Below are 56,735 nucleotides of genomic sequence, written 5' to 3'. Positions count from 1 at the left end.
GGTCGCGCGCCCAGCAGGCGGTGGAGCGTGACGACCTCGCGCGGGATCGCGGCGCGCAGGCGCTCGCCGCCGGGGAAGCGTTCCAGCCCCAGCGCGTCCACCGCCCCCGCGACCGAGGCATTCAGCCGCGCGGCGGCCTTGCCGGTCGGCGCCGCCAGGCGGACGCGCAGCGGCTCGCCCTCCCCCTGCAGGCCCTGCAGCAGCGCGAGCAGCTGCAGCACCGTGTAGGTCTTGCCGGTGCCCGGCCCGCCGGTAATCACGCTGAACGCGGACCCGGCCGCCAGTACACAGGCCAGGCGCTGCCAGTCCGGTTCGCCATCGCCCTCCTCGGCCGGACCGAACAGCCGATCCAGCCAGGTGCGCATCGCATCCACATCCAGCCCCTCGCACCAGGCCGGCTGCTCGCGCAGGCGCCCGGCCACCGCCTCCCCGATCCGGCGCTCGGCCTCGCGGTAGCGGCGCAGATACAGCCGGTCCTGCGCCCGCACCAGCGGAGTCCCCGCGTCCGCGTCGACACCACAGATCCGATGCCCCTCCAGCGCGGTGTCGACTGCCGCACGGTCCAGGCCGCGCAGGATATCCGAGGGCCTAGGAAGCCCCCGCTCCGCGCCCTCCGGCGGAAGCGACAGCATCCGGTCCGGGGCCTCCAGCAGGCCGTCGAGGTCCAGGCAGACATGCCCGCGCCCGGCCTGGTGGCTGGTCAGCGCCGCAAGCAGAAGCGTCAGCGGCGGGGCGGCGGGCACCTGTTCGCGCAGAAAACGCACCAGCACGCGGTCGACGCCGCGCACCCAGCCCGCGTGCTCCCACTCCCCGAGCAGATCCAGCAGCGCCCCGGTGTCCTGCAATGCGCGCTCGGCCGTCATGCCCGCGCCTCCCGCGGCCGGTCCGGCCCCTCGGCGAACCAGCCGTCCAGTTGCTCGATCAGCGCCCGTGGCGGGCAGTCGTGGAACACGCCACGCCCCGGCGCATCGATCCCGCGCAGGAACAGGTACACCCCGCCCCCCATGTGGCGGTCGTAGTCGTACCCCGGCATCCGCGCCTGAAGCTGGCGATGCAGGGCCAGGGTGTAGATCACCAACTGCAGGTCGTAGCGGTGTTCCAGCACCGCGTCGCGCAGGCGCTCGGCCACATAGGCCTCGGGACCGGGCCCCAGCCAGTTGGACTTGTAGTCGGCCACGTAATAGCGGCCCTCGTGCTCGAAGACGAGGTCGACAAAACCCTTGAGCATCCCGTTCAGCAGCCGGTCGCCCGCCGGCGGCCGGGGCTGTCCGGGCAGCAACTGCGCGCGCACGGCGGCATCCAGCCGCCGGCTCTGCAGCCAGCGCGTCTCGAACAGGAACTCGAGCTCCGGCTGATACACGCCCAGCCCGTCCAGGCGGAACGCGCCGCCGGAGGCCAGCGCGTACTCGGCCGTGATCAGCCGGCGCATCCAGTCCTGCACGACCGGTGTCCAGTCGCCCCAGGCGCGCTGTTCGCAGCGCTTTTGCACCTCGTCATCCATCCGAGCGCGATCGGCCATGACGGCCGACCAGCCCTGCTCGGCCGCCCATTCCAGCAGGCCGTGCAGGAAGGTCCCCGGCGCCGGCCCGCGCGGGAAGTCGTGCAACCCGCCGGCCACCGGTACCTCGGGCAACGGGTCATGCCCGGTCCCGGGTTCGGCCGCGCTCTCGCGCAGCATGTCCTCCAGCGCGGAATCCGGGGCCACCGGGTCAGCGACCAGCGGCGCCGGCGCATCCGCCTCGTCCGGGTGCGCAATCGCGCTGTAGCTGGCCACCCACCAGGGCTCGCGTACCGGGCGTGTCGGGGTGCGGGCGCGCCCGGGGGCCGCCGTCTGTTGCGCCAGCCGCATGCCCGAGGCCGTGATCTCGGGCAGGGGTTCGATCGCAATCGCGGCCTCGTCGCCTCGGGCCGCCTGCAGCCGGCCCTCCAGCTCGCCGTTCGGCATCGGTTCCGGGCCACTCAGCAGATAGCCGACCGCGCTGCGGTGCAGCTCGTTTTCCTTGCGCCCGCCCGGCGCGATCGGGGCCAGCCCCATCCAGCAGGCGTGGCGCGCACGGGTCATGCCCACATACAGCAGGCGCAGGTCCTCGGCCAGGCGCTCGCGGTCGGCGCGTTCCTGGGCACGGGTATCCATGTGGAAGATCCAGCGCGGCCTGCCGTCCGGCGGGCGATCGATACACGGCACGTCCTTCTTCGGGTCGACCGCCCGAAACCAGGACACGAACGGCAGGAACACCAGCGGGTACTCCAGCCCCTTGGACTTGTGCAGCGTGACCACCTTGACCAGGTCCTCGTCGCTCTCCAGACGCAGCACCTGCTCGTCAGCCTTCGCGCGATCCCCCTCGCGGTGCTCCACCAGGTGCCGGATCAGGGCCTGCTCGCCATCCAGCTCCGCGGCCGCACGCTGCAGGAGCTCGCTCAGGTGCAGCAGGTTGGTCAGCGCGCGCTCGCCATCGGCACTGGCCAGCAGCCGGCGCGGCACGTCGAAGTCGTGCAGCAGGCGGCGCAGCATCGGCAGCACGCCGCGCGTCTGCCACAGGCGGCGGTACTCGCGGAACTGCTCGACGCGGTGCTCCCAGCGCAGTTCGTCGGTGGTCAGCCGGTGCAGATCGGCCAGCGACTGCCCCAGCGTCGGGGTCGCCAGCGCCGCGCGCAGCAGGCGCTCGCTGGTCGGCTCGGCACAGGCCCGCAGCCAGCGCAGCAGGTCCCCCGCCTCCGGGGTCGCGAACACCGATTCGCCCTCGGACAGGTACACGCTGCGCACCCCCCGCGCGCGCAGCGCGTCCTGCATGATGCGGGCCTCGACCTTGCTGCGCACCAGCACGGCGATATCCCGCGGACGCACCGGCCGCAACGCCTGTGAATCGCGAAAGCCGCAGGTCCCGTCCACCCCGCCATTGAGCAGCTGCACCATCTGCTCGGCTGCGGCCGTGGCCATCTGTTCGCGATAGGCACCGGTGCCGACCGACGTGCCCGGATCCGCGCACCACAGGGTCAGCGCCGGCACCTCGGCCCCGTCCTGTTCCAGGCGTTCGCCGCGATCCTGGGCGTCCACCGCGTGGAACGGCAGCTCGCCGGCATCGCCCTGGCCGAACAGGAACGCACCCTCCGGCCAGCCGTCGGCATGGGCGAACAGGCGGTTCACCGCGCCGACCAGGCGCGCGGTCGAGCGGAAGTTGCGCGGCAGCGTGTAGTGGCGCCCGGCGGTCGCGCGGCGCGCCTTCAGGTAGCTGTGGATGTCCGCGCCGCGAAAGCCGTAGATCGCCTGCTTGGGGTCGCCGATCAGCAGCAGGCCCTGCTCGGTCGGGTTGTCCTCGATGCGGTAGACGCGTTCGAGGATGCGGTACTGCACCGGGTCGGTGTCCTGGAACTCGTCCACCAGGGCGACCGGGAATTGTCGCCGCAGCGTCTCGGCCAGCGCCTCCCCGCCGGGCCCCTCCAGGGCATCGCGCAGGCGCAGCAGCAGGTCGTGGAAACCCATCTGTACCCGCACGCGCTGGGCCTGGCGGAACTGGAGATCGATCTCCACGGCCGCCGCCTGCAGCAGGCGTTCGCTGTCATCCGCGCAGACCTCGGCGGCGGCATTGAGCGCGGTAAACGCCGGGTGCAGGTCGTCCGGCAGGGACTTGTCCTTCTTCAGCCTTTCGGCCATCCCCGCCGCGCACATGCGCTCCAGAACAGGCGTCGAGCCAACGTTTTCCGGCAGCAGTGCGGCCGGGTCTTCGGCCCAGGCATGCATCACCGCGATCAGCTCGTCCGGCTTCTGGTACTTCGTGCCCAGAAGCACGCTCGCGTGCAGCTCGCGGAACTGTCGTTCCACCTCGGCGGCATCGTCGCGCCAGACGGCCTTCAGCTCGGCCAGGCGCGCGAGGCGCGTGGCCAGCTCCGCGTACAGCCCGTCCGGCGTGCGGTAGGGCTCCAGCCCCGCCGTGTCCGTCAGATGGCCCAGAAGCGGCCGCACCCGGGCCTGCAGCTCGTCGGGCCCCTCGCCAAAGGCCTGGCGCAGCAGCTTCAGGTGGTCCGCCGGCTGCGGGTAGACAAAGCGGCGCCAGTAGTCGCGCGCCGCCTCCGCCTGCAGCTCGCTCTGGTCCGCCTCCAGGCGCTGGTTGAACAGGCTGCCGCTGTCGAACGCATGCTCGCGCAGCATGCGATAGCACCACGAGTGGATGGTCGAGACCGCCGCCTCGTCCATCCACTCGGCGGCCAGCTCCAGCCGCCGCGCGGCCCCGGCACGCGCGGCCGGCTCCGGGTAGGCGTCCAGCAGCGCCGGCCACAACGCCTCGTGGGCCGGGGCCGGTTCGCCGCGCAGGACGCGCGCCCCGCGCGCCAGCACCGCGCGGATGCGCTCGCGCAGTTCACGGGTCGCCGCCTCGGTAAAGGTCATCACCAGAATCTGCGGCGGGGTCAGCTCGACGGTGCCCTCCGGCAGCTCGCCGTGGCCCAGCACCAGCCGCAGATACAGCGCGGCTATCGTGTAGGTCTTGCCGGTGCCGGCACTGGCCTCGATCAGGCGGCTGCCGTGCAGCGGCAGTTCCATCAGCTCCAGCGGCTGCGCACCTGCACTCATTCCATCTCCTCCCCGGCGGCCAGCGCCTCGAACAGCGGCCGGTACAGCCGGTCGCGCCAGTGCCCGAACGCCGGATCCTGCAACAGCGCCTCCGGGTCCGGCCAGGCACGCGCCAGGGCCGGGCTGCGCGCCCATTCACCGGGGCTGAAGTCGTCCCCGACCAGCACCTTGCGCGCCCGCGCCAGTGGGTCGGGGTCGTCCTTCGCCTCGGCCTGCAGCCAGGCGAAGGCGGTGGCGCAGGCCACCGGCAGCGGGCGCTCCAGCCCGGCCACCCAGCCCTCGACCAGGGCCCCGAGGTGCTCGCGGGCCTGCTCTGGCCCCACGCCCGGCAGGCGCATCCCGGTATCCAGCCCGATCACCTCGGTGGCGACCGGGCCGCCTTCGCCTGTGCCCTGGTTCGCCAGCAGGTGTTCGAGCCAGGGCTTGGCCACCTTGTCCACTCGCCAGTCCTTTTTCTGTTTCAGCCGGCTCACGGTGTAGTCCAACAGCACGGCCTGCCCGGCCCCGCCGCGCAGGGGCGGGGTGGCACCCTCCAGCATCCAGCCCCCCTGCCCCAGACGCACGGCGGGCGATGGCGGCAGCCGTTCCGGCCAGACGGCCAGACGCAGGCCGATGCGCTCCAGCAGACGTGCGGCCTCGGCGATCATCGCCTCGCGTTCCAGCTCGCCAGCCGCGCCGAGCGGCAGCGCACCGGCGCGCTGCAGCCGCGCGGCCTCGGCCTCCAGCACCGGGCCCCAGGTCTCGGGGTCCTCGCCGTGGTCCAGCGCGGCCGCGACCAGGGCCTCGCGCACCTGCCACTGCTCCAGCCCGGCCAGGGTGAAGGGCTCCAGGTCCTCGCTCGGGGCCTCCTCGCGATCGAACACCACGCCCAGCCTGTGGCGGAAGAACGCCTCCGCCGGGTCGCGCAGGAAGCGCATCAGCGTATCCGGGCCCAGCACGCGTTCGTCGTCGGCTTCGTCCGGCGGCGGCAGTTCGAGCGCGTCCGGCACCGGGGTCTCGTCGGCGTGGTGGACCGCCTCCCACTCGCGCGCGTAGGTGTAGTGCCGGGCATGCGCCAGGTCGGGCGGGAAGTTGGCCGGCGAGAACGGCTGCAGGGTGTGCACGGTGGTCAGGTGTTCCAGCAGCGGATCCTTCCGGGCCTGTCCATTGGCCTCCTCCGCGCCCTGGAGCCGCCAGCCGGCGGCCAGGTGATCGCGCAGCTGTGCGACCAGCACCGAGGGCGGCTGCGACTCGTTGTCGCGCGCGCTGTGGCCGACCCAGCTGACATGCAGCTGTCGCCGCGCGGACAACAGCGCCTCCAGGAACAGGTAGCGGTCGTCCTCGCGGCGCGAGCGGTCGCCGGGGCGATAATCGCGGCGCATCAGGTCGAAGTCCACCGGCGTCGGGCTGCGCGGATAGTCGCCGTCGTTCATGCCCAACAGGCAGACGATGCGAAACGGGATCGCGCGCATCGGCATCAGCGTGCCGAAGTTGACCGAACCGGCCAGGAAACGCTGCCCCAGCCCGCTGTCCTCCTGGCTGGCCAGCCACTGCTCGCGCACGACGCCCAGGGGCAGGGAGTCGTCCAGCTCCGCCTCCTCGCAGTCGGCGCGCCATTGGTCCAGCGCCTCCCGCAGGCGCCCCAGGGTGAACAGCTCGGCATCGGTCTCGCCGGCGAAGAAGGTATCCAGCAGTTCCCGCAGCCGGGTGTTCCATTCGCCGGGGGTATGGGCGTGGCGCAGCCAGCCCCAGGCCTCGGCCAGCGCGGTGATCAGGTCATCCATCGGGCCCAGCAGCACGGCATCCAGCCCGCCGATCTCGTCGAACGGCTCCAGCCCCTGCCAGGCCCCGGCGCCCCCGGACGCATAGCCCAGCAGCATCCGCCGCAGGCCGAAGCGCCAGGTGTTCTGCTCCAGCCCCTCCGGCAGGCCGAGCCCGGCGCGCTGCTCGGCATCCAGCCCCCAGCGCACGCCCGAGCCCTCGGCCCAGCGGTGCAGCGTGGTCAGGTCCTCTTCCGCGATCCCGAATCGCCGGCGCAGCGCGGGCACGTCCAGCAGGTCCAGCACCTCGGCCACGCCCATCCGGCTCTCCGGCAGCGACAGCAGGCGCTCCAGCGCGATCAGCACCGGGTCGCGCCCGCGCGGCCCCTGGTCGGACAGGGTGTAGGGGATGTAGCGCGGGTCGTCCGGCGGGAGCTGGCCGAACACGGCCTCGATATGCGGGGCGTAGGCGTCGATGTCCGGCACCATCACGATCACGTCGCGCGGGCGCAGGCCCGGGTCGGCGTCGAAGTGCGCAAGCAGCCGGTCGTGCAGGATCTCCACCTCGCGCAGCGGGCCATGGGCGACATGGAACTGGATGGAGTCGTCGTCCGCCGCCACCGCCGGCCAGGCCTCGCGGGTCTCGCCCAGCGGGCGCAGCTCGCGGATGTCCTCCTGCAACTGATGCAGCAGGCAGTCGCCGCCGTGCGGCTCGAAGTAGTCGACCCGCTTCCAGGCGAGGGTCTGCAGCACCGCGTCGTAGGCGGTGGGGTCGTCGTGTTCGTCCAGCAGGCCGATGTAGTCGCGGCCCTGTTTGCCCCAGGCGGCCAGCAGCGGGTGCGCGTGCTGGTGCAGCTCGGCGTCGTCCAGCACGCTGGGCATCCCGGCCTTGCGCGCCTGGCGCTGGCGCGTCGCGCGCAGCAGGTCCTTGTCGGCGACGATATCGGCCCAGTAGTGCTCGCAGGGGTTGTGCACGCAGACGAGGATCTGGCACACGCCGGCCAGCCCCTCCAGGGCCTCCAGGATCTGCCCGGGCATCGAGGAGATACCGAACACGATCAGCCGCCGCGGCAGCCCCGGCGGGCGCTCGCTCAGGCCCTGCACGGCCTCGCAGTAGCGGGCGTGGACCGTGGCCCGGCTAGTGTCGGCCGCGCCCTCGCCGATGTCCTCGCGCAGCAGGCGCCACAGCGCGGCCTGCCAGCGGTCGTCATCCGCCAGCGGTGTCTCGCGGCCACGGGCATCGCGCAGGACATCGCGCCCGGCGGCCCAGGAGGTCAGCCAGTCGGCGCGGTAGACCTGGTACTGGTCGAACAGGTCGGCCAGGCGTTCGGCGAGCTGGTGGCGCTTGCGCAGGTCGCCACCGTCGCGCGGGTCGTCATCGGCGAGAAAGCGCGCCAGCGGGGCGAACTCGGGGCGCGCCAGACACTCCGGCAGCAGGCGCATCAGGCGCCAGATCAGCGGGCGCTTGGCATACGGGGATTCCAGCGGCACGGCCTCGAGCCCGAGCACCGCGCGATAGGCCGACCAGACAAAGCGCGACGGCAACTGCATGTCCAGCGCGGCGGCGATGCCGCAGCCGGGCGGGTCGGCATCCGGGTGCGCGGCCAGGGCGTAGCGCAGCCATTGCGCCATGCCGTTGCTCTGCACCAGCAGGGTCTCGTTCTCCAGTGGGCCGAGCGGCGCACGCTGCATCCACTCGACCACCAGGGCACGCAGCGACTCCAGATGGTTGCCGTGCAGCACCACCATCCCTGGCTCTAGCTCGCCGGACTGCGTCACCCCTGCTCCTTGTGCCCCATGTGAGCGCCGTGTAATGCGCCTACCCTACCAATGTGCACGCCCCTGCGCCCGCCCCCATTGGCATCCGTGTAAAAGCCGGTATCCTGTGCGGTTTTTGAACGCCGTCACAGAATCGAAGGGGACCGCATGCTCGCACTGCAAGCCGGGCTGGGACTGCTCGTATTCGTGGCCATCGCCTGGCTGCTGAGCGAACACAAGACACGCTTCCCCTGGCGCGAGGTGCTGGCCGGGCTGGCGCTGCAGTTCGGTATCGCCGTACTGCTGTTGAGCGTCCCCGGCGCGCAGCATGCGTTCCTGTGGCTGAACCAGGTCGTGATCGCCCTGACCGATGCCACCCAGGCCGGCACCTCGTTCGTGTTCGGCTATATCGGCGGGGACGACCCGCCGTTCGCGGTCGACGCCCCGGCCAACAACTTCATCCTCGCGTTCCAGGCGCTGCCGCTGGTGCTGGTGCTCTCGGCCCTGTCGGCCCTGCTGTTCTACTGGCGCGTACTGCCGGTGCTGATCCGCGGGGCCTCGCTGGTACTGCAGCGGGCATTCGGCATCGGCGGCGCCCTGGGCGTGGGCACGGCGTCGAACGTGTTCCTCTCCATGGTCGAATCCCCGCTGGTGATCCGCCCGTACCTGCGTCAGATGACCCGCAGCGAGCTGTTCGCGCTGATGAGCGTGGGCATGGCGACGCTGGCCGGCACGATGCTGGTGCTGTACTCGACCATCATCGGCACGGTGCTGGACGACGCGCTGGGCCACCTGATCGTCGCCTCGCTGATCAGCCTGCCGGCCGCGCTGCTGATCGCGACCGTGATGATCCCGCCGACCGCGCCCTCCACCGCCGGCGAGCTGCTCCCCGAGACCGAGGGCGCGACCAGCGCCATGGACGCGATCACCCGCGGCACCCTGCGCGGGCTGGAACTGCTGCTGCAGATCATCGCGCTGCTGATCGTGGTGATCGCCCTGGTCGCGCTGGTCAACGTGATACTGGGTGCGCTGCCCGAGGTCGCGGGGGCCGCGCTGAGCCTGGAGCGCATCCTGGGCTGGGTCTTCGCCCCGCTGGCCTGGCTGATGGGTATCCCCTGGGCCGAGGCCACCACCGCCGGATCGCTGCTGGGGGTCAAGACCATCCTCAACGAGATGGTCGCCTTCCTGCAGATGGCCGAGCTGGGTGACGACGCGCTGTCCGCGCGCAGCGAGCTGATCCTGATCTATGCACTGAGCGGCTTCGCCAACCTGGGCAGCCTCGGCATCCTGATTGGCGGCCTCGGCGCGTTGGTGCCGGAGCGGCGCAGCGAGATCGTGAGCCTGGGCATCCGCGCCATCGTCGCCGGCACGCTGGCCACGCTGATGACCGGCGCCGTGGTCGGCATCGTGCATATCGCCTGACGCGCGGCCAGGCCTGCCAAACCGTTGGCAGCCGGAGGCCGTTCCGGTGTAGGCTTCTGGCTGGCGATATGCAAACTGAAATATAACGAACCGCATATCCCCAGCCTCACCGTCACTGCGAGGAGCACCGCGACGAAGCAGTCGCCAGACGAAACCACCCGAGCCAACCATAACCCGCACCCACAGGGAACTATCCCCACCCATGCACCTGCGCCTACTGCTCCTGACCCTCGTCCTGCTGCCCGGCCTGGCGCACGCCTCCGGCCCGCTGACCATCGCCGCCGCCTCCGACCTGCGCTTCGCCCTGGACGAGATCGTGGAGGCCTACCGCGAGGAATATCCGGGCGACCGCGTGCGCGTGACCTACGGCTCCTCCGGGCGCATGACCACACAGATCCTGAACGGCGCGCCCTACGACCTCTTCTTCTCCGCCGACATCGCCTACCCGAAGCGGCTCCACGCGGAGGGGGCCGCCGTCACCGAGCCGTCCGTCTACGCGATCGGCCGCATCGTGCTGTGGAGCAACCGCATGGATGCCTCCGAGCTGACACTGGAGGACCTGACGCGCGACGACATCCGCCGCGTGGCCATCGCCTCGCCCACGCACGCCCCGTACGGCGTGCGCGCGAAGGAGGCGCTAAAGGCCGCCGGCGTCTGGGACGAGCTGCAGCCGAAGATCGTCAACGGCGACAACATCGCCCAGACCGCGCGCATGGTGCAGGCCGGCGGCGCGGACATCGGCATCATCGCGCTGTCGCTGGCAGAGTTCCCCGACCTCGCCGAACACCCGCACCAGCTGATCGACGACGCGCTGCACGAACCCCTGACCCAGGGCTTCGTAATCACCCGTCGCGGCGCGGACAAGGACACCGCGCACCGCTTCGCCGGGTTCATGGGCCGCGACAGCGCGCGCGAGATCATGCGCCGCTACGGCTTCGAGATGCCCGAGGGCGAATAACGCATGTTCGACCTGAGCCCCACGGACTGGATGGCGATCGAGGTCACCCTCAAGCTCGCGCTCTACACCACGCTGATCCTGCTGGTGATCGCCACGCCGATCGCCTGGTGGCTGGCCAACGGGCGCGGCTCCCCCGGCGTGCGCACCGCGGTGCAGGCCCTCGTCGCCCTGCCGCTGGTGCTGCCGCCCACCGTGCTCGGCTTCTACCTGCTGGTACTGCTCGGCCCGGCCGGGCCGGTCGGCAGCACGCTGGAGAGCTGGGGCCTGAACCACCTGGCCTTTACCTTTCAGGGCATCCTGATCGGCTCGGTGATCTACTCCCTGCCGTTCGCGGTGCAGCCGCTGCAGCAGGCCTTCGCCAACCTCGGCCGCCGCCCGGTGGAGATCGCCGGCTCGCTGGGCGCCGGGCGCATCGACCGCTTCGTCACCGTGATCCTGCCGATGACCCGCGGCGGCTTCATCGTCGCCGCCACGCTCGCCTTTGCCCACACCCTCGGCGAGTTCGGCGTGATCCTGATGCTGGGTGGCGCGATCCCCGGCGAGACCCAGGTGCTGTCCATCCTGATCTACGACCACGCCGAGGCGATGGACTTCGACTCCGCCCACCGCCTGTCCTTCGGGCTGCTGATCTTCGCCTTCGCCGTGCTGTTCATCGTCTACGCGATCAACCGCCGCTTCGACACGGTGCGCCTGTGACCCGACCCGAGCCCGACACGCTACGCATAAAGGCCCGGCTGGAACGCCCCGGCTTCGCGCTGGACGTGGACACCGCCTTCCCGCTGGAGGGCGTGACCGCCCTGTTCGGCCGCTCCGGCTGCGGCAAAACGACGCTGCTGCGCATCATCGCCGGGCTGGAACACCCGCCCGGCGGCGAGGTGCACTTTCGCGATAGCGTCTGGCAGTCCGGCAAGACCTTCATCCCGCTGCACCGCCGCCGCGTCGGCCTCGTGTTCCAGGAATCCACCCTGCTCCCGCACCTGTCCGTACGCGGCAACCTGCTCTACGGCTACAAGCGCACGCCGGAGCCCCTGCGCCGCCTGCACCTGGACGAGGTTGCCCGCCTGCTCGGCATCGACGACCTGCTGGAGCGCCGCGCCGACCAGCTCTCCGGCGGCCAGCGCCAGCGCGTCGCCCTCGGCCGTGCCCTGCTCACCAGCCCCGACCTACTCCTGCTCGACGAACCGCTGAACGCCCTGGACACCCAGACCAAGCGCGAGATCATGCCCTTCCTCGCCCGCCTGTCCGAGGAGACCGGCATCCCCAGCCTGCTCGTCACCCACGCCCCGGACGAAGTCGAACGCCTCGCCACCCGCGTCGCCTTCATGCACGACGGCCAACTCGAACGCCTGGAGCCCCTGCGCGAGGCCCTCGCCCGCGCCGATTCTCCCCTGTTCCGCGACGAAGGCGCCGTCTCCGTCCTGCAGGGCGAACTCGGCCCGGCCGACACCCACGGCCTGCACCCCTTCGGCCCGCCCGAGGCCCGCTACCGCGTGCCGTCCACCCCCGGCGCCGCCAACGGCGCCGGCCGCCCGGCCCGCCTGCGCATCGACGCCCGGGACGTGTCCATCGCCCTGACCCCGCCTCAGGACGTCTCCATCCTCAACATCATCCCCGTCACCATTGAGACGCTGGACGAGGCGCCCGGGCACCACGGGCCCGCGCGCGTCCTCGCCGTGTGCCGTCAGGACGATGGGCACACTTTGATGGCGGAGCTGACGAAGTTATCTACTGAGCGGCTGGGCCTCCAGCCCCGCACGCGCGCTCATGCGCTCGTCAAATCGGTCGCCTTACTGGACTGACCGTCCCCAACTCCGTCAAGAGTTCATACCACTCGAGTGATCGGCTCGCAAAACCACAATAACCGTGTCAGAATAACCCTGAAGACAAAACCAAGACCACGACCCCCGACCAACGCCGTACCTCAACGACTCTCAACCGCCCCACATCCAAGAACCATCGTCGCCCATGAACCATCCCTACCTAGATTACGGACCTTTTCTGGCGACACATCATCCGGGACATTTAGCGCGCACGATCCATCACTCTCCGTGCACGCCACCTAATCACTGTTAGCCGCAAGAATCACCAGGAACGATGCCAACCGTGGATTCAGAATTCACATATGACGAGCTAGCGAAGCTCGCGCAGCGCTTTCTTGCTGAGCGCCCGGTCGTTGTGCTCGGTACGGGAGCTACAATTCCTCATGGTCTCCCATCCATGTCAGCCCTTGCCGACGGGCTCCTGTCCGCCATCACGGACAATCCCGAGGGCTGGGATGTCTTCGCCGAACGATTACAAGCGACGAAAGACCTTGAGCAAGCGCTTCACGATGTACCACTGCCACAGGACACCGTCGAACATCTGGTCCGGGCAACATGGGAGATTGTCTCGTCAGAAGATATCTGCCTTTATAAACAGCTCCTGAGAGGCGAAGCAGCCTTTCCGCTCTCCGACTTGTTCGCCTACCTTCTGAGAACTGCGGACTCTCATCTCCGCGTTATCACCACGAATTATGACCGCGTTGCAGAGTATGCTGCGAACGCAGTAGGAGCGTATGCTTCTACGGGCGTCACCGCCGGATGGCTTCAGCGTTTTGTACCAGCGTCCGTTGATCGGGAGCGAGCACCTTCTCCCGGATTTGAGGGCCTTGTGACCATCCTCAAGGTTCACGGCTCCCTTGACTGGTTTCGTGACCCGACAGACGACGTGATAGCGGTACCCCTTGCGCCAGCGGTCCCTGACCAGATGAAGCCTCTTGTTGTAACTCCCGGCGTCAGCAAGTACAGGGAGGTCCACAAGGACCCTTTCCGCACCGTTATGAGCGCGGCGGATACTGCGCTCCGAAAAGCGACATGCTATGTGTGCATCGGCTACGGTTTCAATGACGAGCATGTACAGCCGGTGCTGGTAAACCGTGTCATGAAACACGACATTCCTCTCGTTATCGTCACCAAGAAGCTTACAACGCAAACTAGGAGCTCATTCTTGAACCAACCGCCAAAACACTTCCTGTTCATGGAGGAAGCTCCAACCGGCACCATGGTGTACACACCGAACAACCCCGGCGGCGCCATCTTAGACGGAGTGTGGGTTTGGAAACTACAGAACTTCATGAGCATGCTAACCGGAGGAAGAGGGAGTTAGCGAATGGCGATTTTTGACTACAACGCCGACCACGCCATCGGATCGGTATATAGTGTGGATACCGGAACCGTTCTGGTGAGTGTATCGGATATAAATGCGCTTCGTAGAATGCAGGTCAATCATCTCGTAGTTCTGCGCAGTTCACGCGCGGGCCAACACCTAATTGGGCTGATTAACAAGATCATGCGCAAGGCCCTCGTTGGCATAAGCGAGAACGAACAGCACAACGACGACACCCAGGAGGATCATGCTGTCGTCGAAAACATTGTCCGAGTGACGCTCATCGGCACCCATATTGATGCCGTGGGCACCGAACAGAATGTCTTCCGGCGGACGCTCGAAACGGTACCCGAGATCGACGCGCCGTGTTTCATGCTGAGCGGCGACAGGCTCACGGCGTTCATGCGCGCCATCTCAAAGCAAATTGTCGAAGGGCAGGAACCGCTACGCCTGGGCAAGTATACGATTGACGAAGAAGCCGACGCCTGGATTGACGGAAACCGCTTCTTCCAGCGCCACGCTGTTGTGGTGGGTAGCACAGGGTCCGGGAAGTCGTGGACGGTCGCCCAAATACTCGAGCAGGTCGCCCAACTACCGAATGCCAGCGCTCTTCTATTCGACATTCACGGTGAGTACACACCATTGGACGGTGACGGCATCAGCCAGTTAAAAGTGGCTGGCCCAGGCGATATAACCGCCGGAAGAACCCTCACTGATGGCGTGCTCTATCTACCCTACTGGCTACTAACATACGAAGAAATGCTCGCTATGCTCCTTGACCGGAGCGACCAGAATGCACCCAATCAGGCGATGATTTTCAACCGCGAAGTGATCGACGCGAAACGGGCCTATCTTGAAGAGACCGACAAGAAAGACGTGCTTGCCAACTTCACCATCGATAGTCCAATTCCATATAGCATCGAAGCGGTTCTAGCGAAGCTTCTGGAGTCTGATACCGAGATGGTCCCTGGGGCGAACAACCGAGACAAGCAGGGCCCTTTTCATGGCAAGCTGACACGATTCATTCAGCGGCTCGAGTCTAAAACCGCGGACCGCCGCCTTGGTTTCCTTTTCAGTGCGGGCGACGATGCAATGCGGTACGAATGGATGCAGGAACTCGCGACCGTTCTGCTTGGCAGCACCACGGTCCGGGGGGCGGGCGGCGTCAAAATTATCGACTTTTCGGAGGTTCCCTCGGACGTCCTGCCCCTAATTATCGGTCTGGTGGCACGCGTGGTCTTCTCGGTCCAGCAATGGACCGAGAAAAACAAACAGCATCCCGTCGCGATGCTTTGTGATGAAGCCCACCTCTATATACCGGAACGGCATGAATCCGGCGCCTCCGAAGAGGGACTGAAGTCGTTCGAGCGCATCGCCAAAGAGGGGCGAAAGTACGGCGTGGGACTTGCCGTTATTAGTCAGCGGCCCGCGGAAGTGAACCGAACAGTGTTAAGCCAGTGCAATAACTTTCTGGCGATGCGTTTGACTAATGCAGAAGACCAAGCAGTCATTCGTCGTTTAATGCCAGACACACTCGGGAGCTTTGCGGAACTCTTGCCGATCCTGGACATTGGTGAAGCGTTAGTAGTTGGTGACGCCGCTATCCTACCCAGCCGCATCCGCATTGACGAGCCGACCAAGCATCCCACCAGCGCAACCGTGAATTTCTGGGATCGTTGGGCGGCAGAGACCATTGAGAGTGGAATCACAGATGCCGTCGAGGCACTTCGAAAGCAGCAAACGTCCAGCCCATGAGCGGAAGAAGAGGACACCCATCATTTTCGGGCCCGCCCGGCAACGAACTCGGCGCCCGGAGGCGCCGATCAAAGTGGGTGGGAAAGTGCCGGGCCCTAGCCCCAGGTGTCCTGAGTGATGCCGGTGTCGCCTTCCCGTAAATTCGGTCCATTGAAAACTGGGGGCATAGGGGTCAGACCTTGCCTTTTGCCTCCCTGCAGAAGGAGAGGACACCCACTTTCTTCTGGGCGTCTTGCCCGTTGCCCCTTTTCCGTCATGGCGAGGTCCCGCAGGGGCCGTGGCCATCTCCGGACGCTACCTTCCGCGTCGGCGCTGGCCAGCACCGGGGACACCCTCGGAGATCACCACGGCGCTGCGCGCCTCGCGATGACCGGGTTTGGTTGGGCGGTCGATGGACAGGTCCCTGCTTGCGCTGCAAGCGGGCGGGAAAGTGGACACCCATCTTTTCGCTGCACTGCTGCAATGAAGCATCCCTAGCAGCGGCCCGGCATGATTATCCTCCGTCAGAGGCCAAGGGCGATCTCCAGGCGTGCCGTACTGCGGCGATGCAACGCGCGGGATCGTGGGCTTAGGTATCCCGCTTTGGGTACATCACGATCATGTACGCCATCAGCGGAAGGAGAGGACACCCACATTCTTCTTGCCGTCATGGCGAGGTCCCGCAGGGGCCGTGGCCATCTCCGAACGCTACCTTCCGCGTCGGCGCTGGCCAGCACCGGGGACACCCTCGGAGATCGCCACGGCGCTGCGCGCCTCGCGATGACCGGGTTTGGTTGGGCGGTCGATGGAAAGACCTGGGAATTCGGGGTCGGACCACGATAAGCGGCGGAAAACCTGGACCTTAATGCGCTCGCCTCGCCCACATAGAGCCTTAGACGTGCAGTTTCATGGGCGAAAATGGCCGACTAACGGGCAAAACGGGGTCGGGCCTCGATACTCCGCTGAATCTAAAAGGCTAGTTTCCTCTCTTGGCGCTGCACAGGCGCTTAAACGGCCCATTTTCGGGCCGAAAAGCCCAAGCGAAGTGGACACCCATGGCCGTGCGCCGGAAAGCTGGCTGGCCATGCAGGGCCGGCACGACCTCTGGTTTGCTCGGAAGGGTGTGGAGCTGGACACCGTGCGCCCGGTGCGGTTCGATGGGCCTGGCGACAGCGGGCAAGCTGACGCTTAGCGCCGCAGGAAGTACGCCAGGGAAGTAGGAACAAGAGGACACCCATCTTCTCGATGCGGTGGCTACTCGTTGTTCAAGGTCAAGATGAGCAAGATGAGGACACCCACCTTCTTGATACGCTGCTTACCGGGCCGCCTCGGCTTCCAGCATATCCACGAGTTCGGCGGCGGAGACAAGGCCGTACCTGATCCGGCCCTGGGGGGTGATGATGGTGGGGGTGCCCCGGAACCGCTGCTCCCGGGCGATGGCCAGATGGTCGGCCACGGGATGCGGGCAGTCTTCCGCCTTTATGGTCTCGCCCAGCTTGGCCCGGGTGATGGCATCCTGCCGGTCGTCGCTGCACCACACCGCCTCCATCTGCTCGAAGGCGTTGCCGATGACGGGAAACGCCGCATAGCGAATGCGGATGTCCCACAATAGGTAGTCGTCGATTTGCTGGTGGAATTCGCGGCAATAGGGGCAGTTGACGTCGGTAAAGACCGTCACGGTGTACTGGGCGTCGTCCGGCTCAAAGACAATGAGCTCGTCCTCGTCCAGGCCCTCCACCAGTTGCGCGATCTCGGCCTCCCGTTCCCCGGCGGCCGCGTTGCCGATCAGGCCGAACACGAGAAGCGCCACGACCACCAGGACCATGGGGCATGCGCAGATCCTGTTCCGTATCACGTCCACCGTCCTTCCGGCTTGATGCACTGACAGCCGGTGTTTGTCAGCCTGCCGGATCCCCTGCCCCGATACTTATACCGATGGACCATTGCGAGAAATCCGGGTTCCGCCTGACCGGAAGGCGTAAGCCAGCGGGAAACGGGCTCCGACCTCGATAGCATCATTTTCTGGTCTGTTATGGCGAGGCCCCAAGGGCCGTGGCCATCTCCAACACAACTTCTGACGTTTGCCTCTGCCAGCGCCGAGGTTATCCATGGAGATCGCCACGGCGCTGCGCGCCGCGCGATGGCGATGCCTGGTTTCGAAGAAGAGGACACCCGCCTTCTCAATGCGGTAGCTACTCGTTGTTCAGTACCAATTGCCCCCTCACCTGGCGGCGGACGAACCAGATCAGCAGGAGCGGCAGGATCACCCACTGAACGAGCGGCAGCAGGCCCGTGCCCAGGATCGGCAAGGTGGGCATGGTGTCGGCGTACTGCCAGCGGTCGTCGATTTCCGTTGCGTGCCACTCCAGGCCGATGGTGATCACGACCCCGATCGCCACGAACAACAGCACGGTGCGCAGAGTGGGCTGGAGAATCCAGCTCCGGTTCCGGGCGAGCGCCGCCACGCCCCAGAAGGCCGCGAGTGCGATCAGTACATCGCCAAGCGTTGCCCGGGTGCAGAACACCACGGCCTCCCAGTGCGGCATGGTGGGCATATCGTCGAAGAAGGGTACCTGCAGAAACTCCCATGGGTAGTTCAGCAGGAACGCGAACACGGCCACGTTGAACTCGGGTAGGGCCAGGATGCGCTGCCGCGACATGGGAGCCTCCTGTTGGTCTTGGTACGAGCACTCCGATACCGGGAAGGTACACGATGATGCTGCCGACTTGCCTCAAGGCCATCGGCGACAGGCTGGCGCGGACGGTTTACCCTCAGGGACATTGATCGAGTAAGGGCTTGCCCATGCCGTTTCCCGCGCAGAAGACGAAGATCGTGGCCACGATCGGGCCGGCGTCCGACTCCCCGGACACGCTGCGCCGAATGATGCAGGCCGGGCTCAACGTGGTGCGGCTGAATTTCTCGCATGGTGACCCGGCCTACCACGCCGAGGTGATCGGGCGTATCCGGGAGGCGGCGCAGGACACCGGCACCCGCGTTGCGATCCTCGGCGACTTGCCGGGGCCGAAGATGCGCATCGGCGAGCTGGGCGAGGAGCCGATCGAGCTGGAACCCGGCGAGACCATTGCGCTGACTACCGAGGACTGCAGCGGCGATGCCTCGCGCGTGAGTGTGTCGTTCTCCGGGCTGCCGGACGCGGTGCAGCCCGGTGATGCGCTGTTTCTGAACGATGGCTACATCGAGCTGGAGGTTGTGTCGGTCGAAGGCCACGACGTCAACTGCCGCGTGCAGACCGGTGGGGAGCTGCGCTCGCGCAAGGGCCTGAACCTGCCGGGCATCGATCTCGGCATCCGCGCCTTTACCCTGGACGATCACGACTGGCTGCGGTTTGCGGCGGAACACGGCGTGGATGCCGTCAGCCAGAGCTTCGTTGTCGATGGCGACGACATCCTGGCCGTGCGCAAGGCGGCGGAGGCGCTGGGCTACAGCCCCTTCATCATCGCCAAGATCGAGCGGGCCGCGGCGCTGGAGCAGCTCGACAGCATCCTGGAGGCGGCGGACGGCATCATGGTGGCGCGCGGGGATCTGGGGGTGGAGATCCCGATCGCGAGCATCGCCCTCGCCCAGCGCCGCATCACCCGGCGCGCCAACCAGTACCACCGCCCGGTGATCACCGCGACCCAGATGCTGGAGTCCATGGTCACCTCGCGCCGCCCGACCCGTGCCGAGGCGACCGACGTGGCGAATGCCATCCTCGGCGGTACCGACTGCGTGATGCTCTCCGGCGAATCGGCCATGGGACGCTACCCGGTGGAATCCGTGGCGATGCTTGCGGCCATTGCCCGCTCCATCGAGCCAGAGCGCGACCGAGGCATGATGCCTGATGGCCCGAACGACCATGACGAGGCCGGGCGCGACCGCGCCGTCGATCTGATCGTGCGCAGCGTATTCCACACCGCGCAGCGGCGCCTGCCACAGGTGACCCTGGCGCCCACGCTCAGCGGCACCACGGCCCGGCGCATCGCCTGCCTGCGCCTGCCCTGCTGGACGGTCGCTTTCACCCCGAACCCCGCAACCGCGCAGGGTCTGCAGTTCTCCTACGGCGTCGAGCCGGTGGAGGTCAGCGAGGACCGCAGCGACTGGAACGACTTCGCCCGGGCGTGGCTCGCCGAGAACGACATCAACGACGGCCTCGCGCTCCTCATCCAGGGCCCCTCGGGCCCCAACCCGACCGGCAACCACCGCCTGGAACTGCTCGAACTCGACAGCCCCCGCCAGGGGGACGCACCAGGGCATACCTGAGAAAAGGTCAACGAGAACGCACCCTTCTTCCCTGCCCCGTCATGGCGAGGCCCCGCAGGGGCCGTGGCCATCCCCGAACGCGACGCCAGACGTCCGCCTGGGCCTAGGCCGGGGCCATCCACCGAAATCACCACAGCGGTGCGCGTCTCGCGATGACAGTGTCTGCTTGTCGCGTCGGAAACAGCGGAGGGACACCCACCTTAGTACGCTACTTGCGCACGGGTTTAACCGCCGCGCACGCCCTGCTCGATCCGCTCGCCGACGTCAGGGTCGACGTTTTTCCAGTACTCGAAGGCGCGCTCGAGCACAGGGTCCGAGACCCCATCCTTCAGGTGCCCCACCACGTTGGAAACCAGCCTTTCCCGGGCGTCGTCATCCATAACCTCACGCACCAGAGTTCCAGGCTGACCGAAGTCGTCATCGTCCTGGCGCTTGGTGTACGGGGCGCGGACGAGCTCGCCATCCGCCGCCCATGTCGCCATCTCCGGATAGCGCTCGCTGTCCGCCGCTGGGCCGCCCTTGGAGTTGGGTGCATACACGGGATCCGCGACGTTCTGGACCCGCATCGCGCCATCTTTGCTGTAGCTGTGAACCGGTGCCTGCGGTGCGTTGACCGGGATCTGCTTGTAGTTCACCCCCAGGCGTGCCCGGTGGGCATCGGCATAGGAGAAGACCCGCGCCAGCAGCATCTTGTCCGGGCTGAATCCAGTGCCGGGGACCTGGTTGTTGGGCTCGAACGCGGCCTGTTCGATCTCGGTGTGGAAATCCGTGGGGTTGCGGTTCAGGGTCAGCTTGCCCACTTCGATCAACGGGTAGTCGCCATGTGGCCAGACCTTGGTCAGGTCGAAGGGGTTGAAGCGGTAGGTCTCGGCCTCCTTGAACGGCATGATCTGCATGTACAGCGTCCAGCTCGGGTGATCGCCCCGATCAATGGCCTGGTAGAGGTCCCGGGTGTGGTAGTCGGCGTCTTCGCCAGCCAGCCGGTCGGCCTCTTCCTGGGTCAGAAACTCGATGCCCTGGTCGGTCTTGAAGTGATACTTCACCCAGAATTTTTCGCCCTCGGCGTTCACCCACATATACGTGTGGCTGGAGTAGCCATTCATATGCCGCCAGGTTTTCGGAATGCCGCGATCGCCCATCAGCCAGGTGACCTGGTGCGCGGACTCCGGCGACAGGGTCCAGAAATCCCACTGCATGTCGTGATCGCGCAGGTTGCTGTCGGCACGGCGCTTCTGCGAACGGATGAAGTGCTGGAACTTCATCGGATCGCGAACGAAGAACACCGGCGTGTTGTTGCCCACCATGTCGAAGTTGCCTTCGCTGGTGTAGAACTTCACCGCGAAGCCGCGCGGATCCCGCCAGGTGTCCGGGCTTCCACGCTCGCCGGCCACCGTGGAGAAACGCAGCAGCACGTCGGTCTTGGTGCCGGGCTGAAACACGGCGGCCCTGGTGTAGCGGCTGACGTCGCTGGTCACCTCGAAGTGCCCGAATGCGCCGGCCCCCTTCGCATGTGGCTGGCGCTCCGTGATCCGCTCACGATTGAAGTTCGCCATCTGCTCGATGAGGTAGTGGTCATGGAGCGCGATGGGCCCGTCGGGTCCGATGGTGAGCGAATGCTCGTCACTCGCGACGGGAATGCCTGCATCGGTGGTGGTCGGTTTGTTAGTCGCCATGGAGGTGCCTCGCTGATTACTGGTTCGCGGCGTGCCGCGTTGCGATATTGGGAAGCCCCTTGGCGGGCACGATGCCCGGAGTGCTCCACAGGAGGCACGAAAAAACGTGCCCTCCCGGCGGGACGGACCGGCGTCGCGGGGATCCACAAGGGGTCTCGATTTGCTTACATCGCCTACGAGACTAGACCCCCTGTATCGGCCATTACCACGGCGAAAATGAGCGGCTGATCGCAGTAACGAGGGCGGCCTTGTCCGGCCGCTTAGCTGGCTAATACCTATGGGCTGTCGACTGCCTCAACGTCCTGGCGCAGGGAATTCAGGCGCTCCTGCACCGCCTCGGGGTAGTCGGCCTGGTGACGGCCACCCAGGTGTTCGGCCAGGAAGATTTCCAGCCCGGCGAAGAAGGCGAGCCGGTTGGTCTGGTCGACCAGACCGTGGCCCTCGTCCGGGGCCAGCAGGTACTCGACCGGATGCCCGGCCTCGCGCATCGCCGCGACGATCTGGTCGGACTCCTGCTGCTTCACGCGCGGGTCATTCGCGCCCTGCCCGACCATCAGCGGGGCCTGGATGTTCTCGACGTGGAACAGCGGCGACTGGGCCTTGAGGCGCTCGCGATCATCCGCGTCTTCCGGGTCGCCGACGCGGCCGTGCATGCGGCGGATGCCGGCCTCCCAGTACGGCGGGATGGATTCCATCAACGTAATCAGATTGGACGGCCCCACCATGGAGATGCCGGCGGCGTACAGCTCGGGCGTCCAGGTGAGCCCGGCCAGGGCCGAGTAGCCCCCGTAGGAGGCACCAAAGATCGCGACCCGGTCGGGATCGGCGATGCCCTGGTCGATCAGGTATTTCACGCCGTCGGTGACGTCGTGCTGCATCACGCCCGTGCCCCACTCCTGGTTGCCGGCGTTGAGGAACGCCTTGCCGAAACCGGAAGAGCCACGGAAGTTGGGCTGAAATACCGCATAGCCGCGGTTGGCGAGGAACTGCACGGTGCCACTGTAACCCCAGGTATCGCGAATCCACGGGCCGCCGTGCGGCATCACCACCAGCGGCAGGCCTTCCGGCTCCGCGCCATGCGGCAGCGTCAGGTAGCCGGGGATCTCCTGGCCGTCACGCGCGGTGTAACGGATCGGCTCCATCGGCGCGAGGTGCTCGCGCGGCAGGTCCGGGCGCCCCTCGTACAAGAGCTCGATCTCACGCGCGTCGACGTTCGCGAGATATACGCTGCCCGGGTCGGTGTCCCGGATGACCCCGACCGTCCACAGGGACTCGTCGCGGGTGCGCGAGGTAATCTCCAGCTCGCCCTCGCCCAGCTCGTCGCGCAACCATTCCAGGTGCGACTCGAAGTCCTCGTCATGGGCGTAGATGCGCTGGCGATCCCCGGTGTACGCCGTGGCCAGCAGGCGATGGTCCTGGTCGGAGAACGTCGCGCTGCCGAGATCGACCTCGCCCTCCGGATCACGATGCACCAGTTCCTCTTCGCCGGTGGTCGGGTTAAACAGGACCAGCTCGATCAGGTCGCGCTCGTCCCCCGCGTTAGTGCGCATATAGAGCCGCTCGCCGTCGGAGTGGAAGTTGGCAATGGAGCAGGTCTCGCCGAACGCGCAGGTATAGATGGATTCGAACTCGTCCTGCGACTTCACGCGCAGGATTTCGGTGCCCGCGTCGTCCGTGGTGCGCACGGCCTTGCGCAGTTCGCCTTCGTGGAAGCCCCAGCCCTCGATCTCGGCGGTGTTCTTCGCCACAAGCGTCTTCTCGCCGGTCTCGAGCGATACACGATAGACATCGTGCAGGCGCGGGTCGCGTTCGTTCAGCCCGACGAAGATGTACTCCGGGGTCGAGCGCGGGACATGCTGCACCCGCGCCTGCACGCCATCACCCCCGGCGAGCCGGCGCGACTCGGGGATGCCGTCCCGCCCGGCGGCGTCCTCCAGCGCGATCACGCGCAGCTCCAGGTTCTCGTCGCCATCACGATCGCGCACGAAGATCAGGTGCCGCCCGTCGCGAGACCAGAAAAAGCCCATGATGGAACGCGGTTCCTCGGTCAGCGGGCGCGCCGACTCCAGGGGCTCGCCCCGCTCCATAAGGTGCAGATTCATCGCGCCCTCGTGGGCGCTCACCAGGGCCACGTAGTCACCATCCGGCGAGATGCGCCCGGCGGCATGCTGCGGATCGCGGAAGAACTGCTCCAATTCGAGCAGCGGGGGCGCCTCGCCCTCGGCCCACGGGCCTTCGCTACCTTCCACGAATTCGGCTTCGACCTCTATCTCGGCCGCGCCGACGGCCGGTACGGCGAACAACGCGAGCGACAAGCTCAGCGCGACGGCCGTGGGCGACCAGCGCTTCGTGATCCCGTGACTCGCCAGACGCTGACCCGTGGACTGCATACCTTGTCTCCCGTTACGTGCTGCACCAGCGACAGCCACGGGTGCCCACGGGTTCCCGACGAGGCCGGGAAAGGCCTTCCGGTCAACGAATTGCTAGTCTTTCCAGCCGCGAAAGCCCTCCCGTACCGAGAGACAGCGTGCATAGCCCAGCTCCCGCAGCAGTTCGGCGGCGCGCAGGCTGCGGCGACCGCTGTTGCACAGGCACAGCAGGATCTGATCCTGCGTCACGTGGTAGCGATTGATCAGCGAGAGGAAGTGCTGAAAGTCGCGATCATCCGGTTCGTCCGCGTCCAGCAACTCCTGCTCTTCCTCCGAGATCTGCCGCCCCAGCAACTGCTTCAGCCGGAACAGCGGCACCGACACCGCACCTTCCACCTCGCCCTCCAACTCCAGCTCGAAGGGCTGGCGGATATCCAGCAACACGGCCAGGCCGATATCCACCAGTTCGCGCGCCGAGCTGACGCTGATTTCCAGTTGCGGGTCGTTCGTCTCGTTCGCCATGAAGGCTCCTTTGCACTCGGGATCGAAAAAATCGGGATTAGGCACACTAAAAATGCCACGATTCACATGGATTTGCCTTTTTTCGGGTGCCTGGGTAGCATCCTTATTTCTTTAATTCTAACAGACACTTATCAAAGGATGGAGCACGCGATGACGGGAACCCTCACTTAGGCCGGGCGCCGAATGTTCCGCGCCCGGCCCATGCCTTCTTCTATCACCTGAACAGGAGATGCGACCGTGGCGCGCAAGAATTCGTCTTACCTTCGTCAAGCCTACGATTCCCATGTCAATCGTTGGGTCCGCCAGGACTACTGGGGCGCGATTGGTACACCAGTCGACCTGGCCTCGCTACTCGAGAAGATCGAGAGCGAGACGCCTCATACGGACACCACCCCCCGGTGCGGACAAGTGATCCAGACTGGCTGCAGCGTGCGCCTGCTGGACTTGCAGACCGAAGAAACCTATCGGGTCGAGCTTTGCGAGCCGGAGCATGCCCAGCCCGAGCGCGGCAAGATCTCGATCCTGTCCCCTCTGGGCTCGCAGCTGCTGGGACTGCGCAAGAACTCACTGGCCGAGATCACGCTGCTCCGCAGCCGACTGCGGTTCCTGGTGGTCGAAATACTGGAACCGGGGCACGATCCCGACCAATGATCCATACATGCCTGCCGGAGGTTCGCGCCCCCGGCGGGCGTTCATCAGGCTGGAATACCGTATCCGTGTGCTGCCTCTTCGTCTTCGCGGAAAGCTTTGGGCACAATCATCTCGTAGCGGTGTCACCACAAATTTCTTGCACCCTGCCCGAGGAGGATGCGTGAGGCTCTGGTCGAAGTGGAAAAAAGGCGGGGCGCTACTGGCCGACGTGCTCAAGCGTAACGGGATTGACCCGACTGCAGCAGCGGCCCAGGAGGTATTCAGCAAGATCCTGAACGAAGCCGAGGCGGCAGCCGATACACGCCTGAAGAACGAGCAGGCGGATGGGACCCTCTCGCCCGACGAGCACAACACGCGCTGGGAGGCGCTGTTTTTCGAGGAGATTCGCGCCCGGGCCAAGGACTACGCCCAATCGGCGCGCAAGCAGCGCTAGGATTAAACCACCCCCATTGCCTTGTCCATTTCGTGGCGTCCGTCGCACTTCGTGCTACCCTCCGCCGCGTTTCCCAATCCACCGGTCCCGCCCCATGAAGTTCTTTCGCCTGATCAGCGTTCTTGAGGGTTTGTCGCTCATTACCCTGCTGTTTATCGCGATGCCGCTGCGCACCTATGCGGATATGCCGCTGGCCGTCACCTACGCCGGCTGGGTGCACGGCATCCTGTTCATCATCTACGGCGCGACTTCGCTGATCGCCAGCCACCTGAGCGGCTGGTCGGTGTGGAAGTGGCTGCTGGTCCTGTTCCTCGGCGTCGTCCCGTTTGGCTTCCTGTACGTGGACCGCATAATCCGCCGGGAGAGCTCCCCCACTGGCGAGGCCGAGACGGCCTGACCCCCGTCCATCACCGACTTCCACCTAGGGAGACGCTGATTTAATCGCGCGTCCGCGCTCGAGTCGCTTTTGCGTGCGCACAAGGCGCGGTGACCGCCGTGCAGTCATTCTGCACAAGGGAGCCGCAACGCCGTGCGCGCGCCCGTTTTTGATCAACAACGGGCGGCCGAGCCCCTGCTTTCGATGGCTTGTGGGGTTGGTGCCCCCTGTTCCCCGATCCTGCGTTGCGCCCCGAATCCATCAAGAACGGGCGGGTAGAACCACTACCCGCTGCACGACGCGCCTTGTCTCGGAAAACAGGGGGCACCAACGCGGACGTGCGATTAAATCAGCGTCTCCCTAGCCGACTCTGGCGTGGTTTAATCGGCGCTCCATCCCGCCGATAGCGAAGCCGCCATGATTGCCGTGATCTTTGAAGTGGAACCGCATGCCGAGCGCAAACAGGACTACCTGGATGCGGCCGCGCAGTTGCGCGAGCACCTGAAGGATGTGGAGGGGTTCATCTCCATCGAGCGCTTCGAGAGTCTGAGCCAGCCGGGCAAGGTGCTGTCACTGTCGTTCTGGCGCGACGAGGACGCGGTGCGTCAGTGGCGTAATCTGGAGGCGCACCGCCAGGTGCAGGCGGCCGGGCGCGGCGGCATCTTTGTCGACTACCGCTTGCGCGTGGCCGAGGTCGTACGCGACTACGGCATGCACGACCGCGACCAGGCGCCATCGGACTCCCGCGCCGCCCACGGTTCCTGAAACGCTGATCATTGCAGCTCGCCCCCAGCAACAAGGAGACACTGCTCGCGGAGATCCGCGACCAGCTGAAGTTGAAGTAGCGGCGAGGCGCAACCCCCGCCAACAGGCTTCAGAAGCCCTCGAACTCCATCGCGCGGAAGACGCGCCCGGCGTTTTGGCGGTGGAGCTCGTCGTAGGTGTCCAGGTGGCGGTAGGCCGACTGGTCAATGTTGTAAGCGTCGTTCAGCGTGCCGCCGGTGTCGATGATCTCCTGCACCTCCCCGCGCAGGAAGACGAGGTAGTCCCGGGTGTACTTGCGCAGCTGCTCAAAGTCGGTCACCGGACCACCGTGGCCCGGGATGATGTAGTCGGCCTCGATCGCCTCCAGCTTGTCCCAGGTCTCGATCCAGCCGGCGGTGTCGGTATATTCGAAGATCGGCAGCATGCGCTCGTGGAAGGCGAGGTCGCCGGTGATCAGCGTCTTGCGATCCGGCGCCCACAGGGCGATATCCCCCGGGGCATGCGCGGGGCCGAGAAAGAGCACCTCGATGGTCTCGCCGCCCATGTCCAGCTCGACGCGATCCTCGAAGATCTTGTCCGGCGTGCCGAGCTCGGTCAGAAACGCCTTGTCGCGGGTGCGGTTCGGCGCGCCCTCCAGACTGCGCTGGCCGTTCTGCTCGATCTCGCGCGCGGCGTCCTCGTGCGCGATCACGGTGGCGCCCTGCTCCTGCCAGTAGGTCATGCCGAGCATCGCGTGCCCCTGGGCGTTTTCCAGCACCACGTACTTCACCGGCTGGTCAGTGAGCTTCTTGATCTCCTCGTGCAGGGACTGGGCCAGCAGGTAGTTGTCGCCGGCGTTCATGACCACCACGCCGTCGTCGGTGATGATGAACGACAGGTTGTTGTTATGGCCCGAGTTCTCGTAGGTCGAAGGCTGGGTGGCACCGATCGCGGACCACACGCCATCGGTCACCTCCTGGGGCATGGCGTAGAGGAAGGAATCCAGTGCCTTGTCGAGCACGTACAGGGGCCCGTCGGCTTCCTGCCATTCGCGGAAGCCGCCCGCGTAGTTGTGCACGTTGGTATAGCCCATGCTCTGGAGCGTCTGAGCCGCCAGCGCGGAACGCCGATTCTCCTCGCTGTAGACGACGATCGGCGTGTCTTTTTCGGACACCTCGCCCGCGATGCGAAACTCCAGTTCGCCACGCGGAATGTTTAGTGTGAGATGCGAACGAATCTGCCCGCCACCCATCTCGATCTCCTGGTGAGAGCGCACATCAATCAGAACGTGATCTGGTTCGTTCGTGATGAGATTTGCCACCCCTTCGCGATCGATCTCGCTGGTCGCCGACCGCGCATCATCGACCAGCGCATCCGCAGAGATTTCTTCGCCATGGGCCACACCGCCCACCGCGAACAGCATCAAAACCAGCCAATGTGCGCGCATGTTATCCACCTACCAATTGAAGAGACCATCTCCAGAACATAGACAGCCTGTGCGGCCGCTTCCACATCAGCGATACCCTCTTGTGGTTGGGCTTCCGGCGACGTGGGCCATTGGCGGTTACGGGTCTATAGTCGAGCCGTAGGTCTGGCCGGAATTACCGGGAGGAAGTCTTGATGAATCAGCACATGGCGGATGTCACCATCCACATTGACGAAGCGATCGACCGCGTCGTCCGTGAACGCATTCAGGACGAGTTACGGTCTCTGGACGGCGTCATGGCTGCCTCCAGCCACGACAATCGGCCTCACCTACTGGTGGTGGAATACGACCCGGCACGGGTCAACAGCCGGCAGCTGCTGGATACGGTGACGGCAAACGGGTTGAACGCGGAACTGATCGGGCTGTAAGGGGCACCCGCGGAGGCGCCGGGGGGCGATTCCAGTGACCCTCCCCCCAAAAGGCCGCCACCTCCCTGTGACGGCTAACCGGGCGCGAATGCTGGGTCTCGGAGGTACTCAGTAGACCGGGACCAGTGCGTAACCCTGGTTCTGGTAGCCCATGACAGCGATGAAGCCGCTGCGCACCGGTTTGATCGCATCCAGGACTTTGTCGTTGTCCACTCCATAGGCACGCGTCGCCGCGGCACAAACCTCCATACGCACGCCCAACTCGTCCAGACGCTCAACAGCCTTCGCGATCTCCCCCAGCGTGTCGCCATGGTCCATCGCGATCTCGGGCTCCGGGTCGGTGGTGATGAACTTGACCGCCTCGGCGATAAACACCATGCGCAGGTCCGGTTCCACGCCTTCCTTGACCAGGTTCTCGTGGTTGGTGGCGATGCCGCGCAGGTAGGCCAGCATCACGTCGGGGTCGGACTTGCGGATGTCGTAGACCGCGCGCATGGTCTCGATGCCCTGGGTGGCCTCGCGGTTGTCCAGACCCTCTGCATTCGCCTTCGAGATCAGCCCGAGCGGGAGCAGCAGGGCCAGCAGCAGGATCATGATTCGGTTTCGCATCAGCTATGTCTCCTTTGGGGTTGGAGTCCTTTTCTTGTTTTCGGACCCGATATTGCCGCAGTGCGCGGCTCAGTAGATCGGGATCACCGCGTAGCTCTGGGCCTGGTAACCGGTCAGCGAGACGAAGGTATTGCGCACAGGCTCGATGCCGGGCAGCAGTTCGCCGTGATCGACACCGAACAGCCGTGTGGCCACGGAACAGGACTCCATCCGTACGCCCTTCCCCTTCAGCGCGGCGATATGTCCCTCGATCGCGTCCAGGTGATCGAACTCGGTCAACTCGAAGCGCTCGCGGTCCTCGCCGATCATGGTCACCGCGCGACCGCGAAAGGCGAGGATCATGTCGGGCTCGACGCCCTGATCGGTCAGATCCTCGAAGGTCTCGCGGATCACCATCAGGTACAGCGCGAGCAGTTCGGGGTCGTTGTTGTTCAGGTCGAACACGACCCGGCCCTGATCGACCCCTTCCAGGGCCCGGGTATCAGTCGGTTCCGCCTGTGCGGACAGTGACACCACGGACAGCGTCAGGGTCAGGTAAAGAACGGCCAGCAGCTTCATTCTTCGGTCTCCTTGATGAGATGTTTTGCGGGCGCAGGCGGATCACTCGCAATCGCCCGCCAGGCCGCGTCCTGCATCGACGCCAGATAGCGCGACAGAGGTTTTTCGAGGACACCATCCAGGTGCAGTTGGACCAGCCGGATCGCCCCGCCAAAAGCCGCCGTGGCGGCGACCGGAACCTCGATGGGGCAGACCTCGCCAGAGGCGATGCCCTGCTCGATGCACTCGCGCATCCGCATGAAGGGCCGCGACGAACACACCGGTGGCTCGTCCGGAAGGAACTCGCGATGACGGGACTCGAGCACGAAGCGCATGGTGCGCGGATCGTCGGTCGCCGCCCGGAACATGAAGGCGATGATGCCGTCGCAGCGCGCCCGGCAACCACGCTCCCGCTCCATGACCTCGCGCAGCCCGGCATCCATGCGCTCCAGCAGCTCGTCGTAGAGCGCCTTGGCCAACGCCTCCTTGTTGCCAAAGTGGTGGTAGATGGAACCGATCGAGACATCCGCCTCTCGACGGATGTCGTGGATAGACGTGTTGAAGTAGCCACACGTACTGAACAGCTCCAGGGCCGTCTCCAGCACACGCTGGCGCAACACCTCACCGCGCAGCTTCTTGTTCACAACCGTCGACATGAGCAAAAACCGAACGAACGTTCGTTCTAATATAAGCGGGATCATCGGCCATTGCCACCCCGCCACCGAAGACGGGCGAAATGCGCGGCGTTCTGCCACCATTGGCTGAGGGAGACCCGCCAATGAACCCTCCGACCACCCTGCATACCCTCAACAGCAGGCACGCGACCGGGTCTGGATCGTTACATTGTGGATGACTGCGTGCCGGTCGAGGCCTGACTCTTTCGGCCCACGCCAGGTCCAAACTGTACTCAAGGGAGATCTCGGATAACGCCATGACCGAACCGACGCCCGCACGTACCACGATCCGCCAGCAACTGGAACAGCTGGCCGCCCTCGCTCGCGAGGACCAGCAAGAGGCGGCCCGCCAGCTGGTGGGGCAGATCAAGGAGGCCCTGGACCATTTGCCATCGGAGGCGGCCGCCCCTGTGCACCCGGAACCGGCGCGCAAGCCGCCACGCGAGCCCACCACCGAAGCAGTCAAGTGCCCACGCTGCACCTTGCGGGCCTTTGCCTATCAGCCGGACACCCTGCGCGAACAGCCCGGGCATCCAGGCCATTTCGAGGGGCGCTATCACTGCATGAGCTGCGGCCACGAGGACTGGCGACCCGTCACGTGATCCCTGGACATTTCCGCCGCCGCCTGGCTATAGTGCGCGCACCCTCAGGGGAGTAGTCGCTCCGGCCATCCGCGCCGGAGGCACACGTCAACAGACTTGGCCGCATGGCCGTGGCGTGTGCAGCCCACCCGAAGGTGCCCGGGCGCGCCTTCGTCGTACGGCCTGACGAGACCTGTGGCACCGATATCCGGTTCGCCTGTTGGCGATCTTGGCCCGTGGGCGGGCGGCGATGGCGGTGTCACTGGTTGTGTCGTGCCGCTCGCCCCGGATTGTATCCATGGAACTCTTCCTGCTCTCCATTGTGGCGGTTGCCATTGCCGAGATCGGCGATCGTTCGATGTTTCTGGCCGCTCTGTTCGGCATGCGTTGCCGCAGCGCGTGGGCCGTCTTCTGGGGCATGGCCACCGGCTTGTTCCTGAATCAGCTGCTGTCCGCGGTGGCGGGCATCTGGCTGTTCGCGGTGATCTCGACCGACTGGCACCTGTGGGTGGTCGGCACGGCATTCCTGGTCATGGCCGTGTGGGTGCTGATCCCCGAGGACGACGAATTCGAGAAAGACACACGCGCACGCAGCGCCTTCCTCGCGGCCGCCATCGCCTTCTTCGTATTCGAGATGCTCGACAAGACCCAGCTGGCGGTGATCACCCTCGCCGGGGCTTCCGGGGCCCTGCTGCCGGTTGTGCTGGGGGCCACCGTTGGAATCCTGCTGATTACCACCCCTGCCCTGATCCTCGGCAAGCGTTTTGCCGAGCGCATCCCGGCCGCCACGATGCGTTACATCGCTTCCGGCATGTTCCTGCTGATTGGTCTGTGGACGTGGGCCGAGGCCGGAGGCTGGATGCCGGATCTGGGCCTGCCGGACTTGTCAGAATGGCTGTTGCGTGCGGTGGAGAACCACCAGTAGACGGGGGGCCCAGCGGCTCGGGGTCGGGGCGTCCGGGACCCTCGGCCGGGACGGCGAGCGCCCATCCCCCTCCGGCTAGTAACGACGACGCGGGTGGGTGTGCACCCAGGTACGGAGCTGGCGGGTCTTTTCCACCATGCGCCACAACGACCGGCTGTTGTTGAAGCGCGAGACGTGCTGCAGCGGCACCCAGAGGATGTCGTGCGATTCGTGGCTGCCCGGTACCGGCAGGCGGTCGTCGATCTCCAGCAGGAAGCGCACGTCGATATGCTCGTGCATGGGGAAGTGCGGGCTCGCCGGGATGGTATGGATATCGAGGTCGAAGATATCCTCGGCCACCAGGTGGATATGCTCCGAGGGAATGCCGGTCTCCTCGTGGATCTCGCGCAGGGCGACCTGCAGGATGTCGGCTTGCCCGTCGGCATGCCCGCCCGGCTGAAACCAGCGATGGTGCTTGCCATGCAGCAACAGCAGCACCCGCTCGCGGTCGGGGCTAACCACCCAGGCCGACCCGGTTACATGTGCCGGGAGCAGGTCGCAGTGAAAGCAGTCCGGGTGCTGCCCAACAAACTCAAGCGCACGCCTGACAAATCCCGCTTCCTCGATGAATCGACTCTGATGACGGGCCAGCAGTTCCAGCAGTTGCGCGCGATGCATGCTACGTCCCTGCGGGGTTGTGCAAGGCGTGGATCGCCGCCCGCGCCGCCTCGTCGATGTCCGCCTCGGAGCCCGCCAGCGTCAGGCGACCGAACGCGCCCACCGCGCGCACGTCAATCAGCGACACATGGGATGCCTTCAGGGCCTGGTTGGCCGCATAGATGATGTAGCCAGCGGGCTCCGCCTCGAGGATGAACATGCTCTGGTCCGGCAGGATCATGTTGCCGCGCCGGTTCTGGCGGTTGATCAGTACCGTGTGGTCCGGCGTCATGCCGCGGATGGTTTCCTGCCACGGGATACGGCAGGGCTGGCGTTCGGACTGATCCGCTCCCAGGCGCTGCAGCAGAACGCGCCCGGCCTCCTGCACATCGCTCTGGTCGCGATGGTGGATCACCATGGAACCGAACTCGCGCTCCACGACCTGCTGCGCAAGGTGCACCCGGGTGGCCTTCAGCGCGACGTCGGTCAGCCGGTGCACGGCCATGCCCGGCGAGACCTCCACCCACAGGCACGCATCCCCCGGCACGGGCAGGAAGCCCTGGGAGACAGTGGCCATGTATTCCGCCAGCTGGGGCTGGAGGGAATCCATGTAGACGTAAGTGCGCAGCTTGATCATCGATTTGCTCACCGGGGCAACGCCCCGTTATCCCGCGTGGCGCGGCCCGAGCCCGCGCGGGAACCCGCACACACGCGTTTGAGCCGCCAGAAAACCGCCGGCTTGTCCGCGCACACGGGAGAATAGAGGGGCGTATTGTGAACGCACCGCCCGCGAAGCTCAATGTCGGGCGGCCGTCTCGGAAGCGTGCAGAGCCCCCAATCTGTGAAATGTACCAGAGACATTTCGCTTGACCGCTTCTAGGCTCAAGGACGAAGCGTCCATGCTTATCGCCACCCATACCGGGAGCATGCATGACCATCGACCGGGAAACGGACCTGACCCGCCATCACGAACCGCGCGATCTCTCCGACCGTGTCGCACGGGCTTTTACCTCATTGATGCGCCTGTTTGCCGATACCGTGTTTGCTCGCCGCTACGGCCACCGTGCGGTCGTGCTGGAAACCGTGGCCGGGGTACCCGGCATGGTCGGCGCCACGTTGCAGCATCTGCGTTCGCTGCGGCGCATGGAGGACGACCACGGCTGGATCCGCACCCTGATGGACGAGGCCGAAAACGAGCGCATGCACCTGCTCACCTTCATCGAAATCGCCTCGCCCAACTGGTTCGAACGGGTCCTGATTATCCTGGCGCAGGGTTTTTTCTACACACTGTACTTCCTGATCTATCTCGTCTCCTCGCGGACAGCCCATCGCATCGTGGGCTATTTCGAGGAAGAGGCGGTGGCCAGCTACACGGAGTATCTGGAGGAAGTGGAAACCGGCGCGATCGAGAACATCCCCGCTCCCGAGCGTGCCATCCAGTACTGGGACCTGCCGGAGGACGCGCGCCTGATAGACGTGATCCGCGCCGTGCGTGAAGACGAGGCGGGCCATCGTGACGTCAACCACGGCTTCGCCGACCTGCTGGGCAAGAAATCCTGAATGAACGCGCAGCGGCTGAGGCAGGCCGTTGGTTGAGGCGCTGTCAGTACCTATTTTCTGCTACTTTTGGAGTTACTACCGCACCCGCGGCAATCGGGGACTCCAGATAGAAGCACCATGAAAACGTCCCTGAACACCCTTGGTGGCCTGACACTGGCCGCCGGCGCCTTGCTGGTGGTGCTGGGCGCCATGGTGCTTCTTGGCTGGCACACGGGCTGGACCCCACTGGTCCAGGTCCATCCGGACTGGGCGCCCGTGCAGTACAACACGGCCCTGGCCTTTGTGCTGGCTGGCGGCGCGCTGCTCCTGTTTCTGGCCCAGCGCCCAGCCAGTGCCGCGGCACTGGGCGCCATTACAGGGCTGCTCGGGCTGTTCAGCTTGTCGCAGTACATCCTGGCGATAGACCTCGGGATCGACGAACTGCTCATGCGGCATGACCTCACTGTGCAAACCTCGCACCCCGGTCGCATGGCACCCAATACCGCGCTCAGCTTTCTCCTGGCAGGCACTGGCCTGCTCCTGAACGGCTGGCTACGCGGACAGGTCTGGGCACCGATGGCAAAGGCGGTGCTCGCCGCCCTGGTCCTGGGGTTGGGCCTGGTCGCGCTGGTCGGGTACTTGATCGGGCTCCCCACCGCCTATGGCTGGGGTGCCCTGGCACAAATGGCGATTCAGACCTCCCTCGGGTTTCTCGTCCTTGGTTTCGGGCTGCTGGCGCTGGCCTGGCGCGAGGCCACCGAGCTGGAAATGGACCCGCTAGCCTGGATACCCATTCCGGCGGGTATTGCGGTCCTGACCGTCTCCCTGCTGCTGTGGCAGGCGCTGAGCAATGAGCTGCGCGAAAGGGGCGTGGAGGATACCTTCTTTCCGTCGCTCGTTTTGGTGTTCGGCGGTGTCCTGGCACTGACCCTGGGTGCGGCCCTGAATCAGCTGCACCGGGCGCGTAACCGTACCGAGGCCGCCGAGCGCGCACAGCACGAGCTGGCGCTTCTGGCCGCCCAGCATCAACAGGCGGAACAGGCCCTGCGCGAAAGTGAGACGCTGCTGCAGTCCACGAGCAGCCTCGCCAGGGTCGGTGGCTGGGAGATGGACTTGGCCACTCAAGCGGTCGTCTGTACGCCGGAGACGCAGCGCATTCTCGACCTGCCCCCCGGAATCGAACCGCCACTGGAAGAGGCCATCGGGCTCTTTCATCCTGATGATCGCCCCATGCTCCGCCGTGCCATCGACGAGGCCATCCACCATGGGACCCCCTACGACCTGGAACTGCGCCTGAGCCGTGCCGATGGAAGCGAGATCTGGACCCGGGCCAACTGCCAGCCCGAGGTGGTCGACAGACGCGTCGTGCGTTTGCGCGGTGCATTCCAGGACATCCACGACCGCAAACAGTTCGAGCTGCGTCTGGCGTCCAGCCAGCGGCTGCTCGAGATCGCCGAACGCATCGGGAACGTCGGCGGCTGGGAGGCTGATCTGGAAGCAGGCGTCGTGCACTGGTCCGATCAAGTGGCGCGGATTCATGGCCTGCCACAGGCGAGAAGCGTGCCGGTAGATCAGGGTGTCGGCTACTACGCACCGGAGTACCAGGACCACATCCGCCGGGTTTTCTCGGCCTGCGCCGAGAACGGCGTCCCGTTCGACGAGGAGTTGCAGATCATAGACGCGCATGGCGATCGCGTCTGGGTCCGCACAATCGGCGAGCCCGTACGCGACGAGACGGGCAGCATCCGCACCGTTCAGGGGGCGTTCCAGGATATCAGCGCAAGAAAGCGCAACGAGACCGCGCTCGTTCAAGCCGCCATGGTGTTCGACCACACGCACGACGGGATCATGGTGACCGCTCCGGATGCCCGTATCGTGTCCGTCAACCCGGCCTTTACGGAGATCACCGGCTACACGGAAGAGGAAGTCCTGGGACAAACGCCAGCCTTGATCCGCAGCGCTCGTCACCGATCATCGTTCTACAGGGCGATGTGGAAAGCCCTGCGCACCTCCGGACACTGGCAGGGCGAGATCTGGAACCGCCGCAAGAGTGGAGAAGAATATCCCGAGTGGCTCACGATCAACGCCGTACGCAATGCCCAGAATGAAACGACCCACTATGTCGGCATATTCACGGACATCTCCGACATCAGGCAAAGCCAGGATCGCCTCGAGTACCTGGCTCACCACGATACCCTGACGGACCTTCCCAACCGTGCCCTGTTCGAGTTCAAGCTGGACAAAGCCATCGAACACAGCAAACGCCACGGGGAACGCATCGCGGTGCTGATCATCGACCTTGACCGGTTCAAGGCGATCAACGACAGCCTCGGCCATTCGGTCGGCGACGAGCTCCTGGCGGCGATCCCCGAACGCCTCGCATTGCGGCTGCGGGGGGAGGACACCTTTGCCCGCCTGGGGGGTGACGAGTTCGCCGTGCTACTGGGCCGAATCGAGCGCCCCGAGGACGCCGGCACCGTGGCGCAGGATGTGATCACCCGGCTGGCCGCGCCGTTCTCCCTGCCCAGCGGGTATGAGGTCTTCATCGGCGCCAGTATCGGCATCAGCGTGTTCCCGAACGACGGCAACACGCTGGAAGAGATGATGCGCAACGCCGACAGCGCGATGTACGAGGCCAAGGAGCAGGGTCGTAACAACTACCAGTTCTACACGCAGGACCTGACCCGACAGGCGGTCGAGCGATTGTCCCTGGAGAACCGACTGCGCCGCGCGATCGCGCAGGAGGAATTCGAGCTGCACTATCAGCCGTTCATCCGCATTGCCGACGGCCGGGTGATCGGCGCGGAGGCCCTGCTGCGCTGGCGGGATCCCGAACAGGGGTTGATCCTGCCCTCCGAGTTCATCGAGGTGGCCGAGGACAGCGGCCTGATCGCGGGTATCGGCGAGCAGGTACTGCGCGAAGGCTGTCGCCAGATGCGAACGTGGCGCGACGAAGGCATGGACCTGGACGCGCTGGCCATCAACCTCTCGCCACAACAGTTTCTACTGCAGGACGTCCCCGATGTCGTCCGCCAGACACTGGCGGAAACAGGACTCCCGGCACATCACCTGGAGCTGGAAATTACCGAGAGCACGATTATCCAGCAAAGCCAGGCCTCCCGGAATACGCTGGAGGCCTTGCGGGCCCTGGGGATACGGCTGTCGATCGATGATTTCGGCACCGGGTATTCGTCGCTGGCCTATCTACAGCACTTCCCGCTCGACAAACTCAAGATCGATCAGCGCTTCATCCGGGATCTGGTCGCGCACGAAGACAACCGCGAGCTGACGGCCGCCATCATCACGATGGGCCACGGCCTGCGGCTCGAAGTGCTGGCCGAAGGTGTCGAAACCGAGGAGCACCTGGACCTGCTGCGCCAAATGGGCTGTGATGCCTATCAGGGTTACCTCGCCACCCGCCCCCAGCCGCCCGATGCGTTCGCTAAATGGCTACGCCGATACCAGGGAGTACCGGCCTAGAACGCCTCCTCGTGCGGAGGACCCCAACGCTCGAGGCACGCTGAACACGCCTGTGCTGTCCGTATAATGGGCGCATTCCGATTGCGCAGGGAGCGTTATGCAGAACCCGGACGATGCCGCACAGCTGCTGGACGCGTTGCAAGATGACAGTCAGTGCGATCTCGCCGAGACCCTGCGTCGCATCGTTGACTGGCTGCGCCCGGCCAGCCCGCGCAACGTCGCACCGGTCATTGCCCGCATCGAAAGCCTTGCACTGGCGCTCAACGAGCAGCCGGAAGTACGTGAAAGGCTGCGCGAGCGCCTGGAGGCCGGGCTGGAGGACGCCCGCCACCTGACGCTGTACACCGGTGTGGGCCTGTTCTCCCGCAAGGGCTTCTTCCGCGAGGCGGCGGAGCTCCTGTACGAGCGCATCAACCCGCGCCCGATGGAACGTACGGATCTCCGGGACGTCCTCTACCACGTCTTCCACGACCCCGATGACGCCATCTGGGTATCCGCGCTCCCGGACGATGCCTGGTCACGTCTGCTCGGGGCACTGGGCTGCCTGTCAGGCGAACACCCCGGCGTTCTGGACCGCGCTCGCAGCGAGACGCTCTACGCCCTGGAGATGCTCTCGATCTGGATCGCAGCCGAGGAGCTGGAACCGGAATTGCTGCGCCTGGACCCGTCGATTGCCGAGCGCAACTCAGCCTTCGTCGCACAGGAGCGCGAGATCTCCGCCTATGTGCGCGACTACCGCGCCTGGCTGCAGGACCCCAGCCACGAACGCATGGACGACGCCCACGCACGAGTGCTGCTGGAGCAGTGCGGGGATCAGATCCTGCGCCTGCGTCGGCGCGCGATCACGCACGGCAGCAGCCTGTCGCTGACCCACCTGCTGGAGCGCCTGGACCAGACGCTGTCGCGAATCCACAAGCTGCTGGACCTGCTGGAACCGCGTGAGGAGGCACACACCCGAGCCACCGCGGTGGGCGTGTTCCGCGAGCTGGTCACGACCAGTGCCCGTCGCCATGGGCTGCGCGCGCTGTGGCAGGACAACATCCGCCTGGTCTCGCGCAGCATCACCCAGCATGTCTCCGATACCGGCGAGCACTACATCACCCGTGATCGTGGCGAATATCTGATGATGCTGCGCTCGGGGGCCGGGGCGGGCCTGATCATCGCCTTCATGGCGCTGATCAAGATCCAGGTGGAATCCCTGGGCCTGTCCGAGGGCTGGAACGCCTTGTGGGTCAGCCTGAACTACGGCCTGGGCTTCGTGCTGATCCACATCCTTCACTTCACCGTCGCGACCAAACAGCCAGCGATGACCGCCGCGCGGCTGGCGGCCGCGATCGAGGAGAACGAACGCGGCACCGCAGACGCCTCGAAACTCGCGGAACTGCTGGTACGGGTCGGACGCTCCCAGTTCGCGGCCGTGCTGGGCAACGTGGGCGTCGCGCTCCCCACAGCACTGCTGATCGGACTCCTCGCGGCCTGGGGTTTCGGCACACCGATTTTGTCGGGCGCCGAGGCGGATTATCTGCTGGACGGCCTGCGCCCGATCATGGGCCTGGCGCTGTTCTTCGCGGCCATCGCCGGGGTGTGGCTGTTCGTCTCCGGCCTGATCGCCGGCTTCTTCGACAACCGCTGCGCCTATCTCGATCTGCCCGGTCGTCTGCGCGAACACCCACTGCTGCAACGGCTGCTGCCAACCACCACGCGCCATCGACTCGCCGACTGGGTCGGATACAACTACGGCGCGGTGCTGGGCAATTTCCTGTTCGGCATGCTGCTGGGCATGACCGGTTTTGTCGGCTACCTGCTGAACCTGCCGCTGGACATTCAGCATGTGGCCTTCGCCTCCGCGAACCTCGGCTACGTGACCGCCAGCGAGTCCATCGGCATGTTCACCTTCCTGCTGTTCCTGGTGTTCGTGCTGCTGATTGGCGCGGTCAACCTGTGGGTCAGCTTTGGCCTCGCCCTGTACGTCGCCCTGCGCGCCCGCGGCGTGCGTATCGGGGCCTTCGACCGCGTACTGAAGGCCTATGGCCGGCACCTGCGCCAGCATCCGGCGCAATTCCTGCTCCCGCCCCGGGATGGCGCGACACAGGAAGGTGACGGGGCACCGCCCAGGTGAACTCGCCATGATGCGCGTCTGGTGGGTCGTCCTCGCAACCTTCTGGCTGGCCTCCTGCGCCGGAAGCCCACCATACCCGGACGCGGACGACGCCCTGGAGGAGCGCCCGGACGCCGAGGTCCTCAAGGCCGCGGACGGGACCCGTCTGCCGCTGCAACGCTGGGGCCCGGAGGAACCCCGCCGTGTCGCGCTGGTTTTGCACGGCTTCAATGACCACGGCGGCAGCATGGCGCCGCTGGGCGAGGCCCTGGCCGAACACGGAATCGCGGTCTACGCGTATGACCAGCGTGGCTTCGGCGCCAACCGCGATGTCGGCCGCTGGGCGGGCTACGAGACCCTGGCCGAGGATGCCCGCTCGGCGCTGCGCATGCTGGCCGAGCGTTATCCGGAGCAGCCACCCCACCTGATCGGCAAGAGCATGGGCGGCGGCGTGGCCGTGCTGGCCGCCACCGGGGACGACCTGCCCCCCATGCGCGGGACCATTCTCATCAGCCCGGCCGTCTGGAGCCGCGATCAAATGCCCTGGTATCAGCGCTTTGGTCTCTGGGTCGGCGCGCGCCTGGCCCCCGGCATGCGACTGTCGGGAGAGATGGCGGCGGAGTTCGACATCCGGCCCACCGATGACCCGGCGGTCCTGGAGCAGATGCGCGACGACCCGCTCGTCCTCCGCGATGCCCGCATCGATGCCCTGGATGGTCTGACCACGCTAATGGGGCGTGCGCTGAACGCCGGGGGTGCTCTCCCCGCCCCAAGCCTGCTGCTCTATGGCGCGAAGGATGACCTGGTACCACCAGGGCCCACGGCCGCGCTGGCCGAACACCTGGCCGCGACCGGCAATCCCGGCCACCGCATGGTGCTCTACCCCGAGGGCTACCACATGCTCACGCGCTACACCCGAGCGGACGACACCTTCGCGGATCTTGTCACCTGGATGCTGGACCCCGAGGCCACCCTGCCCTCCGGCCATGAACGCGCCCCGGAGACCATGGTGCAAAACCTGCGAGAACTCGACGAACAGCACTGATCGCGACCAGGCGCAGGGCGACCACCCGGCAGGCAAACGGCACATGGCCGGCCCGCCCGGGAATGGAATGTGATACAGATCAAAGTACACGGGTATGAGTTATCTCATACTCGGGCCCCTGTAATCGCGTCCAGGAAGGCACTCATCGATGTCCGCGGAACGTCCCGCATCCCCGCGCCGGGCCTTGCGACTGCGGCTGTTCATCATCACGGCCATCATGGGCGTGGCCCTGCTCGTCTTCCTGGCAGTGCACATCACCTCCACGCTGATCTACGAGCGCACGATGACGCGCCAGGCGGAGCAGACCGCCAGCGGCATCGCCCACCAGACATTCGCCTCGATGTTTCAGATCATGCGCGAGGGCTGGACCCGCGAGCAGCTGGAGGCCTTCTCGGCCGGGATCGAGGAGTCCCTGGCGGATACACCGCTACGGCTGGACTTCTATCGCGGCGAGAAGGTGGCGGCCCTGTATGGCGAAGTGGAGCAGCCCACGTGGCACGAACGGATCGAGCATGCATTCGAGACGGGGGCCATCGAGAGCCGCGAGGACAACGGCGAACTGCACTACACCTTTCCTCTGCGTGCTCGCAACGAATGCCTGAGCTGCCATGGCAACACCTCCACTGGCGACGTGCTCGGAGTATTGGAGGTGCGCCAGGATCTGGGTACGGCCATCAGCGAGGCGCGCAACCAGCAGGTCTGGACGTTCCTCGGGACCGGGTTGGGCACGCTGCTGCTGGGCTCACTGATCGCGGCCTGGGCAACGGCACCCATCACCCGATCGGTGCGCCGTTTCCAGGATCAGGTAACCCGCGTCAATGCGATCAAGGACCTCAACCACGTCGAGACGCAGGCGATCGACACCGGGTTCGTGGAGCTCAACCAGGTGGTGGACCAGGTAGACGACTTGGTGCGCAAACTGCGCTCGGTCGCGGTGGACAAGGACATCCTCGAGTTCGAGCTGAAGCTCCTGGACAAATTCATCATCACGTCGGATGTGGTGCGTGACTGGCGCGAGTACATCGGGGTACTGCTGACCGAGATCAACACGATCATCGATGCCTACACGCTGTTCACCCTGTTCAAGGCCAACGACGACGTCTACGAGCTGGAAATCTTCTGGCGCGCGGAACCCTCGGAGGCCACCCGGCGCACCGTGGAGCGCCTGGCCACGCACCGTATCCGGACGGCCGAGGAATTCGCCCGGGACGCGAACATCACCGTCCGCCACAACGTGGCCGACCCCTCCCGTCACCTCATGGAACTCTCGCCCCGCCAGATCGAACTGGCGACCAAGTCACTGGTACTGGATACCCCGCGCATCGGGGGTGTAGTCGGCATCGGGGTGCAGTCAGAGCTCGTGCGCGACCCGGTCCGCCACGTGGTGATCGAGAGCATCCTTTCAACTCTGCTGAATCTGGTTGGATCCGTGAAAGCAATCTACAAGTACACCCAGGATCTTGAGTACTACGCCACCCGCGACCCGTTGACGAACCTGTACAACCAGCGGGTCTTCTGGGAACTGCTCAACTACGAGATCAAGCGGGCCGAGGGGCATGGCTACCCCTTTGCGGTCATGGTCGTGGACCTCGACAACTTCAAGACCATCAACGACCGCTATGGCCATGCCTTCGGCGACCGTTTCCTGCAGGCCTACGCGAACACCATCCAGGACGCGATCCGCAACGAGGACATCCTGGCCCGTTACGGCGGAGACGAGTTCGCGCTGATCCTCCCCGAGACCGACCAGCAGTCCGCCTGGCAGCTGGCCGCCCACATGGCCGAGGCCACCGACGGCCTCTCGCTCCCTGCCCCCGACGGCTCGCGCGTCAAGGCCACCACCTGCATCGGCATCGCCGCCTATCCGCGCCATGGCAAGGACACGCGCGACCTGTTCCTGGTGGCCGACAACATGATGTACAAGGCCAAGCGCGAGGGGAAAAACGCAGTATGCGTACCCAGCGACGAGGAAGTGGCCGCGGTGTTTCGCGAGGCGGGCGAGACCGGGATCATGATCATGGAGGCGCTGGAGGACCGCCGCATCGTGCCCTACTTCCAGCCAATCATGGATACCGCCACCGGCGAGGCCCATATCCACGAGCTGCTGATGCGCATCCGCGTGGGCGACGAATTGATCCCGGCGGGCCAGTTCGTCGAGGTTGCCGAGACCATGGGGGTGATGCACCAGCTCGATTATGTGCTGATCGAACAGGCCTTTATCGAGGTCAGCCGCTCCGGTTACACGGGCTTGTTGTTCATCAACCTCTCCCCACGCGCGCTGATCATCGGCGAATTCATCGGCAAGGTCCGCCAGCTCGCGCGCGACCACGGTATCGATCCCGCCAAGGTGGTATTCGAAATCACCGAACGTGACACGGTGAAGAACATGGCCGTGCTGGAACAGTTCGTACTCGACCTGAAACAGCAGGGGTTCCAGTTCGCGGTCGACGACTTCGGCTCGGGCTTTTCGTCGTTCCACTACCTCAAGCGCTTCCCGATCGACTTCGTGAAGATCGAGGGCGATTTTGTGCGCAATATGGTCCACGACCCGCGCGATCAGGCATTCGTCCGCTCCATCGCGGCGCTGGCGCGCGATCTCAATGTGCGTACCATTGCCGAGTTCGTGGAGGACGCCGAGATCCTGGACGCCGTGAAATCCATTGGCATTCACTATGCCCAGGGCTTCCACGTGGGCCATCCCGGCCCGGGACCCTTGCCCGGCTCGCCACCGACTCCTGCACCCGACAACCCGAACGACTGACAGGCCTCGCCTGACAGCCCTCGCTGTTCTATTGTGGTGGTACCCGTACCGGAACCAATCTGGCCGGAGGCACAATGGGACAGCAACGCAAGGGGTCTTCCGAACGGCTGGACGCACTGGTCGCGCAAAGCCACCGCTCCAAGGCGGAACGCGAGCAGGGCTATCGCGAGCAGGCACTCAAGATGTACCCATGGGTCTGCGGGCGCTGCGGACGCGAGTTCACGCGTGCCAACCTGCAGGAGCTGACGGTGCACCACCGCGACCACGACCACGACAACAACCCGTCCGACGGCAGCAACTGGGAGCTGCTGTGCCTGTACTGCCACGACAACGAACACCAGCGCTACACCGACGCGACCCCTGGCACAGGAAAGGGCGCCAGCACCTCGGCGACCCACAACCCGTTCGCCGGGCTCGCCGACCTGCTGAATCGCGATGACGACTCGAAATAATGCCTGCGAGGTGCCCCCGAGGGCTCGTTTAAAGTGACCGCCACCAGAACTGGAGTGGCTTCCAGGTTTCCTCGTCCTCGCCCAGATCCGGCCAGTGGTAGTGGCACACCAGCCCCTCGGCCGGCTCGTAACCACGTTTACACCAGAAGTCGTCCAGCGGGCGATAGCCAGCCGGGCGTGCCGGATGATCATCCGGCCGGATAACGGCGCAGAAGGTCGCATGCCCATAACCCGACTCCCGCGCGGCGGCCTCGCGGACATCGAAGAAGCGATGGCCGGCCCCCTGGCCCCGATATGGGCGCCGCAGGACCGACTCCGCGAGATAGAAATACCGCTCGGGGTCCAGTCCGTTCCGGGCGAACGGGGCACGAAAATCGGCGTCGGCTGCCGCCAGCGGCAGCGAGGTCGAGGCCCCCACCAGGTCATCCCCATCCCAGGCGAGTACCACCGCGCTTTGCGGACAATCGACATAGGCGGCCAGGTAGTCCCGCTCGTATTCGACCGAGCCCGCATACAGATAGGGCCACTCGCGAAAGATCTCGATGCGCAAACGCGCAATGGCCTCAAGATGCGGCTCCAGGGCCCTGCCACGCTCGATCGTATAGTCCATTCACATCTCCCCTGTCGGCCATCCTGTGACGCACATCGAAGGCACAGACTTGACGCCTCACAGGACCAGGAAACTCAGCCATAACGATCTACACTAAAGGATAAAGGTTGCAGGATCCCGCGCGGGTTCGAGTCCGGAACCGGGCCCGCCTGCGGTTGGTGTGTTCCGTTTCGCCCCTCGGGGCATTCACGTCCGTCCAACAGGAGGCACTGTATGGATACCGTATGGATCGTTGTGGCCGATGCCGCCCGCGCGCGCATCCTCAGTTGCGAAGGCCGCGCCTGTCAGGGTCTGCACGAGATCGAAACCCTGACGCACTCCGAGTCCCGCGTACATGCTCAGGAGCTGGTCACCGACCGACCCGGCCGCAGCTGGAGCAGCGCCAGTGGCGATGGCCGCCACGCCATGCAGGAAAGTACCGATCCAAGCGTTAATGAGCGCAACCGCTTTGCCCGCGAAGTGGCCGAACGCCTCAAGTCGGGCTATCACAAAGGCACCTACCAGAGACTGGTGATCCTGGCCGCGCCCCAGTTCCTGGGGGCCCTTCGCGATCTGCTGGATCCGCAGGTATCCCAGATCGTCACCGCCCAGATCGCCAAGAACGTTGCCAAGATCCAGGACCCGGCCGCCCTGCGCAATCATCTGCCGGACTTTCTCTACTAATTTACCCAGCCCGACCTCGGCGAGGGCCCGCCCCAAGGCGGGCCCTTTTCATTTGGATCGAATCTCGGGGCACAAGGCGGTTTCGGCTTACAACGGGCCGTGGAGAGTGAGAAGCGACGCGGACCGCGAGATCACTCCTAATCCGGATCGGAGGCCTCGCGCTCGGGGGTCCCCGGCACGGGCGCAATGCGATCAACGTCCGGCTCGGGGAAATCGGCCGGTGCCAGAACCCCGAGCAGCTCGGGGCCATCGTGCGCGGGCACGAAGACCGCCAGTTCGGCCTCCTGTATCTCGAGGCCCACGGCCTGGCGCAAATTGAGGTCATGCCCCACGACCACGATGTTGGAGGCGGGATCCTTCGGCGGGGTGTGAAGATGGCGTGTCAGGCCGTCGATTAGATGGGCGCGGCGCGCCTCGTCCTGCACCCACGGGAGGTTGAACAGGTCGTAGCGGATCTCGTAGTCATCGAAGGCAAGCGCGGCGGTCTCCCAGTTTCGGCAAAAAGGGCTTGTAAGTACCTGTTCCACCGAAATACCCAGCGCGCGGAAGCCATCCCCGACCCGCCGCGCATGGTTGCGGCCGAGGGTGCTGAGATTGCGTTGCCCCGCACAGTCATCCATGTCGCTGAGGTCGTAGTCGTCGTACGAGCGGTCGGTCTCCGCATGACGCCAGAACACGACCAGCCCACCGCCCTGGAGGCGCTCGATCAATTGGTCCGCGCTCAATTCCTCGGCCCCGAGCCCCACTGGCACAAGACCGAGGAGGAACGCCCCCAGAATCCAGAACGCCCGTCCCGACATCGCGCTGCTCCCCGTTCGTCTCCTTGCATAGGTAGACGAAAAACCCGGGCGCTGCCGATGCGGGGTGGGTCAGAAGTCGTCGGGTGTCAGCACGCCCAGCAGCCGTGGATGCTCTTCTCCGGGTTCGAAGACCGCGATCTCGCCCTCGTCGATCTGCACCCGGGCCGCCCGCTGCAGGTTGATATTGTGGCCGACGATCACGACGTTCCGGCTGGCATCCTCGGGGGGCGTGTTCAGGTAACGCTGCAACGCGCGCACCAGCTCGTCCTGACGCGTGCGATCGCGTACCGGCGGCACGTTGAACAGATCTTCGCGGATCTCGTAGGAGTCCTCGCCAAAGGCGATGCGGGCAGTGTCCACGTTGCGACAGAACGCGGAACTCAGGATCGACTCCACAGGAATGGCATGGCGGTCGAAGCCCTCGCCCACCTTGCGCGCCTCTTCCTTGCCCTGATCATTGAGGTTGCGTTGCAGGTCGCAGCGGGACATGTCCGACAGGTCGCGGTCACGGTAGCTGCGGTCGGTCGTCGCGTGGCGCCAGTAGATCACCAGCCCGCCGTCCTGCATGCGCTCGAGCAGTGCCTCGGCAGCCAACTCCGAATCGGCGTGGCCCGCCGCCGGAACGAACAGACTCACGATAAGAACAAAAGCCATGCGCCATATGCGTTCGACTCTCATGTTTCCCACCCGCCATGCAAATGGTTCAGACCACCCGTACCGCCTGATGTTCGCCCTACGCGATCGTTGACGCCCCCCCAGCTCGGCCCTAGTATGCCGTTCTCCCCAGCCCGGAATCCCGCCCTCGCATGACCTACTGTGTCGCCATCGATCTGGACGACGGCCTCGTGTTCGCCTCCGACTCGCGCACCAATGCCGGCGTCGACCAGGTCAGCACCTACAGCAAGATGCATACCTTCGAGGTCGAGGGTCAGCGTCTGTTCGTTGTGCTGACCGCCGGGAACCTCGCCACCACGCAGGCCGTGGTACACCGGCTCAAGCGCGATATGGAGGACAACGCCGAGGAAAGCCTGGCAACGGTGGAACGCATGTCGGATGCCGCCGAGTACCTGGGGCGCCTGAATCGCGAGGAAACCGAGAAACACTCGGAAGCCCTGTCACGGTCCGGCATGCAGGCCGATGCAACCCTGATCATCGGAGGCCAGATCGCAGACGATGCCCCTGGCGTCTACCTGATCTATCCCCAGGGCAACTACATCACCACCTCGCAGCAGACACGGTTTCTGCAGATCGGAGAGAGCAAGTACGGCAAACCGATCCTGGATCGCATCATCGAGCACGACACCACGCTCGGCGATGCAGCCCGCTGTGCGCTGGTCTCGATCGATTCCACCATCCGCTCCAACCTGACCGTCGGGCCACCGATCGAGGTACTGGTCTACGAGCGCGGCACCCTCGCCTTCGACCACTACCTGTGCATGGAGGCCGACGACGAATACCTGCGCTCTTTGACGCAAGCCTGGGACACGAATATCAAACGGGCCTTTACCGACCTCCCCCGTTTCGACTGGGAAGGCGCGCACGGGCGCAAGCAGCGCGGGACGCGAGTCAGCCGCGGATCCAGCAAGACCGCTGGCGGCAGCAAGGCCAGCTCGACCAAGACAACCACCAAGTCCCGGAAGCCCCGCCGCTAATCCCCCTGGTTGCGGGAGCGGGTTTGCAAGCGAACGTCCCTGCCAGCGTTCGGAGGGGGCCAGTTACGCGGCTTGTGCAGGGGCCGCCAGGAACCAGGTCTCGGCGTTGGCGCCGTGGATATCCGCGATGTCCTGCTGGAGCCGGTCGACAAAGTCGTGCAGACCGTCTTCGGCCAGCAGTTCGTCCACACTGGCGTTCATCGCGTGGCGCCGGGCCTGGATCACCAGCCGCAGCGGGACTTCGTTGTTCGGCAAGCTTTCCAGCGCGTCCTGCACCTGGGTCAGGGCATGCGTCACCGAGCGCGGGAACGCCTTGTCCTGCAGCAGGAAACGCACCACGTCCACACCGTTGATCCGCCGCTTCACGTGCTGGCGGTACATCTGAAAGCCGCTCTCGGAGCGCAGGATGCTGGTCCACAGCAGGCCCTCGTAGGGCTCCGGGTCGTCGTTGTTCTTCTTCAGGAGCTTCAGTGCACCGACATCCACCTGGCGCGTGCCCATGTCCGCGCGCTCCAGATTCCGCCCGAGACGGATGAAGTCATAGGCTGCATCGTGGCTCATCGTCCCCGCCAGCAGGCCTGTCAGGGTCTGACAGCGCTGGATGATGCTCGACAGGAATTCAAAACGTCCGCGCTTGCCAATGCCCTGGTCGATCTCGTCGCGCGCGAACAGGTAGAGCTCGTTCATCACCTCCCAGGCCTCGGATGGCACCAGATCGCGGGTGGTACGCACGTTCTCGCGCGCCGCGCGCAGAGAGTTGAGCACCGAGCTGGGGTTGTCGGCGTCGGCCAGCAGGAACTTCACGCAGTTGCGCTCGTCCTCGCGCTGGTAGTGGTTGTCGAACAGCTCGTCGTTCCCGGTCACCTCGACCAGGCCCTTCCAGGAGAGCTGTACCGACTTCGGCATGTCCAGCGCCAGCAGATGGAAGGCCGTGACCATGCGCGCGGTGTTCTCCGCGCGCTCCACGTAGCGTGCCATCCAGTACACGCGTTCCGCGACTCTCGAGAGCATCTTAGTTCTCCTCGTCCACGATCCAGGTGTCCTTGCTGCCCCCGCCCTGCGAGGAATTGACCACCAGCGAGCCCTTGCGCATCGCGACGCGGGTCAGACCGCCCGCGGTCACGTCGGTGCGCACGCCCTGCAGGATGAACGGCCGCAGATCCAGGTGGCGCGGTTCGATATCGTCGCCGCACAGCGTCGGCGCAACGGACAGGGCCAGGGTCGGCTGCGCGATGTAGTTGCGCGGGTCCTTCTGGATCAACTGGGCAAACTCCGCACGCTGCTTCTTGGTCGCGTGTGGGCCGACCAGCATCCCGTATCCTCCGGACTCGTTGGCCGGCTTCACCACCAGCTCGTCCAGGTGATCAAGCACGTACTCGCGGTCCTTCTCGTTCACGCACAGGTAGGTCGGCACATTGGGCAGGATCGGCTCCTCGTCCAGGTAGTAGCGGATCACCTCGGGGACAAAGGCGTACATCACCTTGTCGTCGGCGACCCCGGCCCCGGGGGCATTGGCCAGCCCGACATTGCCCTTGCGCCAGGCCCGCATCAGGCCGGGCACACCCAGCATTGACTCCGGGTTGAAGACCTCCGGGTCGAGGAATTCGTCGTCGATCCGGCGATAGATCACGTCGACCCGTTCCAGGCCGTCGATGGTGCGCATGTAGACGCAGTCATCGTCGCCGACCACCAGATCCGCGCCCTCGACCAGTTCCGCGCCCATGCGCTGGGCCAGGAAGGAGTGCTCGAAATAGGCCGAGTTGTAGATACCCGGGGTCAGTACCGCGATCTCCGGGTAGTCCTGCGGGCGCGGGGAGATCGAGGCCAGCATGTCGAACAGCTGGGTTGGATACTCATCCACCGGCAGGATGCTCGAGCTCTCGAACAGTTCCGGGAACACGCGCTTGGTCACCTGCCGGTTTTCCAGCATGTAGGACACGCCGGAGGGCACGCGCAGGTTGTCTTCCAGCACGTAGAAGTCGCCCTTGCCGTCGCGCACCAGATCGGTGCCGCAGATGTGCGCCCAGACGCCGTGCGGCGGCGTGATCCCGACGCACTGCTCGCGGAAGTTCTTGGACTGCTTCAGTACGTAGCGCGGGACGACCTTGTCTTTGAAGATCTGCTGCTTGTTGTAGATGTCGTTGATGAACATGTTGAGCGCCGTGAGGCGCTGCTCAAGTCCCCTGGTCACGCGCTCCCACTCGGTTTTGGTGATCACCCTCGGGATGATGTCGAATGGCCAGGCACGGTCGATGTTCTCGCCTTCGGTGTAGACCGTGAAGCTGATGCCCATTTCGAGGATGGCGCTATCGGCCGCGGTCTTGCGGCTCTGGATCTCGGTGTCGTCCAGACTGCTGAGGTAATCGGTCAGGGGTTTGGCAGGTTTGCGCGGTTTACCGGGCTTCGCGATCAGTTCATCAAAGAAAGGCTTGGGATCGTATTGCTTCCAGTCAATCGCCATACGTCGGGTCCTCTGACGCGGGGAATGGTTTGCTCTACAGTAGCGCCTTTTCCGGCACCACGAGCAACAGCCGCACTCGGGTGGTGTACGTCTTTCGTCCCCCTGACCCGCCAGAGGTTCCCATGAGCGACACCCTCGAACAGCGTCTGATCGCGCTCTACGAGCATCCGAAGATCCAAGGATGCAACTGGCAGCCGCGTCTTTTCTGGTATCCGGCCACCGATGGCGGATCCTATGGCGGGCTGCGCGTGGAGGGCCGCGAGCTGGAGGTGTTTTTTGCCACAATTCTGGGCGAGGAGTCGAGCGAGCGCGCCGGTCTGGACGCCGAACAGGACGGGCGCGGAAGCTTCATCGCGGCCAATGCGCGGCGCCACGAGTTGCCCCTTTTTACCCGGCGTTAGGGCCGATGGGATTCGCGTTGTTCATCCCATCCTACGAGGTTGGTGCCACGCTGTAGGATGGGATGAGCGAAGCGAATCCCATCAAGGGGCATTACAACGGAAAGCGTGCTACTGCACGAAGAATTGCTGGAACAGCGCGGCGAGAATCACCAGCGCAAACCCGGCATAAAGCCCGGCGACCACGTCATCCATCATGATCCCGTGCCCGTCCTTCCACTTGGCATCGAAGTAGTTGGCGGGCCACGGCTTGAGGATGTCAAACAGCCGGAACAGCAGGAATCCGATCACGATCCAGACAAGCCCTGCGGGTGCGAAGGCCAGGGTAATCAGCATTCCCGCCCATTCGTCCCATACGATACCGGGATGATCGTGCACACCCAGCCGGCGTGCGCTCTCCCCGCAGATATGAAACCCGGCCATCACCACGATCACGGTAACGGCCAGATACGCCCACTCCGGGAAGTTCATGATCGCGAAGTAGAGCACCAGCGCGCCGAGCGACCCGGTAGTCCCCGGTGCCCAGCGCGACAGGCCACTTCCGAACCCGAAGGCCAGCAGATGGATCGGGTCGGTGAATACCGTCTTCGCCGACGGCATCTTCGGCTTTGAGCTTTGGGCGGGTGCGGCACCGGCGCCGGTCTTCTTCCTGGCCATGATGTCCCTTGGCTTTGTTCTTGTGTTTTTTGTGTTTCTGGCTAACCGGCGAAATGATCGTGGCCCCGGCGCGCGACGTCCAGCCGCGCGCCATCGGCATCCACCACCTCGATCTCGCTGCCGCTGGTGAACTCGCCGATCACGGTCAGCGAGGTACGCACGCTCAGGCTGAGCAACTCCAGCGGCTCGGTGGGCGGCAGGGCAAACAACAGTTCGTAATCCTCACCACCGGCGAGCGTCCCATCGCGAACCGTTTCCTCCGGCTGCCCATCCAGCAACGGATCGACGGGCACCTGCGACCAGTCGACCCGGGCACCACAGCCGGATGCCGCACACAGATGGCCCAGATCAGCCAGCAGCCCGTCGGAGATATCGAGCGCGGCCCGCGCTCGGTTACGCAGCCCCCGCCCCAGCGCCAGACGCGGGTTCGGCCAGAACAGGCGCGCACAGCTTGGAGCCGCCTCGTCCGGCGACGACTGGCCCTGCTCGCGGCGCTGGCGCTCGAAAGCGAAACCCGCGGCCGCCCCCCCCAGCGCCCCGCTGACCACCAGCCGGTCACCGGGACGGGCGCCGGTGCGACGCAGGGCCTGCCCGACCGGGACCTGGCCCAGTGCAGTCACGCTGACAGCTCCAGGGCCACGGGTGGTATCCCCCCCCACGAGGGGCACCGACGTTTGTTCGGCCAGCGCCATGAAGCCCCTGCTAAAGGCGGCCAGCCAGTCATGGTCCACGGAAGGCAGTGTCAGGGACAGGACCACCCCCAGCGGATCGGCCCCCATCGCGGCAAGGTCGCTCAGGTTGGCTGCCAGTGCCTTGTGCCCCAGGCTGGCCGGCGGGTGGTCCGGGTAGTAATGCGTGCCCTCGACCAGGGTATCGACGGTGACAACCAGTTCATGGCCGGCCTGCACCACGAGCAGTGCCCCGTCATCGCCAATGCCCAGGCGCACGTCCGGGCTAGTCCCGGCCGGCTCGGCAAAATAGCGCCGGATCAGATCGAATTCGGAGACGGGACCGGTCATGGCGAGAGGCGGCCCATGTGAATCAGCGCTGAAGCGAGCGCTCGGGGCCGCGTAGATCGGCAGACAGCCGATCCAGCACCCCATTGATGTAGCGGTGCGACTGCTCGGCGCCGAAACGCTTGGCCAGGTCCACCGCCTCGTTGATCACCACGCGATAGGGCACGTCCATGCGCTCGGCGAGCTCCCACTGGCCCAGCCACAGCAGGGCCCGCTCGACCGGGTCGAGCTGATCCAGCGGGCGGCCCAGGTACGGTTCCATACGGGCATCCAGGGCCTCGCGGTTGCGAGTCACACCGATCAGGATTTCGCGGAAGTACTCCGCGTCCGCCTTGGCGTGTTCCTCGTCGTCGCGAAACTCGGCCAGGATGTCCTTGGGCTCGCCCGCCGTCATCTGCCAGGAGTACAGCGCCTGCATCGCACGACGCCGCGCGACCGAGCGCGCGTGGCGGGCGCGCTGTTCGGGCGTGCTGCGCGGGCGTTTGCCCCGCCCGCCCTGGCGCGGGGCCTTGCCCGCGGGCTGCGATGGGTTATGCGATTCACTCACGGCGTGCAGGGGACCCACCCGCTTAGGGAAACACTGATCCATGTACACGCTCGCGCTCGAGTCGCTTTTGCGTGCGAACAAGGCGCGGCGACTGCCGTGCAGTGACTCTGCACAAGGGAGCCGCAACGCAGTTCCCACGCCCGTCTTTGATAACAACGGGCGGCCGAGCCCCTTCGGGGTTGGCACCCCAGGTTCCCCGATCCTGCGTTGCGGCCCTTGCCGGTAGTACCACTACCGGCTACGCACCGCGCCTTGTCTCGGCAAACCTGGGGTATCAACGCGAGTGTGTACATGGATCAGTGTTTCCCTTAGGAATCGGCGCGCAGCTTGCGCATCAGGCTGACCATCTCGATCGCGCCCATTGCGGCATCCGCGCCCTTGTTGCCGGCCTTGGTGCCGGCGCGTTCGATCGCTTGCTCGATGGAGTCCGTCGTCAGCACCCCAAAGCTGATCGGCAGGTCCTCGGCCATCTGCACCTGAGCCAGGCCCTTGGCGGCCTCGCCTGCGACATAGTCAAAGTGCGGGGTCGAACCCCGGATCACGCAGCCCAGTGCGATCACCGCGTCATAACGGCCGGAACGGGCCATCGCCTGCGCCGCCAGCGGCAGCTCGTAGGCGCCGGGCACGCGCGCGATGGTCAGGTTCTTCTCCGCCACGCCGTGGCGCTTCAGGGTGTCGACTGCGCCTTCCAGCAGGCGCTCGACGATCAGGCTGTTGAAGCGCGCCAGCAGCAGGCCGTAGCGATGGTTGGCGGCATCCGTGAACTCGCCTTCCAGGGTCTCGATCTCGTGCATGATGGTGTGGTTCCGGTCGGAATGGGGCGGACACACGGCCCGCAAAATCCTGTGTAGTGTAGCATCGCGGCGCGCCTAGGGAGACGCTGATGGACGGAGCTTCAGGAGGCAGTGGCGGCCCTGCGCGCCCGCACCCTTCGCGCCGAGATCCAGGAATGGACCACGCGCCAGCCGAGCAGGAAAGCCAGGATCGCGGCGTACAGCGTAACTTCACCATAATCGGCCCGCGCCAGCCAGAGAAAATGCAGGATCGCCAGCACCCCGGCCACGTACACCCCGCGGTGCAGCCAGACCCATTTCTTCCGGAGCCAGCGCTGCGCCCCGTCGGTGGAGGTTGCCGCCAGGGCGAGCAGGATCACCCAGGCGGCAAAGCCGACCATCACGAACGGGCGCTCGGTCAGGTCGTAGAGCACCAGTTCCCAGTCGAAGAACAGGTCCAGCCCCAGCCAGGTCAGGGCATGCGCGGTGACATAGCCGAACGCCACCAGCCCCAGCATCCGGCGCAACCGAGTGATCCAGGCCAGCCCCGTCAACTGCCGCAGCGGGGTCACGGCCAGCGCAATCAACAGTGCGATCATTGCGTGCGTGCCGGAGAGCTCCAGCAGCTTCTCGATCGGGTTCGCCCCCAGCCCGCCGAACCATCCGAGCGTACGCAGACCGATCCAGACCGCTGGCACGAGCGAGAGCAGCAGCACGCCCGTCCAGACGCCTTTTGGGGGCTGCCCTTTGCGGCGTTGGGTCATTGCCACGCCGAATCCGTCAGAAGTACTCGGTCAGGTCCATCCCCTCGTACATCGAGGCGACTTCATCCCCATACCCGTTGAACATCTCCGTGCGACGACGACGGAACTCGCCGATGCGCCGCTCGGTGCGCTGCGACCAGCGCGGGTGGTCCACGTCCGGGTTCACGTTGCTGTAGAAGCCGTATTCATCGGGCTGCGCCTGATTCCACAGTGTCGGCGGCTCGTCCTCTACGAAGCGGATGTGCTTGATGGACTTGATGCTCTTGAAGCCGTACTTCCAGGGCACGACCAGGCGAATCGGCGCCCCGTTCTGGTTCGGCAGCACCTCGTCGTACAGCCCCACGGCGAGGATCGTCAGCGGGTGCATCGCCTCGTCCATGCGCAGGCCCTCGGTATAGGGCCACTGCAGCCCGCCGGAGCTGGCCGGCCGACGCCGCTGGCCGCGCAGGTTGTCCGGGTCGTAGATGCTCTCGAAGGCCACATAGCGGGCATCGCCCCAAGGCTCGGCCTTGTCGATGATGCGATTCAGCTCGAAGCCGATCCACGGGATCACCATGGACCAGCCCTCGACACAGCGCATGCGGTAGATCCGCTCCTCCAGCGACCAGGGGCTGATGAAGTCCTCCACCGCGTACTCGCCCGGGTTATCACACAGCCCGTCCACCTTGATGCTCCACGGGTCCGTCTTCAACTGGTCGGCATAGGTCTTGGGATCGCCCTTGCCCGGACCCATCTCGAAGAAATTGTTGTAGCTGGTTACTTCGTCGTAGGGCGTCTTCGACTCGTCGGTGGAGAAATCGCCGGGTTCAAAGTCGAGCTCATAGCCGCGCAGGGCGGCCGACGCAGGAACCGCCATACCCAGACCGCCCAGGGCCAGACCGGCACCCATCCCGACACCCGCGCGCAGGAATTCCCGCCGCCGCTGGTAGATCGCCTTCGGGGTGATTTCGCTGCGGGCAGGATCGGAACGACGCCGCGTACGAATCAGCATGAACAACCTCGCATCTCGACCATTCGGGACCAACCGGACCGCCAGTCCATTCCCTGCCGGGCGGCACCGCAGGTGCCTGTCCAAGTGTCTCCTTCGGGATGGACCGGCAACCCGTCGCCAAGTTCGAAAACCCTGGCACTTTTGCCGCTGTCATGCTCCTACCGCAGACAATAAGGAAACGCGACAAGGCATAAGAATTTTCTGCTTGCGCCCAGGCGCGGTCGCTATATAAGACTTTCCTGATGCCGTAGTACCGGGGTGGCCCGGCCGGCATACCCGGAGACCCCGCATGGACCTCAATCTCGATACCGGTTTCGACAGCACCGAAGACCTCACCGGCCTGTTCGAGAATCCGCTCGTCAACGACCGCGGCCCGAGCAAACACGCCGCCCGCCGCACCCTCGAACGCATGATGGAAGAACGCGCCCTGCGCGCCCACCTGCAGGACGACTTCGACCTCGACCACGCCAGCGACCCGCTGGACTGGTAACCAGGAGAAGGGTGGCCCATATGGGCCACCCTGCGTTTATCAGCGATGCGATTCGCTTTGCTCATCGCATCCTACGCGACTGGATGCCGGGGAATTGACGGTGTGGGTGCGCGGGCGTTGTTGATGCGTTTCGCGGGGCTCAACGCATCCTACGAGGGGAAGGGGGTAGCCGTAGATACCGTCTTGCCCTATGAGGTGCAAGGCGTGTCATTTCGGGGTTGATACGGAGTTTGCGACTTGAGGACGCCGAAGGCGATGTGCAGGAGCTTGCGCATGGCTGCCCCGATCGCGGCCATCTTGGCCTTGCCCCGCCTCAGAAGACGGTGGTACTGGTGCCGTACGTCCGGGTTGTGGCGGCTGGCCACGACGGCGGCCATGTAGAGCGTTTTGCGCAGCCGCCCCGAGCCGGCCTTCGCCAGCCGCGGGGGTCGCTGGACCGAGGTCCCGGACTCCTGCAGGACCGGTACCAGTCCATGGAACGCCGCCGCCTGCCGAGCACTCGTGAACGCACGGCTGCGCAACGTCGCGGCCATCGACGCCGACAACACCCGGCCGATGCCGGGGATGCTCTCCAGCAAGGCCCGATCCCGCTTGAGATGATCATGCGCGTCGAAGTGATCATCGATCTGCTGCTGTAGCCGACGGTATTCCTCGCGCAGGGCTTGCAGCACGTTGTCGATCGACGCCTGGGCGAGGGTGTCCTCGCTGAACTGCGCCTTCTCCAGGCGATTCTCCTCGCGCCGGATGTCCTGCTCAAGGGCTTCCAGCCGGCTGAGCAGGCGTTTGAGCTCCCGCACCTCGGGCGGCTCAGGTTGCCAGCGCCGTGGCGCGCGCTCGATGCCGTAACGCGCCAGCATCATGCTGTCCTTGCGATCCGTCTTGTTGCGCACCCCCATGCCTTGGGCGTGGAAGCGCACCTGAGCCGGGTTCAGCACATAGACCCGAACCCCCTGCTCATGCAGCCAGTAGGCTAGCGGTTCGTGATAGATGCCGGTGGCTTCCAGATACACCTGAAGCGTCTCGGGCGCTTCACCCGTGTTGCGCTGCAGCCAGCGCAGCAACTCCGGGTACTGGTCCTGGCGGTTCGGGAATACCTTCGGCTTGACCTTGCCCGCCTCCAGATCCCGGACCCACATGCAGTCGAGCTTGTTCTTGCTGACATCAATGCCAATATGAGCCATCTCGTCCTCTCACCTTGTCCGTACAGCCTCACCCGCCCTTCACGGGGAGCTTGGATACCGTTCAAACTTCGAGATGAAAAAGGACTCGGGGGCCCATCTACGGCACAGGTTCGTGACCTCAGGATGCGATCGGGTTACCCCGAGTCCGGTGCGGTCCATGGTAGCGATCCGTGAACCGCAAGACACAAGG

General features: G+C 65.5%; 50 protein-coding genes, 1 pseudogene and 1 riboswitch (1 of these 52 running past the window's edge). Of the genes and pseudogenes, 25 read left to right on the top strand and 26 right to left on the bottom strand.

The features are described 5' to 3' along the window. The 3 genes in view from recD to recC are tightly spaced (each overlapping or abutting the next) and all read right to left on the bottom strand, a layout consistent with a single transcriptional unit that may run on beyond the window. Positions 1 to 863: the start of an exodeoxyribonuclease V subunit alpha gene (gene recD, locus C935_RS0109015; protein WP_018862178.1), read on the bottom strand. 1,183 nt of this gene lie to the left of the window's left edge; the window shows 863 of its 2,046 coding nt (coding positions 1-863); the start codon lies at positions 861 to 863; its stop codon lies beyond the left edge, outside the window. Then, positions 860 to 4,567, bottom strand: coding sequence for an exodeoxyribonuclease V subunit beta (gene recB / locus C935_RS0109010; RefSeq protein WP_018862177.1), 3,708 nt, complete (start codon positions 4,565 to 4,567; stop codon positions 860 to 862). The genes recD and recB overlap by 4 nt, the downstream gene beginning before the upstream one ends. Continuing rightward, positions 4,564 to 8,085, bottom strand: coding sequence for an exodeoxyribonuclease V subunit gamma (gene recC, locus C935_RS0109005; protein ID WP_018862176.1), 3,522 nt, complete (start codon positions 8,083 to 8,085; stop codon positions 4,564 to 4,566). Before recC ends, recB begins: the two co-directional genes overlap by 4 nt. A 147-nt stretch (positions 8,086 to 8,232) precedes the next feature. Between recC and C935_RS0109000 the strand changes: the two genes are divergently transcribed. The 7 genes and pseudogenes from C935_RS0109000 to C935_RS13400 all read left to right on the top strand — a co-directional run. After that, entirely contained in the window at positions 8,233 to 9,486 is a 1,254-nt protein-coding gene (locus tag C935_RS0109000; RefSeq protein WP_018862175.1) for a NupC/NupG family nucleoside CNT transporter, read from the top strand. A 202-nt stretch (positions 9,487 to 9,688) separates the two neighbouring features. Further along, entirely contained in the window at positions 9,689 to 10,444 is a 756-nt protein-coding gene (gene modA, locus C935_RS0108995) for a molybdate ABC transporter substrate-binding protein (protein ID WP_018862174.1), read from the top strand. Positions 10,445 to 10,447: 3 nt separating this feature from the next. Then, positions 10,448 to 11,140: a molybdate ABC transporter permease subunit gene (gene modB, locus C935_RS0108990; RefSeq protein ID WP_018174002.1), complete on the top strand. Its 693-nt coding sequence runs from the start codon at positions 10,448 to 10,450 to the stop codon at positions 11,138 to 11,140. Further along, positions 11,137 to 12,243 (top strand): molybdenum ABC transporter ATP-binding protein, encoded by a 1,107-nt coding sequence (modC, locus tag C935_RS0108985; RefSeq protein ID WP_018862173.1) that lies wholly within the window; start codon positions 11,137 to 11,139, stop codon positions 12,241 to 12,243. The genes modB and modC overlap by 4 nt, the downstream gene beginning before the upstream one ends. Positions 12,244 to 12,547: 304 nt before the next feature. Beyond that, a complete protein-coding gene (locus tag C935_RS0108980) occupies positions 12,548 to 13,588 on the top strand; it encodes an SIR2 family protein (RefSeq protein ID WP_196800534.1) in 1,041 nt (346 codons plus the stop codon). A 3-nt stretch (positions 13,589 to 13,591) separates the two neighbouring features. Then, a complete protein-coding gene (locus C935_RS0108975; RefSeq protein WP_018862171.1) occupies positions 13,592 to 15,343 on the top strand; it encodes an ATP-binding protein in 1,752 nt (583 codons plus the stop codon). Positions 15,344 to 16,373: 1,030 nt separating this feature from the next. Beyond that, positions 16,374 to 16,514 (top strand): annotated as a pseudogene (locus C935_RS13400) (addiction module antidote protein, HigA family); the annotation flags it as partial. A 123-nt stretch (positions 16,515 to 16,637) separates the two neighbouring features. Here C935_RS13400 and C935_RS0108965 read toward each other — a convergent pair. Together C935_RS0108965 and C935_RS0108960 are read right to left on the bottom strand one after the other, a co-directional pair. Next, positions 16,638 to 17,147 carry a DsbC family protein gene (locus C935_RS0108965; protein WP_018862169.1) on the bottom strand — a complete coding sequence of 170 codons (510 nt, stop codon included), beginning with the start codon at positions 17,145 to 17,147 and terminating at the stop codon, positions 16,638 to 16,640. Between the two features lie 367 nt (positions 17,148 to 17,514). Next, positions 17,515 to 17,982, bottom strand: a complete 468-nt coding sequence (locus C935_RS0108960; RefSeq protein WP_018862168.1) for a hypothetical protein — start codon at positions 17,980 to 17,982, stop codon at positions 17,515 to 17,517. Positions 17,983 to 18,125: 143 nt separating this feature from the next. Here C935_RS0108960 and pyk point away from each other — a divergent pair, with 143 nt between their 5' ends. Next, positions 18,126 to 19,583 (top strand): pyruvate kinase, encoded by a 1,458-nt coding sequence (gene pyk / locus C935_RS0108955; protein WP_018862167.1) that lies wholly within the window; start codon positions 18,126 to 18,128, stop codon positions 19,581 to 19,583. Positions 19,584 to 19,807: 224 nt separating this feature from the next. Here pyk and C935_RS0108950 read toward each other — a convergent pair whose 3' ends face one another. The 3 genes from C935_RS0108950 to C935_RS0108940 all read right to left on the bottom strand — a co-directional run bounded on the left by C935_RS0108950 (position 19,808) and on the right by C935_RS0108940 (position 24,147). Beyond that, positions 19,808 to 21,256, bottom strand: coding sequence for a catalase (locus C935_RS0108950; RefSeq protein ID WP_018862166.1), 1,449 nt, complete (start codon positions 21,254 to 21,256; stop codon positions 19,808 to 19,810). Between the two features lie 275 nt (positions 21,257 to 21,531). After that, positions 21,532 to 23,646 (bottom strand): S9 family peptidase, encoded by a 2,115-nt coding sequence (locus C935_RS0108945; protein WP_018862165.1) that lies wholly within the window; start codon positions 23,644 to 23,646, stop codon positions 21,532 to 21,534. A gap of 93 nt (positions 23,647 to 23,739) precedes the next feature. Next, positions 23,740 to 24,147 (bottom strand): rhodanese-like domain-containing protein, encoded by a 408-nt coding sequence (locus C935_RS0108940; protein ID WP_018862164.1) that lies wholly within the window; start codon positions 24,145 to 24,147, stop codon positions 23,740 to 23,742. Positions 24,148 to 24,384: 237 nt separating this feature from the next. Here C935_RS0108940 and C935_RS0108935 point away from each other — a divergent pair, with 237 nt between their 5' ends. From C935_RS0108935 to C935_RS0108920, 4 genes are all read left to right on the top strand, one after another. Beyond that, positions 24,385 to 24,798: a GreA/GreB family elongation factor gene (locus tag C935_RS0108935; RefSeq protein ID WP_018862163.1), complete on the top strand. Its 414-nt coding sequence runs from the start codon at positions 24,385 to 24,387 to the stop codon at positions 24,796 to 24,798. A gap of 160 nt (positions 24,799 to 24,958) precedes the next feature. After that, positions 24,959 to 25,231 (top strand): hypothetical protein, encoded by a 273-nt coding sequence (locus tag C935_RS0108930; protein ID WP_019572151.1) that lies wholly within the window; start codon positions 24,959 to 24,961, stop codon positions 25,229 to 25,231. A 94-nt stretch (positions 25,232 to 25,325) separates the two neighbouring features. Further along, positions 25,326 to 25,628 (top strand): DUF3817 domain-containing protein, encoded by a 303-nt coding sequence (locus C935_RS0108925; protein ID WP_018862161.1) that lies wholly within the window; start codon positions 25,326 to 25,328, stop codon positions 25,626 to 25,628. Between the two features lie 396 nt (positions 25,629 to 26,024). Continuing rightward, positions 26,025 to 26,372 carry an antibiotic biosynthesis monooxygenase gene (locus C935_RS0108920; protein WP_018862160.1) on the top strand — a complete coding sequence of 116 codons (348 nt, stop codon included), beginning with the start codon at positions 26,025 to 26,027 and terminating at the stop codon, positions 26,370 to 26,372. Between the two features lie 109 nt (positions 26,373 to 26,481). On the opposite strand, the gene C935_RS0108915 is transcribed toward C935_RS0108920, so the two are convergent. Continuing rightward, positions 26,482 to 27,798 (bottom strand): rhodanese-like domain-containing protein, encoded by a 1,317-nt coding sequence (locus tag C935_RS0108915; RefSeq protein WP_018862159.1) that lies wholly within the window; start codon positions 27,796 to 27,798, stop codon positions 26,482 to 26,484. Between the two features lie 173 nt (positions 27,799 to 27,971). Between C935_RS0108915 and C935_RS0108910 the strand changes: the two genes are divergently transcribed. Continuing rightward, positions 27,972 to 28,205 (top strand): hypothetical protein, encoded by a 234-nt coding sequence (locus C935_RS0108910; protein ID WP_018862158.1) that lies wholly within the window; start codon positions 27,972 to 27,974, stop codon positions 28,203 to 28,205. Positions 28,206 to 28,313: 108 nt separating this feature from the next. On the opposite strand, the gene C935_RS0108905 is transcribed toward C935_RS0108910, so the two are convergent. The 3 genes from C935_RS0108905 to C935_RS0108895 form a co-directional block, all read right to left on the bottom strand. Further along, entirely contained in the window at positions 28,314 to 28,814 is a 501-nt protein-coding gene (locus tag C935_RS0108905; RefSeq protein ID WP_018862157.1) for a DsrE family protein, read from the bottom strand. 69 nt (positions 28,815 to 28,883) lie between these two features. Further along, on the bottom strand, positions 28,884 to 29,372 hold the full coding sequence (locus C935_RS0108900) for a DsrE family protein (RefSeq protein WP_018862156.1): 489 nt from the start codon (positions 29,370 to 29,372) through the stop codon (positions 28,884 to 28,886). After that, positions 29,369 to 30,007, bottom strand: a complete 639-nt coding sequence (locus C935_RS0108895; protein ID WP_018862155.1) for a TetR/AcrR family transcriptional regulator — start codon at positions 30,005 to 30,007, stop codon at positions 29,369 to 29,371. The genes C935_RS0108900 and C935_RS0108895 overlap by 4 nt, the downstream gene beginning before the upstream one ends. 275 nt (positions 30,008 to 30,282) lie before the next feature. Here C935_RS0108895 and C935_RS0108890 point away from each other — a divergent pair, with 275 nt between their 5' ends. Both C935_RS0108890 and C935_RS0108885 read left to right on the top strand, forming a co-directional pair. After that, on the top strand, positions 30,283 to 30,627 hold the full coding sequence (locus C935_RS0108890) for a hypothetical protein (protein WP_018862154.1): 345 nt from the start codon (positions 30,283 to 30,285) through the stop codon (positions 30,625 to 30,627). A gap of 42 nt (positions 30,628 to 30,669) precedes the next feature. Beyond that, positions 30,670 to 30,834: riboswitch (yybP-ykoY riboswitch) on the top strand. A gap of 70 nt (positions 30,835 to 30,904) precedes the next feature. Continuing rightward, positions 30,905 to 31,531, top strand: coding sequence for a TMEM165/GDT1 family protein (locus C935_RS0108885; RefSeq protein ID WP_018862153.1), 627 nt, complete (start codon positions 30,905 to 30,907; stop codon positions 31,529 to 31,531). A gap of 75 nt (positions 31,532 to 31,606) precedes the next feature. On the opposite strand, the gene C935_RS0108880 is transcribed toward C935_RS0108885, so the two are convergent. Continuing rightward, positions 31,607 to 32,188 carry an NUDIX hydrolase gene (locus tag C935_RS0108880; RefSeq protein WP_018862152.1) on the bottom strand — a complete coding sequence of 194 codons (582 nt, stop codon included), beginning with the start codon at positions 32,186 to 32,188 and terminating at the stop codon, positions 31,607 to 31,609. 1 nt (position 32,189) lies between these two features. Further along, positions 32,190 to 32,804, bottom strand: coding sequence for a microcompartments protein (locus C935_RS0108875; RefSeq protein ID WP_012983033.1), 615 nt, complete (start codon positions 32,802 to 32,804; stop codon positions 32,190 to 32,192). 293 nt (positions 32,805 to 33,097) lie between these two features. Between C935_RS0108875 and C935_RS0108870 the strand changes: the two genes are divergently transcribed. From C935_RS0108870 to C935_RS0108845, 6 genes are all read left to right on the top strand, one after another. Continuing rightward, entirely contained in the window at positions 33,098 to 33,727 is a 630-nt protein-coding gene (locus C935_RS0108870; RefSeq protein WP_018862151.1) for an alternative oxidase, read from the top strand. 117 nt (positions 33,728 to 33,844) lie between these two features. Further along, entirely contained in the window at positions 33,845 to 37,186 is a 3,342-nt protein-coding gene (locus tag C935_RS0108865) for an EAL domain-containing protein (RefSeq protein ID WP_018862150.1), read from the top strand. Between the two features lie 97 nt (positions 37,187 to 37,283). Next, a complete protein-coding gene (locus tag C935_RS0108860; RefSeq protein ID WP_018862149.1) occupies positions 37,284 to 39,305 on the top strand; it encodes a site-specific recombinase in 2,022 nt (673 codons plus the stop codon). 7 nt (positions 39,306 to 39,312) lie between these two features. After that, positions 39,313 to 40,329, top strand: coding sequence for an alpha/beta hydrolase (locus C935_RS0108855; RefSeq protein WP_018862148.1), 1,017 nt, complete (start codon positions 39,313 to 39,315; stop codon positions 40,327 to 40,329). Positions 40,330 to 40,477: 148 nt separating this feature from the next. Continuing rightward, on the top strand, positions 40,478 to 43,090 hold the full coding sequence (locus C935_RS0108850; RefSeq protein ID WP_018862147.1) for a bifunctional diguanylate cyclase/phosphodiesterase: 2,613 nt from the start codon (positions 40,478 to 40,480) through the stop codon (positions 43,088 to 43,090). 74 nt (positions 43,091 to 43,164) lie between these two features. After that, entirely contained in the window at positions 43,165 to 43,542 is a 378-nt protein-coding gene (locus C935_RS0108845) for a YajD family HNH nuclease (protein WP_018862146.1), read from the top strand. A 28-nt stretch (positions 43,543 to 43,570) separates the two neighbouring features. On the opposite strand, the gene C935_RS0108840 is transcribed toward C935_RS0108845, so the two are convergent. Next, positions 43,571 to 44,152, bottom strand: coding sequence for a GNAT family N-acetyltransferase (locus C935_RS0108840; protein WP_018862145.1), 582 nt, complete (start codon positions 44,150 to 44,152; stop codon positions 43,571 to 43,573). A 213-nt stretch (positions 44,153 to 44,365) separates the two neighbouring features. Between C935_RS0108840 and C935_RS0108835 the strand changes: the two genes are divergently transcribed. Then, entirely contained in the window at positions 44,366 to 44,815 is a 450-nt protein-coding gene (locus tag C935_RS0108835) for a host attachment protein (RefSeq protein WP_018862144.1), read from the top strand. 137 nt (positions 44,816 to 44,952) lie between these two features. Here C935_RS0108835 and C935_RS0108830 read toward each other — a convergent pair whose 3' ends face one another. Together C935_RS0108830 and C935_RS0108825 are read right to left on the bottom strand one after the other, a co-directional pair. Then, a complete protein-coding gene (locus C935_RS0108830; RefSeq protein WP_018862143.1) occupies positions 44,953 to 45,615 on the bottom strand; it encodes a histidine phosphatase family protein in 663 nt (220 codons plus the stop codon). Positions 45,616 to 45,684: 69 nt separating this feature from the next. Further along, the gene (locus tag C935_RS0108825; protein ID WP_018862142.1) at positions 45,685 to 46,269 is read right to left on the bottom strand and encodes a histidine phosphatase family protein; all 585 of its coding nucleotides are present in this window, start codon (positions 46,267 to 46,269) and stop codon (positions 45,685 to 45,687) included. A 152-nt stretch (positions 46,270 to 46,421) separates the two neighbouring features. Between C935_RS0108825 and C935_RS0108820 the strand changes: the two genes are divergently transcribed. Beyond that, positions 46,422 to 47,267 (top strand): proteasome-type protease, encoded by an 846-nt coding sequence (locus C935_RS0108820; RefSeq protein ID WP_018862141.1) that lies wholly within the window; start codon positions 46,422 to 46,424, stop codon positions 47,265 to 47,267. 63 nt (positions 47,268 to 47,330) lie between these two features. On the opposite strand, the gene C935_RS0108815 is transcribed toward C935_RS0108820, so the two are convergent. Both C935_RS0108815 and C935_RS0108810 read right to left on the bottom strand, forming a co-directional pair. After that, positions 47,331 to 48,278 (bottom strand): alpha-E domain-containing protein, encoded by a 948-nt coding sequence (locus C935_RS0108815; protein WP_018862140.1) that lies wholly within the window; start codon positions 48,276 to 48,278, stop codon positions 47,331 to 47,333. A 1-nt stretch (position 48,279) separates the two neighbouring features. Next, positions 48,280 to 49,728, bottom strand: a complete 1,449-nt coding sequence (locus C935_RS0108810) for a circularly permuted type 2 ATP-grasp protein (protein ID WP_018862139.1) — start codon at positions 49,726 to 49,728, stop codon at positions 48,280 to 48,282. Positions 49,729 to 49,850: 122 nt separating this feature from the next. On the opposite strand from C935_RS0108810, the gene C935_RS0108805 reads away from it, so the two are divergent. Next, the gene (locus tag C935_RS0108805; protein ID WP_018862138.1) at positions 49,851 to 50,129 is read left to right on the top strand and encodes a hypothetical protein; all 279 of its coding nucleotides are present in this window, start codon (positions 49,851 to 49,853) and stop codon (positions 50,127 to 50,129) included. 108 nt (positions 50,130 to 50,237) lie between these two features. On the opposite strand, the gene C935_RS0108800 is transcribed toward C935_RS0108805, so the two are convergent. From C935_RS0108800 to msrP, 6 genes are all read right to left on the bottom strand, one after another. Next, entirely contained in the window at positions 50,238 to 50,783 is a 546-nt protein-coding gene (locus C935_RS0108800) for a phosphatidylglycerophosphatase A (RefSeq protein WP_018862137.1), read from the bottom strand. 41 nt (positions 50,784 to 50,824) lie between these two features. Next, positions 50,825 to 51,802, bottom strand: a complete 978-nt coding sequence (gene thiL, locus C935_RS0108795) for a thiamine-phosphate kinase (protein ID WP_018862136.1) — start codon at positions 51,800 to 51,802, stop codon at positions 50,825 to 50,827. Between the two features lie 22 nt (positions 51,803 to 51,824). Next, the gene (nusB, locus tag C935_RS0108790) at positions 51,825 to 52,388 is read right to left on the bottom strand and encodes a transcription antitermination factor NusB (RefSeq protein ID WP_018868767.1); all 564 of its coding nucleotides are present in this window, start codon (positions 52,386 to 52,388) and stop codon (positions 51,825 to 51,827) included. A gap of 266 nt (positions 52,389 to 52,654) precedes the next feature. Then, entirely contained in the window at positions 52,655 to 53,140 is a 486-nt protein-coding gene (gene ribE, locus C935_RS0108785; RefSeq protein WP_018137920.1) for a 6,7-dimethyl-8-ribityllumazine synthase, read from the bottom strand. Between the two features lie 101 nt (positions 53,141 to 53,241). Next, positions 53,242 to 53,835 (bottom strand): sulfite oxidase heme-binding subunit YedZ, encoded by a 594-nt coding sequence (locus C935_RS0108780; RefSeq protein WP_026278736.1) that lies wholly within the window; start codon positions 53,833 to 53,835, stop codon positions 53,242 to 53,244. Positions 53,836 to 53,899: 64 nt separating this feature from the next. After that, on the bottom strand, positions 53,900 to 54,874 hold the full coding sequence (gene msrP / locus C935_RS0108775; RefSeq protein WP_018862133.1) for a protein-methionine-sulfoxide reductase catalytic subunit MsrP: 975 nt from the start codon (positions 54,872 to 54,874) through the stop codon (positions 53,900 to 53,902). A 289-nt stretch (positions 54,875 to 55,163) separates the two neighbouring features. On the opposite strand from msrP, the gene C935_RS0108770 reads away from it, so the two are divergent. Continuing rightward, on the top strand, positions 55,164 to 55,364 hold the full coding sequence (locus C935_RS0108770) for a PA3496 family putative envelope integrity protein (RefSeq protein ID WP_018862132.1): 201 nt from the start codon (positions 55,164 to 55,166) through the stop codon (positions 55,362 to 55,364). Positions 55,365 to 55,552: 188 nt separating this feature from the next. On the opposite strand, the gene C935_RS0108765 is transcribed toward C935_RS0108770, so the two are convergent. After that, on the bottom strand, positions 55,553 to 56,545 hold the full coding sequence (locus tag C935_RS0108765) for an IS110 family transposase (RefSeq protein ID WP_018862131.1): 993 nt from the start codon (positions 56,543 to 56,545) through the stop codon (positions 55,553 to 55,555). Positions 56,546 to 56,735 lie beyond the last annotated feature (190 nt).

Origin of the sequence: Thioalkalivibrio sp. ALJ3 (assembly GCF_000377205.1) — a bacterium.
Lineage (GTDB): Bacteria > Pseudomonadota > Gammaproteobacteria > Ectothiorhodospirales > Ectothiorhodospiraceae > Thioalkalivibrio.
Note: the sequence above shows the minus strand (reverse complement) of the source record. Positions and strands in the feature narration are given on the sequence as shown.

What these genes read in the sequence shown, in the direction of transcription:
- thiL (WP_018862136.1), bottom strand. Translation starts at nt 51,802, where the DNA reads ATGACCGGTCCCGTCTCCGAATTCGATCTGATCCGGCGCTATTTTGCC.
- C935_RS0108855 (WP_018862148.1), top strand. Translation starts at nt 39,313, where the DNA reads ATGATGCGCGTCTGGTGGGTCGTCCTCGCAACCTTCTGGCTGGCCTCC.
- C935_RS0108845 (WP_018862146.1), top strand. Translation starts at nt 43,165, where the DNA reads ATGGGACAGCAACGCAAGGGGTCTTCCGAACGGCTGGACGCACTGGTC.
- modB (WP_018174002.1), top strand. Translation starts at nt 10,448, where the DNA reads ATGTTCGACCTGAGCCCCACGGACTGGATGGCGATCGAGGTCACCCTC.
- C935_RS0108940 (WP_018862164.1), bottom strand. Translation starts at nt 24,147, where the DNA reads ATGGCGAACGAGACGAACGACCCGCAACTGGAAATCAGCGTCAGCTCG.
- C935_RS0108835 (WP_018862144.1), top strand. Translation starts at nt 44,366, where the DNA reads ATGGATACCGTATGGATCGTTGTGGCCGATGCCGCCCGCGCGCGCATC.
- C935_RS0109000 (WP_018862175.1), top strand. Translation starts at nt 8,233, where the DNA reads ATGCTCGCACTGCAAGCCGGGCTGGGACTGCTCGTATTCGTGGCCATC.
- C935_RS0108820 (WP_018862141.1), top strand. Translation starts at nt 46,422, where the DNA reads ATGACCTACTGTGTCGCCATCGATCTGGACGACGGCCTCGTGTTCGCC.
- C935_RS0108870 (WP_018862151.1), top strand. Translation starts at nt 33,098, where the DNA reads ATGACCATCGACCGGGAAACGGACCTGACCCGCCATCACGAACCGCGC.
- C935_RS0108885 (WP_018862153.1), top strand. Translation starts at nt 30,905, where the DNA reads ATGGAACTCTTCCTGCTCTCCATTGTGGCGGTTGCCATTGCCGAGATC.
- ribE (WP_018137920.1), bottom strand. Translation starts at nt 53,140, where the DNA reads ATGCACGAGATCGAGACCCTGGAAGGCGAGTTCACGGATGCCGCCAAC.
- C935_RS0108920 (WP_018862160.1), top strand. Translation starts at nt 26,025, where the DNA reads ATGATTGCCGTGATCTTTGAAGTGGAACCGCATGCCGAGCGCAAACAG.
- C935_RS0108900 (WP_018862156.1), bottom strand. Translation starts at nt 29,372, where the DNA reads ATGAAGCTGCTGGCCGTTCTTTACCTGACCCTGACGCTGTCCGTGGTG.
- C935_RS0108925 (WP_018862161.1), top strand. Translation starts at nt 25,326, where the DNA reads ATGAAGTTCTTTCGCCTGATCAGCGTTCTTGAGGGTTTGTCGCTCATT.
- C935_RS0108950 (WP_018862166.1), bottom strand. Translation starts at nt 21,256, where the DNA reads ATGGCGACTAACAAACCGACCACCACCGATGCAGGCATTCCCGTCGCG.
- C935_RS0108905 (WP_018862157.1), bottom strand. Translation starts at nt 28,814, where the DNA reads ATGCGAAACCGAATCATGATCCTGCTGCTGGCCCTGCTGCTCCCGCTC.
- recB (WP_018862177.1), bottom strand. Translation starts at nt 4,567, where the DNA reads ATGAGTGCAGGTGCGCAGCCGCTGGAGCTGATGGAACTGCCGCTGCAC.
- modA (WP_018862174.1), top strand. Translation starts at nt 9,689, where the DNA reads ATGCACCTGCGCCTACTGCTCCTGACCCTCGTCCTGCTGCCCGGCCTG.
- C935_RS0108910 (WP_018862158.1), top strand. Translation starts at nt 27,972, where the DNA reads ATGAATCAGCACATGGCGGATGTCACCATCCACATTGACGAAGCGATC.
- C935_RS0108965 (WP_018862169.1), bottom strand. Translation starts at nt 17,147, where the DNA reads ATGGTCCTGGTGGTCGTGGCGCTTCTCGTGTTCGGCCTGATCGGCAAC.
- C935_RS0108960 (WP_018862168.1), bottom strand. Translation starts at nt 17,982, where the DNA reads ATGTCGCGGCAGCGCATCCTGGCCCTACCCGAGTTCAACGTGGCCGTG.
- C935_RS0108800 (WP_018862137.1), bottom strand. Translation starts at nt 50,783, where the DNA reads ATGGCCAGGAAGAAGACCGGCGCCGGTGCCGCACCCGCCCAAAGCTCA.
- C935_RS0108805 (WP_018862138.1), top strand. Translation starts at nt 49,851, where the DNA reads ATGAGCGACACCCTCGAACAGCGTCTGATCGCGCTCTACGAGCATCCG.
- C935_RS0108815 (WP_018862140.1), bottom strand. Translation starts at nt 48,278, where the DNA reads ATGCTCTCGAGAGTCGCGGAACGCGTGTACTGGATGGCACGCTACGTG.
- pyk (WP_018862167.1), top strand. Translation starts at nt 18,126, where the DNA reads ATGCCGTTTCCCGCGCAGAAGACGAAGATCGTGGCCACGATCGGGCCG.
- C935_RS0108765 (WP_018862131.1), bottom strand. Translation starts at nt 56,545, where the DNA reads ATGGCTCATATTGGCATTGATGTCAGCAAGAACAAGCTCGACTGCATG.
- C935_RS0108880 (WP_018862152.1), bottom strand. Translation starts at nt 32,188, where the DNA reads ATGCATCGCGCGCAACTGCTGGAACTGCTGGCCCGTCATCAGAGTCGA.
- C935_RS0108770 (WP_018862132.1), top strand. Translation starts at nt 55,164, where the DNA reads ATGGACCTCAATCTCGATACCGGTTTCGACAGCACCGAAGACCTCACC.
- C935_RS0108830 (WP_018862143.1), bottom strand. Translation starts at nt 45,615, where the DNA reads ATGTCGGGACGGGCGTTCTGGATTCTGGGGGCGTTCCTCCTCGGTCTT.
- C935_RS0108895 (WP_018862155.1), bottom strand. Translation starts at nt 30,007, where the DNA reads ATGTCGACGGTTGTGAACAAGAAGCTGCGCGGTGAGGTGTTGCGCCAG.
- C935_RS0108875 (WP_012983033.1), bottom strand. Translation starts at nt 32,804, where the DNA reads ATGATCAAGCTGCGCACTTACGTCTACATGGATTCCCTCCAGCCCCAG.
- nusB (WP_018868767.1), bottom strand. Translation starts at nt 52,388, where the DNA reads ATGGATCAGTGTTTCCCTAAGCGGGTGGGTCCCCTGCACGCCGTGAGT.
- C935_RS0108915 (WP_018862159.1), bottom strand. Translation starts at nt 27,798, where the DNA reads ATGCGCGCACATTGGCTGGTTTTGATGCTGTTCGCGGTGGGCGGTGTG.
- C935_RS0108865 (WP_018862150.1), top strand. Translation starts at nt 33,845, where the DNA reads ATGAAAACGTCCCTGAACACCCTTGGTGGCCTGACACTGGCCGCCGGC.
- C935_RS0108840 (WP_018862145.1), bottom strand. Translation starts at nt 44,152, where the DNA reads ATGGACTATACGATCGAGCGTGGCAGGGCCCTGGAGCCGCATCTTGAG.
- C935_RS0108890 (WP_018862154.1), top strand. Translation starts at nt 30,283, where the DNA reads ATGACCGAACCGACGCCCGCACGTACCACGATCCGCCAGCAACTGGAA.
- C935_RS0108975 (WP_018862171.1), top strand. Translation starts at nt 13,592, where the DNA reads ATGGCGATTTTTGACTACAACGCCGACCACGCCATCGGATCGGTATAT.
- C935_RS0108810 (WP_018862139.1), bottom strand. Translation starts at nt 49,728, where the DNA reads ATGGCGATTGACTGGAAGCAATACGATCCCAAGCCTTTCTTTGATGAA.
- C935_RS0108860 (WP_018862149.1), top strand. Translation starts at nt 37,284, where the DNA reads ATGCAGAACCCGGACGATGCCGCACAGCTGCTGGACGCGTTGCAAGAT.
- C935_RS0108825 (WP_018862142.1), bottom strand. Translation starts at nt 46,269, where the DNA reads ATGGCTTTTGTTCTTATCGTGAGTCTGTTCGTTCCGGCGGCGGGCCAC.
- C935_RS0108945 (WP_018862165.1), bottom strand. Translation starts at nt 23,646, where the DNA reads ATGCAGTCCACGGGTCAGCGTCTGGCGAGTCACGGGATCACGAAGCGC.
- msrP (WP_018862133.1), bottom strand. Translation starts at nt 54,874, where the DNA reads ATGCTGATTCGTACGCGGCGTCGTTCCGATCCTGCCCGCAGCGAAATC.
- C935_RS0108850 (WP_018862147.1), top strand. Translation starts at nt 40,478, where the DNA reads ATGTCCGCGGAACGTCCCGCATCCCCGCGCCGGGCCTTGCGACTGCGG.